Below are 44,215 nucleotides of genomic sequence, written 5' to 3'. Positions count from 1 at the left end.
CTCCCATCTGTTCACCGCCCAAAGCCACATCCCTCTTAGCGATCTCTCACCGCAGACTGATGCCAGGATAAGCAGTGATAATATCTTGTTAAGCGGTAGTCGGTTATTCTGGACAGCCTGGCGAATAAGCTGTTGGGATGGACATATCGGCCCGCCACGAGCATCTTTCTCACCTCCTTCCTGGTGGTCTTTGTGATAGTATACTAAATCATACAATCATTGAAAAGCCCTAGGGGATAAACCGGTATGCTACAATATACCCTAGGGGGGTAAAGCAGTAAGGAGGATGATTCTCATGGGAGATAAAAGAGTCACGCTTCCCATCGGAGGCATGACATGTGCCGCCTGTGCCAGAAAGGTCGAAAACGCCCTCAGAGGGGTGAAGGGAACGGGAGAGGTGAACGTCAATCTGACTTCTCGATAGGCTACCGTCGAGCTCGAGGCGATTCAGACCTTAAAGGGTGTGAGGCTCATCGTCTTCAATAAGACCGGCACCTTCACTAAAGGGAAGCCGAAAGTGACGGATGTGGTGGCAGCCAACGAGTTCAACGAGGAATCCCTGCTTTATCTGGACGGATCGGTCGAACGGGGAAGCGAGCATCCTTTGGGAAAGGCGATAGTCCAAAAGGCGGAGGAAAAAGGGATAAAGCTCGGTGAGGTCTCAGAATTTCACTCCGCTCGGAGGAAAGGTATAGCGGGAAAGGTGGAGGATAGGCGGGTGATGGTCGGCTCGAAGAGGCTGATGGCCGATCACGGACTGGACGTTCGACCCCTGAGCGAGGAGATAAAAAGGCTGGAGGGAGAAGCGATAATCGCCGTACCGCCGAATCGATAGCCGAAAAGGCCGGCGTCGATTACGTCCTAGCCGAGGTGCTGCCGGATGGGAAGGTGGAGGCGATCCGGAAACTACAGGGGGAATTCGAGCCGGTCGCCATGACGGAATAAACGATGCGCCGGCGCTGACACAGGCCAACGTGGGGATCACTATAGGCACCGGGACGGACATCGCCATAGAGGCTGCGGATGTGATTCTGGTTAGCGGCGACCTCTTTGAGGTCGTCAGAGCGATAAGGCTGAGCAGAGCTACATCCCGGAAGATCAAGCAGAACCTGTTCTGGGCTTTCTTCTACAACGTGATCATGATACCCACCGCCGTTATGGGATGGATGCACCCCGTCCTGGCCGAGATCGCCATGGCTACCAGCTCCGTAACGGTGGTGAGCAACGCTAATCTGCTGAGGAGGACGAAGATATGATAGACGAAAAAACCAAACTGGAGGCCTTGAGAAGGCTCAGGAGGATCGAGGGGCAGGTAAAGGGAATAGCGAAGATGGTGGAGGAGGAGCGGTACTGCGTCGATATACTCATCCAGATCTCCGCCGCAAGGGCCGCCCTTCAGAGCCTCGCCGCTGTGATCCTCAAACGACATATCGAAAGCTGTGTCGCCGAGGCGATGACCTCCGGATCTGAGAGGGAGAGATCGGAAAAGATAGACGAGCTGGTGGAGGTGTTCTCCAAGTTCAGCGGCATATAGCTCAACCCTTCACAATCCAGCGCTATTATCTCCTTGACTTGCGCCCGGAGGTATGATATTTTTGTAACCAAACATCGAGGTTTCAATCCCAGCTGGGGAGCTGAAGAAAATCAGCCTTGCCTGTGGATGTGAAGAACAAGTTGGCTACCTATTGGGTTACACTCAAGCTTAAACGCTTATATTATCGCTGAATATCAGGAGGAGAAAATGAAGTTGATGGGCGGTTATCTGGCTCTGATGGTGACGGCCGCTATGCCCGTCATAGGGCTCAACCTCTGCTGGGGACAGAGCCGGACGGAGGAAAGAGGGGTTACCATATACAAACCCGAGAAGGCTTTTAACGGATATACCCTGTTCTGCCATACCTATGAGGACCCGCGGGTGGGCCCCGGTGGAGTGGCTCATATGTATCTGATCGATATGAGAGGAAAGGTAGTCCATGAGTGGACGGCCAAGACGGCAGTCCAGCTCCTTGAGCTCCTGCCCAACGGAAATCTGCTCTACTCAACCCGCGACAGATCCGATATCTCGAAAGCAGGGCTGAGGGAGATCGATCCGGAGAGCAACGTGGTGTGGTACTACCACTGCCGCATAGATCACGATTTTAGAGTGTTGGATAACGGCAACATCCTGATCCATTGCATCATGGATAAGATGGTGCCGGAGCTGGGACCTGAGCTGAAGAGATGCCCTTACATGATAGAGATCACCCGTAGCAAGAATCTGGTGTGGGAGTGGCACGGAGAGGATCACATCGAGGAGCTTAAGGAGCTGTTGGGCGATAGATGGCCAAAGGTGGAGGAGAGGATCCGAAAGGATTTCACGTTCGACTGGGCACACAACAATACATGTGAATCGATCCCCGAAAATCCATCGGGCAGGAGAGACGGAAGATTCCGAAAGGGAAACATCCTGTTCAGCTATAGGAGCCTCGACATCATAGGCGTGATAGACAGGGATACGGGCCGGATCGTCTGGGCGTGGGGGACGGGCGAGCTGGATGGACAACATAAGCCGACGATGCTCCCCAACGGCCATATACTCATATTCGATAACGGCACCAGACGGGGATGGTCGAGGATCATCGAACTCGATCCTATCGAGGAGAGGATCGTGTGGCAGTATAAGGCGACGCCGCCTGAGAGCTTCTTCAGCGCCTATATCTCGGGCGCACAGTTGCTCCCAAACGGTAACATATTTATCTGTGAGGGGGGACGGGGAAGGCTCTTCGAGGTAACACGGGATGGGGAGACCGTTTGGGAGTATAAAAGCCCATTCAGGGTTAAAGGGACATATGGGATTTACAGGGCGACGCGTTACTCCCCCGAATACGTCAGACCTCTTCTCGAGGCCCGATCATCCTCAGAGTAGTTTGGAGGGGATAAACGCTCTGACTGATTATCTGCCCCCTGCGGTTTGGTCACTCGCTGTCATTGAAACGTCCGTAGTCGGCTGTCCGCCGATATTTTTACTGCAGACCGCGGACGATGGACGGTGGACGATTTACCTGAGGCGCATGATAGATCATCTGGCTTCGCTGTCATTTAAAATGGCTACAAACGACCATAAATGACCACAAGTGACTATAAATGACGCTTTTTCGAAGTGAATCGCTCATGAGGATCGTTGGCATCATAGGCACAGTTTTATGCGCGGCGATTTTCACCATCTCGATCTCATCCCCATCAGCCGGACGTGAGATCCTCGTGCCGGGCGATTTCCCCACTATCCGTGCCGCCGTCGAGGCCGCCGGGGACGGCGATTCGATCCTGGTATCCCCTGGAACCTATAGAGAGACCATCTTGATCCTCAAACCCAACGTGCAGCTACATCTGATCGGCAAGGGCAAACCGATATTGAAGGAGATGATCAAGATCGTGGACGCCAAGTGGGTTACCGTTGAGGGGTTTAAGATGATCGGAGGCACCGACGAGAGCCATGGCGGAGTCGTCTCTCAGAACTCCTCCCTCACCTTAAAGGATATGGAGATCAACGGCTTTCATCACGGCGTGATGATCTCAAACGGATCGGCCGAGATCTCCAACTGCCGTATAACCGATAGCTTTAACGTCTGCGTCCAGGTATCCTACGGCGATTTGCTTTTAACCGACTCGATCCTCGCCGACAGCGGGACGGGTCTCATACTTTCCGGTGGAGGGGTTATGCTCATCAAAGGCAATTCGTTCATCGGGAACGAGATAGGGGTTCAGTGTGTGGACTCCGCTCCCGTCCTGCGCCGTAATCTGATAAAGGGCAACGGATACGGTCTTATGAGCATAGACGCAAGACCAAATCTCGGCTCTGAGGATGATTTCGGCGAAAATTCCCTTATCGCTAACGAGGTTCACATCCATAACCAGGGTGCCAAGGCGATATCGGCGATCGGAAACTACTGGGGCGATCCGGGAGGCCCTTCCCCCAAATCGATAGAGGGGAAGGTGCTCTTCAAACCGTGGCTTACGAACGATCCGCTGGGTGATATGGGATTGAGAAAGGAGGATAAGATCACGCTCCTATGGGCTGAGGTGAAGATTAATTCTTCGCCGTAGGGGCACAAGCCTGTGCCCCTACAGGTGCTGCTGTTCTTTCCTATCATTCGGGGAGATTAGCTCTGGGGAAAGACTCGAAGGTTTGGTCTTTGCTCCGTCGTACAGGCAGACGCACCTATATGTCTTGAAACCGCCGCTCATGTTTTTGACGTCGAATCCACGCTGGCGAAGTATACGCGTCGCTATGTAGCTTCTCAGTCCGATGGCGCAGTAGGTATATATGGGCCTGTCCTTGGGCAGCTCATCAAGTCTATCCCGCAGATCGTGCAGATATATGTTTACGGAGCCCGGTACCGCTTCGGCAGCATATTCATCCTCACTCCTCACGTCCAGGAAGAGTCCTCCGCTGTTTTGCAGCTCGTCCAATTCCTCCCAATGGGCTACCGGCATATCGCCCTTGAGGATGTTGGAGGCGACGTATCCTGCGAGGTTAACAGGATCTTTGGCCGATCCGTATTGAGGCACATATCCCATCTCCAGATATGTCAGATCCTCCACGTTCATGCCGGCGATTATGGCCGTGGCCAGCACGTCGATCCGCTTGTCCACCCCCTCTCCCCCTACGATCTGTGCCCCAAGCACGCGTCCATCCTCCGGCGAGAAGAGAAGCTTCATCTCCATCCCCTCCGCCCCCGGATAGTAGCCGGCGTGTGAGGAGGGATGTATGTAGGATTTCTCATACGGTATGCCCAGCGATTTGAGCGTCTTCTCGTTAACTCCCGTGGCCCCTGCCGTCGTCTCGAAGACCTTCACCAGGCTCGTTCCCAATGTCCCCCTGTATTTGACGTTTCGGCCGAAGACGTTATCGGCGGCGATCCTCACCTGTCGATTGGCCGGACCGGCGAGCGGCATCAAAACCGGCTGACCCGTCACCACGTGTTTTGTCTCCACGGCATCTCCCACGGCGTAGATATCTGGGTTGGAGGTGCGGAGGTAATCGTCCACCTTGATCCCACCTCTCCCGCCCATCTCCAGCCCAGCGGATCTGGCGAGCTCAACGTTCGGCCTGACGCCGATGGAGAGCATCACCATATCACACGGTATCTCCCTACCGCTTTTCAACTTGACCAACACCTTTCCATTCCGGCCCTCAAAGGCCATCACGGGATCTGAAAGGGCAAGGTTGACCCCGTTTATCAGCAGCGTCCTATGCAGCGTATCCGCCATCTCCTTATCCAGAACCGGCATGACCTGATCCAGCATCTCGACCACGGTCACATCCAATCCCCGTCGTCTCAGATTTTCAGCCATCTCCAGCCCTATGAACCCTCCCCCGACGACGACAGCGCTTTGGGGTTTTCTCTCCTCGATAAACCGGACGATCCTATCAGCATCTGTGAGGTTTCGCAACGTGAAGATCTCGTCCATGTCGATCCCGGGCAGCGGCGGTTTGATCGGGCTGGCTCCGGTCGCGAGTATGAGCTTGTCGTAGCTTTCGCGGTATGTCCGTCCCGTGCTGAGGTCGAGAACCTCGACTTGTTTCTCATCGGTGATTATGGCCTTGACCTCGGATTTCACCCGTGCCTCCACCCGATATCTCTCCCTGAACCTCTCCGGGGTGGAGATCAGAAGGGCCTCTCTATTTTCTATCACACCCCCGATGTAGTAAGGAAGGCCACAGTGGCCGTATGAGACGTGCTCACCACGCTCAAACATCACTATCTCGGCGTTTTCGTCCAATCGCCTTGCGCGAGCAGCTGCCGTCGGGCCGCCAGCGCCACCGCCTACGATCACTAACTTCATCTACCAATCCTCCCGTTTTCATGTTCATCAGGGCGTTAAATCTCGGACGCCCCGAATAACATCCCCTCCATGAAATAAGTCTGGAATTCCGGATTGGTGGCCAGAGGTACATATCGGACCGATCTGGCGATCCTTCGAGCCTCCTCCCTCATATCGACCGAGATAAGGGCCATCTTGGCGCCCACCATGGCGGCGTTGCCGATAAAATGGATCTTATCCTCAGGTACCGGCGGGATGATCCCAATTCTGAGGGCGCTCTCCTTACGCAGGTAGCTCCCAAATGCCCCTGCCATCAGCACCTCGTCCAGATCCTCGGCCTTAACGCCCATCTCCTTCATTATCACCTCTATCCCCGCCCGTATGGCGCCTTTAGCTAGCTGCACCTGTCTGATATCTCCCTGTGTGATCAATATCTGATCCTCTTCGTTACGTGCGACCTTAAAGCTCAGCCCGTGCGTCTCATCCTCAACGATCCTCTCAATCAGAGCTTCGGGCAGTTTCCCCTCAAGCTCCTCGCGCTTTCTCATCCTGCCCGAGCTATCCACCACCCCGATTCTCAACAGTTCGGCGACTATATCGAATATTCCCGATCCACAGATGCCAACTGGCGTGTTGTTGCCGATGACCTTTATATCGATCTCACCGTTCTCCCTGATCCTGAACGATTCTATGGCGCCGGGGGCGGCCCGCATTCCGTGGGTGATGTTAGCGCCCTCGAAGGCGGGGCCAGCTGCGGTGGAACAGGCCATGACTCTTTCACCGTTGCTGAGGACCACCTCCCCGTTGGTGCCGATGTCTATCGCAAGGGTTAACCCCTTCCTCCTGCCCAAGCCGGTCGCCAGGATCACCCCCACAGCGTCCGCGCCGACGAACCCGGCCACGTTCGGTAGGTAATGCACATTGGCCATTTCATTGACTTTGATCCCCAGCTTCCAGGCGGGTGCATCGACCGGATCGCTCACAGCCGGCACATAGGGCAGAACGGCGAGATGATGTGGTGGGATCTTAAGGAAGAGGTGATGCATCGCTGAATTGCCCACCACCGTCACATCGTATATCGACTCTCGATCTACGCCTGAGAGGATTATAAGCTCGTCCACGATCTTGTTTATCACGCCCACAACCTTATCGTTCAGTGCGTCCAGCCCCTCCTCCCGTTCTATAGCGTAGGTCAGCCTGGAGACCACGTCCCCGCCGTAGACGGCCTGTGGATTCATCTCCGAGGAAACGGCGACCTCCCCTCCGGTGATCAAGTTGACGAGCGATCCGACCACGGTGGTGGTGCCTATGTCCAGGGCCAACCCGTAGAGCCTGTTCTCAGTATTTCCCACCTCAACCCCTATAAGCTCATCTCCCCTCATTACGGCTGTGACTTCGAAATCGGAATCCCGCAGAACGGCCGGCAACCTTCTCAGCACCTCCAGATCGGCTTTCAACCCCTCCATCCTCTCCCCCGATGCCTTCAGGGCGATCTTGAGGGAGGTCAGATCGGATGTTTGTGTCTGCAGGGTTTGTCTCTCGACCCTGACGAATCTCTTTCGGACAGCTGGGGAGAGTTTTATCTCACCTGCTCCCAGAGGTATAAGGCCGGAGGTGAGGATCTTGCCGGTTTCGAGCTGAGAGGCCGCCGGTACGAAAATCTCACAGTCGCCCACAACCCGCGCTAGACAGGAAAGCCTGAACCCCCTGGCTAACAGCTGTGGTGAGAGAAGTTTCTTCTCCTGATCCGTTATGGGACTGAGACCTTTCCCGGTCTGATCTATCACCCTGCATTTGCCGCATCTCCCACGGCCGGCGCAGGGGGAATCTATGATGACGCCGATGATTTTGGCCGCCTCGATAACCGTCGTTCCCTCCTCCACATCGACGGCCTTACCCATCGGCTGGAAGGTGACTTTATATCTCATCTCAACGCCTCATATCTGTTCGTCAAGCCATCTCTTGATCTCGCTCTTAGGCGCGGCGCCGACGAGCTGACTGACGGGTTTACCCCCCTTGAAGAGTATCAACGTGGGTATACCCCGTATCCCGTATCGAATAGCCAGAGGGCCGTCCTTGTCCACGTTCAACCTTCCCACCTTGAGTTTGCCCTCATACTCCTGGGCGATTTGCTCGATTATCGGGGCGATCATAAGGCACGGTCCACACCATTCCGCCCAAAAATCGATCAGAACGGGCAGATTCGACTGAATCACTTCCTGTTCGAAGTTATCGCTGGTTACATGTGTTATGTTGCCGAGCGCCATCTCACACCTCATTCAAAACGAGAAGTTGAAAACACGCCTAAGATTATAACATATAGGGGATACGGATTACAGAAATTTGCATCTTGAACCCTGAGCGCTTCCCCTCCTTTCCAGTTCCTCCTCTATCATCTCGATGGTTCTGCGCTTATCCAAAACCCAATCGGGGGCTAAGAGCCTGTCAGCAGAGGTCTCACCTGTGAGCCTCTGTATAACTGTATGTGGGGGAAGAAGTTCCAGGAAGTCACAGACTGACCTCACATACTCCTCTCTATCCATCAGTCTCACGTGTCCGGCCAGATAATCCCGCGCAAGGGCGCTATCTTTGGGTATGTAAAGCGAGTGAATTTTGACCCCCTCGATTTGTAACGCCGCCAGCAGATTGGCGGTCTCCTCGAAGTCCTCCGGTCCTTCCCTGGGCAGCCCGATGATCACGTGAGCGCATACGTTGATCCTATACCTCTTCGCCCTGAGAACGGCATCCACGAATTCGGCCACGCCATGACCTCTGTTTATCCGGCGCAAGGTCTCGACGTTCGCCGATTGCAGACCGAGCTCGAGCCATACCATCATCCTCTCGGCATAACTCCGGATCAGATCCAGAACCTGATCCGGCACGCAATCGGGACGTGTGCCTATGGATATACCGATGACATCGGGGTGATCGATCCCCTCGTCATAGATCTCCTTCAGCTTATCGATCGGGGCGTAGGTGTTGGTGAAGGCTTGAAAATAGACTATGAACTTCTTCGCCTTGTACCGTCGTCTCGCCCACTCGATTCCCGCTTTCACCTGCTCCGACACGCTTATACCTTTGGAATGAGCTCCTGATCCCGATCCGAAGCTATCGCAATAAACGCATCCGCCTCGGCCCAGCGTGCCGTCCCTGTTCGGACAGGTAAAGCCGGCATCCACGGTAACTTTATGAACCCTACATCCAAACTGTTCTTTGAGATACGCGCTGAACGATCGATATCTTCTCCCACGCATCCGGGATCACCCCATACGGGCTATCAGATCGGCGAGCACCGGCGTGAACAGATTCGCTATGGTCTCATGTCCCCTCCTATCCGGATGTATCCCATCGGGGAGGAACTCCTGTGTTTCGCGATGATCGCTGAAATATCGATGTGCGTCGATCAGGGGGAGATGCATCATCGAGGCAACCGATCGAACGATATCGGCATATCTATCCACAAGGTAGTTGAGCCCGTTTTCCAGGTAGGCCGGAAGGTCGGCCAACGGATAGCTAGGCGACATGGGAAGCGGAGTGACAAGCACGGGTATCGCTCCGCTTTCTCTTATCTTTTCGGCGATCTGAATCAGGTTTCCCGTGAAATCCTCCTCAGAGACCCTGGGTGTATCGGCAGGCGGGCCGTCAGGACGGAAGAATCCGGCGTCGTTAACGCCGAACATCACCGTGACGATATGCGGCCGATGGCTCAACACATCCCTCTCGATTCTCTGAAGCGCCAGCGTGGTTATATCGCTGTTAACTCCAGCGTTTATCACTCGAACATCCCTCCCCGTTTTCCTTCTCAGCTCATGCTCGACGAGTTTCCTATAAGAAAGCTCCTCCGGTAAATTCGAGGCGTTGGTGATGGAATCTCCGAATGCGACTATTCTGATCTCCTTCATGGTGTATCCTCCCGATCTTTCCTGCCGCGGTGGTGGCAGATGATTATATCCAGCCCCCGAGAAGGTGTCAAGCGGTTATGAGCCCTCCTCATCGGATAGGAAAAGAGGGGGCAAGATGATCATTCCCTCGCCGGCCTTCTTGATCCCTTCCAACAACAGCAGCTCGGCGTTGCGATTCGCCATGGGATGGACGAATCTGAGCCTTTTGGGGGCGATTTCCTCCCTTCGGAACAACTCAAGCAGATCCGGAAGTCGCTCAGGCCTATGGACGAAAACGGCCCGTCCCCGGTTCTTAAGCAGATATCCCGCGGCGGCGACGAAATCCTCCAGCCTTCCTAAGATCTCGTGTCTCGATATGGCTATAGCCGGATTCGGGCTTACTCTACCCGTTTCAGGGGATCTATGGGGCGGGTTACAGGTGACCACATCGAACCTGCCGGCGGGTAGGATATCGGCTATCCTCCTGATGTCCCCTTCGATTATCTCCACCCTCTTCTGTAACCCGTTTAGAAGAACGCTTCTCCCGGCCATATCCGCCAGCTCAGTCTGGATCTCCACCCCGATGATCTGACCGGCTTTAGTCGTATGGGCCAGTATGAGTGGTATCACTCCGGTTCCCGTTCCAAGGTCGACGACTCTATCCCCCGAGCTCACCTTTGTGAATTGTGCCAGCAGGACGGCGTCCACGGCGAATTTCGGCCCCTTACGTTTCTGAATAACCTTCAACCGGGGCGATATAATGGTGTCGATCACTTCATCTTCCTTTACCCTGACGCACATCCCTTTCCCACCTGCATCTTTCGGCCCAATCTTGGGCTCGATATCTTTCGGCCTGACATGTGGCGAAGATCTTCATCTTCTCGAAGGCTTTCATGGCCTTATCGATCCGCCCCATCCTGTAAAGCGATATTCCCTTCATCCTATATACCTCATACCTGAAGTTATCATCGGGCAGGCGCGATAGACATGCCGAGGTCGTCAGCGGGTCGAGATATCTGAGGGCGCGTTTGAACTCATTCGATATGAAAAGCCACCTGCCCGTAAGGTATAGGGCGATCTCCCTTAACCCCTCGAACTTCATCGCCTCCATCAGATCGCTCATTTTGGCGGACATCTCCGAGTCGGAGATCAGCGATTCCATGAGGAACCGCCCTCCCTCAGGTGATCTCAGAGCGGTCAGTTTCACCTTCAACTCCCGTCTTGTCGGTGGAGGTGGAAGGAGGTCAAGCGCCGATCCGTAAAGAGATATGGCTTCATCCCTTTTCCCCTCGATCCAGCGTATGTCCCCTATAAGCTCCCAGGCCGCGGCCTTCTGAGCGGGGGTGGCATTTGGATGATTCAAGAGCCTTCGGGCGACCTTTTCGGCCTCATTTCTCTCGCCCAACCTGAAGAGACTGAGAGCCAGGGGATAAAGCGGGGATGGATCGGATTCGTTGAGCTTCCACGCTCTTCGGAATCCCTCGGCTGAACCGGCATAATCCTTCTCCTTGAACCTCCCCCATGCCTCATCCATCACCTCGGCGAGCTCATGCGGACACCGTCTTCGGGTGATCGACGGCCTTAAAAGGGCATTCCTCGCATAGCTCAGATCATCCTCGGAGAGCTCCACCCCTTTCAGAAAACCCAGCCACTCCCTCACAAGCTTATCCATCTTCTTGCCATAGGCCTTTTTGAAGTTGCCCGTCGGGAAGGCGATCTTAAACCTATCTATGCCGTATCGATCGATCAGGAATCTCACGAACGATCCCGCCGCCATATAGGCCCGTGATGCGCTCTCCGTCCAGAACCCCACGGCTCCCATCAGCCGTTTCATAGGGGGAAGGACGCCGAGGGTCTCCATCGCCTTCGCCCATTGGTGTGGCGTTAACCGTTTCCCATCCCAGGCTGCAGCGACCGCTAGACCCTCATGCAGCCCTATCCTGATGCTCATCTTGAAGATAGGATGGAAATTTGCCGACAGAAGATGGGCCATCTCGTGTTTGAGAACGGGATGGGGGAAATCGGAGTAGTTCAGATGCATCTCATATCCGATCGGATCCTCGATCGAAGTATACCTTGCTCCCATCAGGCGTTTCTTGACATCGGGCGAGGGGTATATGTATGAGCCCATTTTCCGCCGCGATTTGACTTTCAGATAACGGGAAAGCTGGTAATACCTGAACTCGTGATCCCTTGCGATGAGCTCTATCTCCCGTTCTGCCTTTGTGCCCTTCGGATAGTATATCCTGAAATGCTCCGTCTCGTAAACCCCTCCCAGTTCCTTACGGATGAAGGAGCGTGAGGATCGAACGCCGAGCTGAGGTCCGAGGAAGAAGAGTATCAGATAGGCCAGGGTGAAGAACGCAAGCCAGATTCTATCTATCACCACCCGCAGATCGCTACTGCCGCCCAGCAGCTGACCGAAATCGAATCCCATGTTATCCGGATCAAGCAGATTGAGCGATAGGGTAAAAAACAGCCCTGAGATCACCAGCGCAATGATCCTTGCGACGATTAAAGTGCCGGTTATCGAGACCTTCTCGTCATAGATCGGGCCGGGGAAGAACCCGAAGGAGGAGCTATAGACGAAGGTTTGTGGCTGAAAGATCAACAGATACCCCGCCCAGATAAGCGTGAGGAGGATATATCCCAGGAACATCAGATATCCGCGCAGGGATGTGCTGACAAGCAGTCCGAAAAACGTCCCGACGCACACGCCGTATATCATGCTGACGCCCGGTATAAGGAGGTAAAAGGCGATCCCCTCTTTGAAATCACATATGCCGACGAAGATCGATCTGATCAGGGCTATTATCAACGGAAGGAAAAGAACGGGAAGGGAACGGAGGGCCGAACCCAATACGAGCGAGGCCAATTTCTCACCGGATGTCGAGGTGGAGAGGCTCAGGATGGCACATGCCGGTCGAACACGTACGACGGATACGAAACCCGATCCAAGGGTGACGATCAGCCCTGATACAGCCGAAAACTCAAAGCCGAGCCTTCCGAGAAGCGGCATAAACTGAAGGGCCGACGTCGCTATCGATATGGTCGCCAGGCAGATAAGGTATGAGCTCATACGACATCTATCGGCCAGAAGATGGGTTTTCTATCGGGTGAGGCGAGCTTGAATATCTCAAGAGCCCGCTGGGATATCTCTATCTGAGGCTCGAAATCACAGTTGGTAATGAGCTTCATGAACTCGGATTGGTTCGTCTGAATCAGCTCGCCATCTTCGGGCGGATGATCCAACGCCTTCACCCTGCATCCTTCCACGATCAGCCCGCCCTCATGTCCCCCGATCTGAAATCCGAGTTTCATCTTGCCCTCATATCCGCTCTCAGCGAGTTTCAGGCTCATATGCCGTGATAGCTTCTTCAGAAGTTGAGGGAGGTTTATCAACCTGACGAGCGTAGTCTCGTATATCTCCTCCTCGGTTTGAAACCTCTCTTTGATGATTTTGACCAGCGGATCGTCGGAGGGGATGGCAACGGTAATCTGTTCATGCCGTCTTTTGGCCATCAGCCGCATGGTCGCCTCGAAAAGCGCTACTGCCGCCCCTTCATGTTCAGGTAGGTATCCGATCTCAAGCGTGGCCGATGGGCCGTTTCGGATATATCCGACTATCCGATCGTTGTGCTCGGCGACATAAAAACCGTCCTCCGTCTCCCTCCTTATCCACCAGAAATGCCTCCTCCAATATTCATGTGATCTTACGCACGTGAGCGGTCTTGACGAGTTATAAACCTCGTAGATGTCGGCGACGGCGGCCAGGTCGTTATCCCGCTCGAACCGCCTGACGTGATACCCGTAAGGCCTGGTTAGGGCGGAATCGTCAACCCTCACCTTATATCTGATCAGCGGATATCTCTCGTAACCGCAATTGAGGTAGAAGTGGAACACGCCGGAGATGATTATACTGATATCATACCCTTCCCGCAGGAAGTAATGTGCCGCGTCCTCAAGCAGCCTTCTGCCATAACCTCTGCGCCGGTGTTCGGGCAAGGTACATACATCTGCCACCCCGCCCTGCCGAAGGGTTACCTCCCCGATCCTTATGGTTCTATCGTGGAGCCTGATATGAGCGACGTACTGGTCGTCGATGACAACCACCCTGGAGTGTTCAGGCTTGGAGCCGGGGGAGTTGCGCCAGACGCTCTCGAAGTATTCCTTCGGCGCCCCCATAACCCTGGGCACCATCTCCAGGACGTCCGGTATCTCGTCAGGCCTTATGCCCCGAACTTCAATCACGCTTTCCCCCCCGTCTGAGAATTGATCAGATGGCTGATAGCCTCATCCCAAAGAGAGAGTCTCCCATCCCTCAATATCGCTACTCCCTGTTCCCTTGCCTCAAGCTCCGCTTCCCCCGTCATATCTTCACCCGCGACCACGGGAACAGCGAAATACCCCGCTTTCCTTAATAACCCGGCCCTTCTTCTCGCTCTGGCGACATCCCCCTCATCCACGACGGAGGAAACCTCAATGGCGAGAAAAAGCCTCTCTTTATCTATTATCCCTCGAGGCCGACCGCTCACCACAAGATCGACAAGCAGCGCGTCCCCCAGTTCATCAAGAGGCAGTTTCTCCTCAAGCATATCGACCAAGCTGGCTCTATCTATCACTCTCGTTCTTCGCAGCACGCGGCTGAAATACGCGGGGGCTTTCTCCCGATACTCCAATTCCAAAGTTCGTCCCTCAACTCTGCCCAATCTATCCCACAGGCGTCGCTGTCCTTCGGCCAAGTCCCTGACTCCTATGGTTAACTCCCCGATCTGTTCCTCAGTTCTCCTTTGAGCTTCAGCCAATGCTGCTACAGTCTCCTCAGTCCTCCTCTGGGCTTCAACCAGCGCTGCTACAGTCTCCTCAAGCCTGCTTAACCTCTCCTCAGTTCTCCTCTGAGCTTCAGCCAGTGCCGTTACAGTCTCCTCAAGCCTGCCTAACCTCTCCTCGGTTCTCCTTTGAGCTTCAGCCAGCGCCGTTACAGTCTCCTCAAGCCTGGTCAGCCTTTCCTCGCCTCTTCTCTGGGCATCTACAAGCTGCCGGATTATCTCCGGCAGATTTAGCAACTCCTCAGATAGAACCAGGCTCCGAAGTTCTGATCTCCACTCCGGATGTTCAACTAAAAGTTTAACAAGATCCATGTAATCTTTTATTGTGAAGGCCATTTCCTATCCCCTCGCTCATCCCAACGGACGAGGATATTTTAGCAGAGGGGCAAGGGGAAGTCAAGAGAACTTGCGCCCTTCGATCGAGTGTGATAAAATTACCGTGTTGGTAAGGAAAACAATCCAGAAGGGGGAATGAGAGATGCCTGCACCGAACAGGATTTATTTCCCTCAGATAGCCGCCGGCGGCTGGAGAGATTGGGTCGAGGTGGTCAACGTCGGGCCTAAAGAGGCAAAGGTTACAGCTATAGCGCGTGATCAAAACGGCAAAGCCGTCTGGTCGGCTGAGAAGAGCCTTATACCCTTCCAGTGCTGGGTTGTCCCGGCCGAAGGGGTGGCCGATAGAAGAGGAGACGTCTCGCTTCAGGTCATGAGCGATCAGCCGATATTGGGTGAGAGACACTGTCACCTTGGTACCCAGGTCCTGGACTTTCCCGGCGCTGCTCCTGAGTTAGGCACAGCGGGCAAAAGGCTTTTCTTCGCGGAGGTCGCGTCTTACATAGGTGATTTCATCAGGTTTCTCAACCTCGGTGAGGCAGACGCTATAGTCAACGTCATAGCGCATGATCGAAACACGGGCAGAGTGGTGGGGCAGTTTTCGGGCAGGATCAGGCCAAGCGGGTTCTGGACGCTTTCCGATGCCCAGATCAGAAACGTCACGGGAACGCTCGAGGTGGTCAGCACACAGCCGATCGTGGGCGAAAGACACTCCCACTATCAAGGAGGTAAAAGCGCCGTCGGCCAATACGGACAGGTGATAGACGGCTCGTTGGGTGAGCCGAAAAGGATCTTCTTCGGCCAGATAGCTCCGGGACAGTGGTACGATTGGGTGATATTGACTAATGTCGGGCCGAAAGAGGCGAAGGTCACCGTTATCGCCAGAGATCAAAACGGCAAGACGGTGTGGTCTCAGGATAGAACCCTCAGGCCCTTCCAGTGTTGGGTACCACCCGTGGATCAGGCTGTCAAAAACATAGATGTCTCCCTGGAGGTCAGAAGCGACCAGTATATCGTCGGCGAGAGACATCAGCACGGCGGCACACAGGTGCTTTCCTTCCCAGGGGCCGCTTTGGAGCTGGGTTCCGTCGGCAAGAGGCTCTTCTTCCCCGAGGTCTACTCCGGCGCCTACGATTGGTTCAGGTTTCTCAACGTCGGCGAAGCTGACGCCATCATCACCTTCGTGGCCCGCGATAGAAACACCGCTCAGATAAGACATCAGTTCTCCGGCAGAGCCAGACCGATGGGGTTCTGGACGGTGCCCGACGATAGGCTCAAGGATGTGACCGGAACGGTCGAGGTGGTCAGCACACAGCCGATCGTGGGCGAAAGACACATGCATTATCAAGGATGGAAGACGGCGATAAGCCAATACGGACAGGTCATAGAGGTGTGAGGATGACTTCAAGGGAGAGGGTCCTCCTGGCCCTCAATCATAAAGAGCCGGATAGGGTTCCGATACACGATTCACCCTGGGGCACCACTGCAACCAGATGGCATAGGGAAGGGTTACCCCAGGGTGTCTCCCCACACCAGTACTTCGGATATGAATTCGTCGGCTTCGGCGCCGATATAACACTCCAGCTTCCAACCGAGGTGATAGAGGAGACGGAGGAATACAGGATCGTGCGCGACTCGGACGGAGCTGTGGTCAAAAACTGGAAACACCGTACCTCTACACCCGAAAAGAGGGATTTCCTCATCAGAGACCGCAGGACTTGGGAGGAGTACAGGGAACGGATGACCTATAACGACTCCAGGATAAATTGGAATGCCGTTGAATCGTGTAAAAAAGCGCGGGAACAGGGATATTTCGTAACCTTCAACGCGGCGGTGGGTTATGACAGGACCCAAGGCCTGGTCGGCTCCGTTAATCTGCTCATGGCGATGCTGGATGATCCGGAATGGGTGAAAGATATGTTTCGCGCCAATGCCGAGCTCGTGATCGCATGCGCCGAGGAGATGATGGCAAAAGGATTCGAGTTCGACGGCGCTTTCCTGTTCGACGATAACGGATATAGAAACGCCACCCTCTTCTCCCCGGCCGCATATAAAGAGCTGCTCTTCCCATATCACAAGATGCTTTGCGATTTCTTCAAGAGCAAAAACATGCCGATTATTCTTCATAGCTGCGGCTGCGTTAGGGCATTCGTGCCGTTTTATATCGAGGCGGGGTTCACATGTCTTCAACCGTTGGAGGTGAAAGCGGGGATGGACCTCATCGAGCTTAAAAAATCATATGGCGATACATTGGCTTTTATGGGCGGGATAGACGTGCGGAAAATGGCTGCTGAGGACCCGCGCGAGATCGAGGAGGAGATCAAAACCAAAATCACCTTCGCCAAAAAGGGAGGCGGCTATATCTACCATTCCGATCATTCCGTTCCCGATAACGTCAGCTTCGAGAGGTATAAATACGTGATCGAGCTCGTCCATGAATATGGGGCATATTGATGCCATCCTCAGTTTGAGAAATCGGCTTCGCCGTCATTCTAAATGACTATAGATGATAACGAATGACCGTTTCAGCATGGCGGGGAAAGGAGGGCATCCATGTTATGGGGGATGTTATCCTTTCTTCTCTTCATCCCCTCCATCTTTATCGACCTCCCCGATCTATGGGGGGTTCCGGGCGAGGATACAACCGCTGAGGTGAGGGTTGATCTCGGGGGCGCTATCGCCTGTCAGATGATTCTCTCCTTTGATCCAGACCTCGTATCATGCGATGGGGTTGAAGCTGGGAAGATGGTTCCCCAGGATGCCCTCCTCCTCAGCGCTTCCGGAACCAACGGAATCAGGGTGGCTCTCGCCTCTCCTGTGCCGATGGAAGAGGGTGAGCTGCTGAGACTTCATCTGATCCTATCCGGGGAAGCCGAGCCGGGGATGAGGGGCGAGATATCCGTCGAACGGCCCCTGTTCGATGAGACGATAACGCCGGAGATCGATTCGGGTTCGGTGACCTTCCTGCACACCATCTCGCTAAATCTGCGAGCCGGTCTAAACCTCATCTCAATCCCCCTTGATCCGCCCGATGGGATGAAGCTTGGAGATCTGGCCGATATGATAGGGGATGATCTGAACTGTATCATTCGCCTCGATCCATCCGATCGGAGATTTAAAATCTACAGGCCCGGGCAGGAGGATCAGATGGTGGATGGAAGCGAAGGATATCTGATCTCAGTGAAAAGAGCCAAACATATCGAGCTTCGCGGCATGCCTTGGAGGCGGAACGTTATCGAGCTCAGGAGGGGATTGAACCTGATCTCTGCCTATCCCGCCGCAAGGTTGGGATTGAGAATGGAGGAACTGTCAAGGATGTCAGGAGGCCAGATCTCCGCCATCATCTGGATCGATCCCGAAACGGGGAAATTCAGATCCTATATCCCATCCCCCGGCAATACCTTAGGTGAAACCCTCATCTCCCCCGGCCTGGGATATATCATCATCGCTCGCGGCGACGCAACTGTGAAGCTCGGCGAATCTGAAATGAAGGGGGCCGAACATCATATCCCGATCAGCAGCTATGGATCCCACGTGTTCCGGTCGCCTGGCGGAGCGCAATCCGAGACGGATCTGATCAAGATGGAGAACGCCGTTCAGATGGAAGGCGAGGTCAAAGCGGTCTATGATGGTGATACCATCTCGGTGCTCCTGGATGATGGGAGGAAAGAGGTTATACGCCTGGTTGGGATCAATGCTCCGGAGATAAACGGCCCCAACGAAAATCCCGAACCTTTTGCTCTGGAGGCGAAATCCCTATTGGATAAAACGTTGGACAAGCGCGTGATCCTCATGATGAGCTCCGATGAGAGGTTCCAGCGGGATAATTATAACAGGCTGTTATGTGTCGTGATATGGGAGGGCGAAAACCTGAATGCTACCCTGCTGAGCGAGGGACTCGCCTCCAGGATGTTCTTCAGAAACAGCATGCTGAACTTCTCCGCCTGGGAAGACCTGGAGGTGAAGGCGAGATCGGAGCGCAGAGGTATCTGGTCGAATCTTCTCTCGGAAGGGATCGTCCTAAATGAGATAAATCCCAACCCTGGATCGGTGAGGGACTCTCAGGGTGAATTCATCGAGCTTTATAATCTAAACGGGTATCCGGTGAACGTCGGCGGATGGAAGCTGATAACCACATCGAGGGAGATCGAGCTGCCGGAAGCGGTCATCCCAGGCCATGGATATCTGATCCTGGCGCGAACGGACGAGGCGACGTTTCGCTCGATATACCCCTCAGTGCCGCCGGACGTTACGATCCTTAAATTGAAGGGATTATCTCTGATCAACAGCTACAGCCCTGCCGAAGGGCTTGTGCTCTGGCTTAAGGACGATGTGGGTAGGGTTCAGGATGGGCTTATCTACAGGTTAAGTTGGGATAAAAAAGGTGCGGACGGCACCGATAGGACGCTTGAAAGAAGATGTTCCCAGGTGATCAACGTCGGCGATAGCTCCATCGGCGGAGGAGATGACGCCAATTGGGACCCGAGCTTGGAGCCGTTTGGAACCCCGGGCTTTCCGAACTCGATCGGACCGCCTGAGATGGGGGATGTCAGTCTCAACGGTGAAATCACCGCATACGACGCCTCTTTGGTGCTTAGATATATCCTCGGATACGAAAACCTTTACATGATACAGATCCGATCGGCCGATGTAGACGGTAACGGAAAGGTCGAGAGGGAGGATGCGGCGATCATATTGAGAAAGGTCGTCGGTCTGATCCGACCTTGAATTCGGAGGCTTGAAATTGTATATTGTGGAGACAGATTACTCGAGCCGGTGGGTGTGGGATGTATATAGCCAAGGTTATCGGTAAAGTCGTATCAGTTGCCAAACATAGCGCTTATGGGAGCCGCAAGCTGTTATTGGTTCAACCTGTGGACCCACATACGATGGAGCCCCATGGGAAGAGCACGATAGCCATCGATTATGTCGGGGCAGGTGAAGGGGATATAGTCATGGTAGGGGCAGGACCGGGCGTTGCGAGAGAGGTGTTCAAGCTGGACTGTGCGCCCATAAGAGAATTGGTCATAGGTATAATAGACAGGGTAGATCTGGCGGATGGGGCGGAGTGAGATCCGCCCCGTGATTATTCCTCCTCTTCCTCGGGCTTCTCCGTTATCACCGATTCGGTGGTGAGCAGCAAACCTGCTATGCTGGTGGCATTCTGCAAGGCGGTTCTGACGACTTTGGTCGGGTCGACGATGCCCGCCTGAATCAGATCCTCGAACTCGCCCTTTTCGGCGTTGAATCCGAATCCACCCTCGCCCTCTTTGACCTTTCCGACGACCAGAGATGCGTCGGCGCCGGCGTTCTCGGCTATCGTCCTGATCGGCTCTTCAACAGCCCTTTTAATGATCTCGACACCGATCTGTCGATCATCATCGAGTTTCAACTCATCCAGTGCCGGCGCTGCCCTGAGAAGGGCGACGCCTCCTCCTGGGACGATTCCCTCCTCTACGGCGGCCTTTGTGGCCGATACGGCGTCTTCCACACGTCCTTTCTTCTCCTTCATTTCGATCTCGGTCGCCGCCCCGACATTGATCACAGCCACACCGCTGACCAGCTTCGCCAGCCTCTCCTGAAGCTTCTCCCGATCGTAATCCGATGTGGTTTCCTCGATCTGCTTTCGGATCTGCTGTATCCGGAGTTCGATCTCCTTCTGGTCGCCTTTTCCTCCGACGATAGTGGTCGAATCCTTATCCACCACAACCCTATCGGCCCTGCCGAGCATTCCGATCACTACGTTTTCGAGCTTGATTCCCAGTTCCTCGGATATGACCTGACCGCCCGTCAGGGTGGCGATATCGCCGAGGATGGCCTTCCGTCTTTCACCGAAGCCCGGCGCTTTAACGGCGACGCAGTTGAGGATACCCCTTATCTTGTTGACGACAAGGGTAGCAAGCGCCTCTCCCTCGACATCCTCCGCGATTATCAAAAGGGGTTTGCCCTGGTGGACGACGCTCTCAAGCAGAGGGACGAGGTTCTCAGCCGAGCTGATCTTACCCTGATATATCAAAATCAAGGGATCTTCGAGGACAGCCTCCATTCTGTCGGGATCGGTGATGAAATAGGGGGAGAGGTAGCCTCTATCGAACTGCATCCCTTCGACGAACTCCAAGGTGGTCTCAAGCCCTTTGCCCTCCTCAACATTGATGACCCCTTCGCTTTTGACCTTCTCCATCGCCTCAGCGATGAGTTTACCGATATGCGGGTCGTTATTGGCCGAGATGGTAGCGACCCGCTCCACCTGTTCGTTGGTTTCAACCGGGTGGGACATCTCTTTGAGCTTCTTGACGATCGTTTCGGTAGCTATATCCATGCCCCTCTTGACCGTCATCGGATCCGCGCCGGAGGTAATCGCTTTGATCCCCTCATGGATCATCGCCTGGGCCAACACGGTGGCAGTTGTGGTTCCGTCGCCCGTGTCGTCGTTTGTCTTGGTCGCGGCCTCTTTGATCAATTGAGCGCCGACGTTCTGATATTTATCCTCAAGCTCTATTTCCTTAGCGATCGTAACGCCGTCATTCGTTATAACCGGGGGGCCGTACTTCTTCTCCAATATGACATATCTGCCTCTCGGCCCAAGTGTAACCTTTATGGTGTTGGCCATTATATCGACGCCGCTTCTCAGGGCGTTACGCGCCTCGGTGTCAAATATTAACTGCTTCGCTGCCATATCTGAATCCCTCCTCACTCGATTATCGCCAGAATATCGCTTTCACGCATGATAAGGAGCTCTTTCCCCTCGATTTTAACCTCCGTCCCGGCGAACTTGTTGTAGAGGACCCTGTCTCCGGGCTTAACGGCCATCTCAAGCCGTTTACCGCTTTCCAACGTCCTGCCGGGGCCGACCGCCACGACCTTCCCCTCGATCGGACTTTCTTTTGCGGTATCGGGGATGATAATAGAACCTATCTTCTCCTCCTCCTTTTCGACGGGCTCAACTACAACTCGATCGGCAAGCGGTTCTATCTTCATCGTTCTCCTCCTAATCCCATGGGTGTTATTAGCACTCATCTTAAGAGAGTGCTAACAGCGATAATTAATTATATCATTCGCCACCCGATCAGTCAACCAGGATGAGAAGCTGGCAGAATACTCCATTCTCCACGCTCCAATCTCCTCTTATCACTTCTGACATCCATCTCGCTTGCGTATGAGAAGACGTTTCAGCTTCCCGCCCTCATAGATGTAGGCTTTCCGACCTTTGAAATACCGCCTGTAGATCTCCCTCCAATCGCTGTTGGTCAACCTCCATACCTTGGATGGCCCCAGCTTAAAATAAACTATGTCAGCCTTTTGAAGTGTTTCGAACGGATAATCCCCCAAAGGAGCGCTCCTAGAGCGCGGAATGAAAATAACGGCGTTATGTATCTCTTTCCCCTTAACCAGTTTCGGAAGCTTCTGATAGACGTCGCTCCAATTTCTGAAAGGACGAGCGAAGAGGATATAAGAGTAGACCGTATTGGCAGTCAAAGCGCAGAGAAGAAAAAGGATCAACACCCCTCCGATCATCCTGACCGGCTTCGACGACCTGCTGCCGAGCGATCTCAGTCCTCTATATGTTATGATCATTCCCCTGGCGATGAGGGGGATTATCCCCAAGAGCGTACACTCGGCATAATACCTGGCATTGACCGGTGTGATCCCCCATGTCGATCCTTCAAAATAAAAGAAAGAGTAGATGAAAAGCGTCATCAGAAAAAGGGAGATGAAGAACAGATCATATCTATTCCGCGATCGATGGATGAACGGTAGCAGCATCAGGATAATCGGAAAAGCAAGCGGGATGACCCTCAAGACCAGAAGCCTTTCACCCCCCCTCCAAAACGAGCGAAACAGATCGGGACGGTAATATCCCCATCCCAGCGTGTTAAAACTCACACATGGTATCGTATGTCGCCAGATCCTCTCAAAGGCCCATTTGGGCGTGAAGATGAAAGCATGTTCCAGGTCGGGATCATACCCCTCGCTTCTTCTGCCGAATCCCATCCTATCATAAGGCTGAGCTGCGTTATGGGTGAATTTAAAGGGATTGCCGGTGAAATACAGGTTCCATGCCATCGTAAGCCCGATCATAAACGATAAGGGAATCAGGGAAAGAGCGATTAGCTTTATCAGCCACGCCCTCTTCGGCGATCGAATCAGATGGTAGATCAGAAATCCGGCTCCACAGAGCCCGAACGCCACCGCCGGAACGGGTCGGGTGTTAAAGGCATATCCGAGGCCGAAGCCCGAAAGAAAGGCATAGATCCACCTTCTACTCCTGACCATCCTGAAGAGGCCGAGCAGGAAAAGCGCAAGGTAGAACCTGCTTACGGGTTCACTGAACCAGGTCGCCCCCATGCCAAGCGTTGCGGGGGATATAAGTCCTAAAATGGATGCCAGCAGAGCCGTCCCTTCTCCATATGCCTCCCTGACTATCAGGTAAAGCAACCACAGCACAAAGCCGGTCATTATGGCGGGGATCAGCCAAGGGGCATTTATGAAAACCCCTGGGGTTAACATCAAGGCGTTTCCGAACGGATATTTCGAATACCACTTGCCGTTGAGGATGTTTATGTGGGGGGATGGCGAGAGACCATATTCGGGCGGGGCGGGCAGACAGAGTTTTCCCCTGGCGAAAAGCTTCGCCTGAAACAGATATGAGGCGGTATCAGGTTCGAAATAGGAGAGATCAAAGTAAAGCCAGCTTAAAAGCAGGGAAAGGATGAACCCTGAAAAACCGATGGCGATCACCCAGGTCGCTCGCATCTCTCACCTCTCTTGACTGTTTCCCCATCTTAGTGTATGCTAATCCTCAGGTAAGGTCAAGCCTGACGAATAGGGGTTTTCAATGATTTAAAACCGCCGAGACAGGGAGAACGGAGAGATTAACTTTTTGTGGCTATTTCAAAGCGTTGAAAAGCCCTTGAATTTGACTTCCCCCTAGAGGAAAGGTAAAATTTTAACGTGAAATCTCGGATAGGAGGTGTTTTAAGATGCGAAAGGATGTCTTTTTCCGTGTGATGCTTTTAGCTGGGATGCTGATCTTTACCCTGCCCTGTTGGTCCGACTTACAGAACGGACTGGTAGGATACTGGCCTATGGACGAAGGTAACGGCGACAAGGTTAAGGATGTCTCCGGTAACGGTCATGACGGAACGGCTAAAAACACCAAGTGGGTGGATGAGAAGTATGGCAAGGCGTTGGAATTCAACGGCGTCGATTCCATAGTTGATATCCCTTACTCCCAGGAGATGACGCCGAAGGAGGGGGCGACGATAGCTGCCTGGGTCTTCCCGACCGATATGACTAGAAGCTGTATATTCGGTCAATTCGAGGGATATGGCATGGCCCTCTTCACGGGTTTGAAACTCAAATCGGTCATATGGGGTGATGACTGGGTGAGCGATGTGACAATACCGGTCGAACAGTGGTCGCACGTGGCGATGACCTGGGATGTGAAAAGCGGTAATAGGCGGATGTTTCTCAACGGTAAGCTCGTGGATGAGAAGGGTGGAGCGAAGCCGATACCCAACGTTCAAAACCATTTCGGCATAGGTCTCTGGGTCGGCTGGCCTGCTGCTTGGGGCGACGATATGTTTAAGGGTATTATCGACGAGGTACGTTTCTGGAATAGGGTATTGAGCGAGGGCGAGATCGGTCAGGCAACTCAGCCCGCCGCCGTTGAGCCTTCCGGCAAGCTTCCACTGATATGGGGTAAGGTTAAGTCAAGGTGACCACAGAACAGGCGGCTCTCGGCGGAATTTGATCGCTGGATAGCTGAGCAAGGCGATCCCGGCGCGTCCGAGATCAGTAATCCCACGCCTCCCTTCTCAGCTCTCCGGAGCAGATCACCCTGGCATCCCCCTCCAGGTAGATATCCCTGGCGTTTTGACCTTCAATCTCGAAATACACCTTAAGGAGGAACCCGCCGCGGGTATGCATCTCCACCGGAGGTTTCACGTATCCCAGGAGAGCGCCGACGATAGCCGACGCGATCGATCCCGTGCCACATGCGAGCGTCTCATCCTCCACGCCTCTCTCATAGGTTCGGATCAGCATCCTGTGTTCATCGATGGGTTTAACGAAGTTGGCGTTGGTTCCGGCGGGCGCGAACTCCTCATGGTATCTCGTCTCCCTGCCGAGCTTTACCACATCAACCTCCTCGATGTCGTCGAGGAGGAAGACGACATGTGGGACGCCGGTATTGATGAAGCTGACGATATGTATCCCATCGGAGAGCTTTAACGGGAAGTTCAATCTCACCCCGCTCGGATCGCTCATCCTGACCTTAACCCTATCCCCTATGATCTCGGAGTCATATATGCCGGCCACGGTCTCGAATCGCATCTTCTCCGGAGCGATGCCGTTCAGGTATGCGAAACGCGAGATGCATCTCGCGCCGTTGCCACATGTTTCAGCTTCGCTCCCATCCGAGTTGAAGTAACGCATCCTGAAGTCGGCCACATCCGAATCCTCCACGACCAACAGCCCATCGGCGCCTAAGGAGACCCTTCTCCTGCAGACGTTGATGATGAACCTTCTCAGTTCCCCTTCGTCCTCGGGCAGCTTACGGCTTCGGTTATCTATTATGATGAAATCGTTCCCTGCGCCGCTCAGCTTCATGAACGGTATTCTATCCAAGGCACAACCCGCTTTCACCCGCACGGCGGGTGAGACCGGGTTTACCCGCCCCCGGTCAAGGCTGTGATTCGGTTATCACCTCTCCGCGGGCGTCCCGCGGATCGATCAAGATACATTTTCTCCCCTTAAAGCAGATCTTCAGATCAGGCAGGTCGAACCTCCTCAGTATCCCCCAGGCCATCACCTTGAGGTTATAGAGGTCCCGATTATAATCTTTAGTGTTGACCAGGTCACGATATGAGCGGAGCATGTTATGAAGCTCAGCACGGCATATACCATCCTCAAGCGCCGCGGCGTAATAGGCCCATACGGCGCCGGCGTCCACCCCGACGATCCCTATCTCCTCAACGTCGTCTCGGCCCGCAAGATAATCGTAGGCCCTCAGCACGTCGAAGACCCTCATTCCGAGGGTGGATCTCTTCAGCATCATGGCATCGCATCCGAGCTTATACTCGGTGGCGTGAGGTTTGCCGTCCCTGTTGACCGGCCTCACCTGCACCGCTCCCACGCCTCGGACGTCGAAGACGAAAAGCCTCCTGCCCTCCTGGAGCATATCCTCAAGCATCTCCTTCCTATGAGGTATCTCCAAGGTGCCGTTCTCGAAAACGACTATATCCGTGCGGACCGGATGGATGTTGGGATGGATCATGACGCCGGTCACGACGATATCGGGCTCGCTGAAGAAGAAGATCTTCTCCGCCTTGAACCCCTCCGTCTCACCGTCCCAGATGATCCTCGGATGGATCGGCTCGTTTCGCAGCGAGAGGTCTATCCCTAAAACCTCAACGACGGCATCTCTCAATTCGTCGACGTCGCGTATGGGCTGGGGCGGACAGTTCCGCTCAACCCACTCCCTGTTCAGATCGAAGACGGTCCTGGCGTTTGGGAACATGTCGAGCACGAAGCCTTTGGGCGTGCACCAAAGCTCTTCAGGCGGTAAAGTTTCCGGCTCACCCGTCTTGAAGTTCGGTTCCTCGCCCTTCAGGTGTTTTTTGAACCAATTGACGGCGGCCTGGCGCAGGTAGGGTGAGTATGCGTGTCTGGTGGGAGCTATGGCGATATCGACCTTGTCCTCGGCGCCGTAGAGCGCATAGATCCTTTTCGCCCGCCTGAGGGTTTCAAGGGTGCCCTCTATGGGGAAGTAATCGTAGGCCGCCGCGCCGATCAGAACGGGCTTGGGCGCCATGCCGGTGACATAATCGTCATGATCGGGGCCGTCCACGAAACATCCCCTGATTATCTGCTCGCTATCCTGCGACTGCCCCGTCTTCATGTACGATTCGAGGGTCATGATGAAGGTGCACGGCACGGCCGCTTTAAAGCGAGGCTCGATCAGCATCAGGTAGCTCGACTGCGTTCCGCCGCCGGAGTTACCCGTCAGGCCGATCCTGTTCAGGTCGACCTCCTCCCTCGTCTCCAGATAATCCACCCCCCTGATCACATCCCATATGAAGACCCTCGCCAGATTGGCCCCGCTCACGACATATTGTAGCCCGGCATATGTATGTTCATCCGTGCAGTGCTTGATCCTGACCTCCCCGGTCTGAGGATCGTAATACTGTTTCATCTCCCCCTGTCCGGGGGGATCGATAGCGAAGGCGACGAAACCGTTTTTCACCAGATCGACGCATACCGCTTGATAGACCGGATAGCCCTTGCCTAAGTCGCTGTGGCCGTGGACGAAGACCACGGCCGGAGCGGGGGATTTGAGTCCCTTAGGGATGTAGAGGGCGGAGGTGACATAGAAATTCGGGAAACTCTCGTAGATGATCTTCTCGATGACGAAATCCCCCCTGTCTATCGTTCCGGTGCATATGGGGTTGAGCGGCGTCTTTTCCTCCGGCAGCCCCCCTATCGCCTCTAGAAAGTTACGCCGCACGCGTTCACGTCTCCTCTCAAACTCCTCGACTGAGCTTATCCTCTCCTTCTCCTCAAGCTGAAGGGTAAAGGCCCTCTCAGCTTGAACCCTGAGATAATGCACCATCTGGTCGGCCACATCGTAGTAGCCGTCCACGTGGGATGAAAAGGTGATCATCTTCCACCTCCGGTTAACCTCGAAAGAATCTCTCCCGCCTTTATCCGGGCGGTCTGCACGGCGTCGGGATCGGGCATGAGATGGGTGGAGTAGCGCCCACCCCTGTTCGGGATTTGAACCAGGGACCGAATCCGATCCAGCGCCCTCCTCGCCTCCTCGTTGCCAGCCTCGGCGTAACGGCTCAGGGCGTTGAAGAGCTCATAGTCCTCCACACCGTCCCGAACGGCGAGGATGCGAATGCTAGGCACGGGCCCTTTCAGTCCCACCCTCCTCCCCGGATATGCCAGATACCCGTCGCCGTTGGGATACCTAACCCATCTCCACTTCTTCCCCTCAGCGCTTTGGCGGATATATCTGTGCCATCCCCTATCCCAGGGGTCATACGTCCACCATGAAACGCCCCAGAACTCATATCCTGAGACGTCGTACTTGAAACAGAGCCACGGCAGAAGCCTCTCTATGGCCAGATATGGGGTATCGATGCACATATGTCCGTCGGTGGTGAACCACATCTTGAAGCCTTTCTTCCTGAGATACCGCATCCGATCCACCGGACATGACCCGTGCGGGCCGATGCCCCATATGTCCAGATAACCCTCCCATTGGGGCACGAAGGCCCAGGTGCTCGAGTAGATGGGGAGATCCGGCTCGAATCTGTGTGCCATATCACAGAGCCTCTTCATCTGATCGATCACATAATCGTGTCTGTAGTGCGGCTCGTCGGAGATATAATAGATCGCCTTTGAAAACCACCCGTGATCCTTGAGGTGATCGGCGAATCCTTTGTAGGCTTCCCCGAAGGCTTTTTCATATCCATCGCTGAACGGCTCCAGGCCGAACAGAGGTTTAGGCTTATAGGCCCAGCCGAAGGCATAAAAGAAGGGCAGATAGAAGACGTTCATCTTGAGCTCATCGAGACAGAGACGAGCCATCTCGTCGAATCTCTCGGTCTCGATCAACACATGTCCTCCCTCATATCTGAAGACCGGTTCCGGTCTGATCCATCCGGGTGAGATGCGGTATTCGGCTAGGAAGCGATACCATCTCCTGAGCGATTCCGCATCCGGCATCACGTTCCATCCCGGCCCGTTCCTGAGGTCGAATATCACCTTCAGGCTGTTTTGGCAGGGCAGGGCGAAACGCCAGACATGCACGACGATGGGGATCTCGATCGGATCAACGGCTTTGGCCTCTATCCTCACCTTTCCCCTGTAATCGCCCGGTTTGGCCCCTTCCGGCACATGGATTACGATCACAACGGGCACGGTCCTATTCGGCGAAAGCCTAAAGGATTTCATCGGCATCAGGGGATCGGGCCATTCACCCGTCCAGCCGTCGCTTCCGCCCTCACCTTTGGGGATGAACCTGAACTGCGGGGGAAGATCGGTGGAGTAGTAGGCGCTCGGGCGATCCACCTTCACGTAACCCACGAGCCAAGGCTCTGGATCGGGAAGTTTACCTCCCTCTTTGTTTTTCACCTCGCTTACCTTAACCTCCACCCCATCAAGCGCTTTTTTCGATCTGAGGCCGATCTGGATCGTCTCGTACTCGTTCCTCGCGGCCCATACATCTATCCTCTCCGGAGCGGGCTCGGGCGGGGTATCGGGGAAGATCTTGATCAGAGGATTCACCGGCCATGCCATCAGATCCGAACCGACTTTCATCTCAGATCTCGACTCCAGATCGCCCGTGATCGCCCGTTTGATTTCGCCGAAGAAGATCCCGTCATGCAGTATCCTTCCCGGCGCGTTAGAGGTGAGATGTAGTTCGACAAAGGCCGTCTCAGGAGGACTGTGGATCAGGGCAGAGGTGAATCTCCATCCTTCGCCGGGGGATACCTGTGGATCGGTGCTGAAGGTGGGGGAATCCTTCGTCCATTTGTGATCCTTGTCGTGCCAGTGTCCGTGAAGCCGAACGGGCGAGGAACCCTCCTCGACCTTCACAAAACCGGCATAGAAATAAAGGGTGTTGGGTCTGGCCGGTATCTCCTGACGCCATCCGAGCCATCCGCCTTTAGCCCCTTCCGGTATTTCGATCATAGCGGCGTAATTCCCTATCCTGCCTCCTGAAACCCGCCTTCCGCCCGGATCACCCCTCCACATTTCGGGGAGCCCCTCGCCTTTCTCGAAGCTGGGGTTTCTCACCAGGTTGGCCGGGCTTGAGATCAGCTCCTTATAGCTCATCCTGCTGAAGCTCTCCTCCGACTCTGAAATGTAGAGATCGATCCGTTTCTCGCTTTTGGGCGCAAGGTTTGCCCTGAAGATCAGCATGTCCCCGAGCCTCATGTACGGACAGATCTCGTGATTTGCCGTGTCGATCAGGAACATGCCCAATTTGTCCTTGAGACGTGAAAAACGCCATATCACCTTGCGGAGATCAGCGACGAAGAGAGCGTTGCCGAGAGGTTTATCCTCGAAGTTGCGCACTATAATCGGGACGCGCCACCTCCACCTTCCTTGAGCCCATTTTCTCTCGCCTTTGATGGATCTCAGCTCGATAGATTTCTCCCCCACGAATCGGGCTTTCAACGGCGATCGATCCACCGGTTCGAGATCGGCATCGTCGAACCACGCTGCTCCCGTCCCATAGAGCACGGTTCCTACGTGGGCGATTCGAGCGCCTTCGGGCGCCGTGAACTGCCATTCTATCGGCCTCCACCCGTAGTTTCCCTCCCCGGCGCTGAAGACCCTGTTGATCAGCCATTCCCGATCGCCGAAGACATGTATGTACCATCCGGCCTTTCCTCTCACGTCCTTCGCCTTGACCCATCCTTTGAACCTGTATCTGGCTCCCGGCCGAAGGGGTATATCGCGTTGATAGAACTTCACCCAGGTCGGTTGGGCTCCGGGGTTGACGACGCACTTGACGCATCGTTTCCCGGAGTGAGCTGTCTCATCGGTCCAATAGAGGCGATGCGATTCATCCTCGCCGACCCTGATCCACTCGGATGGATCGTCACGGCCCACCTCAAAACCCCCGTTAATAAGCCCCGATTTGATGAAATCGGGCACAGGCCAGGCCCTCGGATTATGGGCATATATGAGATATCGAGCTTCACCGCCGGCCGGGACCCACACGGGGAAGATCAGCCTGTCGCCGTTTTGAAGCCTCCCCTTTCTCCTGGGCTCACCCTCGGCCGATCTGATATCGTAGAGAAGCTCCCTTCCATCCTCGTCGCAGATTCGGATCGCCTTGATCTCCTCGCCGGTTAAGGGGATATCGGTTCCGACGATCACCTCAGCGAATTCCCCCTCCAGGGGGTGATCGCTGGGATTTACCACCTCGACCGTCAGGCATCTATGCCAGTATCCCCCGCCGTCGTAGGAGAGCAAAGGGGTGCAGAACGCGATGATCATCCAGAGCAAGCGTATGGTTTCCATCATTCAACGCCTCCTAACAGCATCAAGCCTGGGAATTCTATCACCTTGATATGCTTATGTCAACGTCCTTTGAACCTCATCGAGGGTTGGAATGGAGGGTTGTGCGCCCATGCGCGTGACGGATATCGCCGCGGCTCCGCTAGCGAAGGCAACGGCATCGATCGGGGACATCCCCGAGGCGATGGCCCATGCGAAGGCGCCGTTGAAGACATCTCCGGCGGCGGTGGCATCCACGGCCTGAACCTTGGGTGCCCTGATGTGTAACGATCGCCCCTCCGACACGTAGAGCGCCCCCTCCTCGCCGAGGGTTACGATCACGTTTTTGGCCCCTCTTCTGATAAGCGCCTTAGCCGCCTCCTGAGCTGAATCCAGATCTCTGACCTCGATCCCTGAGATCGTCTCCGCCTCGGTCTCGTTCGGCGTGAGGAAATCCACCATCCTCAGCAGATCATCCTTCACTTCGGCGGCGGGAGCGGGGTTGAGGACAACCGGCACGCCGTTTGAGGCGGCGATCGAGACCGCCTCTTCAACGGCATCCATCGGCACCTCAAACTGGGTGAGTAGGACGTCGGCGGAGATAATGGCCGATTCAGCCGCTCGAACCTCCTGGGCTGAGAGCTTGAAGTTCGCCCCAGGGGCGGCGGCTATCATGTTCTGTCCGCCGGGGCCGACGAATATCAGGGCGACGCCGGAGGAAGAGGAGGGGTCACGGAGGATGTAATCCGTGATTATCCCCTCCCCCTTCAGGTTCTCCATCATCTGGTCGCCGAAAGAGTCCGCGCCCACTTTGGCGATGAAAGCGACCTTGCCGCCGAGCCTTGCAGCGGCGACGGCCTGATTCGCCCCTTTCCCGCCGGGCGCCGTCATGAACTCGCCGCCGAGGATGGTCTCTCCGGGCTTGGGCAGCCTCTCGACCTTAACGATCAGATCGGTGTTTGAACTCCCCACCACGGTAACCTTTGGTCTCATGAACCTCCTCCTCAGCGCAGGTCGAGGATGTCAAACGGCACGAAGCCGAGCTTGAAGGCCGGCGAATCGGGCCTGAGCCGGAAGTCATCCCTTTCAGGATCGACGAATCTCGGATCGGCCACGATGGAGTTGACGTCCATCCCCCTCTCCCGCCACTCATCCCAGCTCATGCTCCCGATTCGGATCTCACCGCCTTCCTCGCACCAGTACAGGTTTCGATCGAAGGTGAAATGGAGGTTGCTCAGGTTTCCAGCTATCAGGGCGCCCGATCTCCAGTAGACGATGTTCCGCTCGAAGGTAAAGCTCTGATGCTCCTCCGGACGGCTGCGCTGTATCTGATGATCCCTGGCGAGGGCGAAGATGTTGTTCCTCACGACGTTCTCCCTGCCGTAGTGCTGATGGAATCCCCCATGTGTCGTCCGATAGACAAGATTGTTTTCCGCCACGATATGCGTGCTGCCCTCGTCGAAGTATATGCCCCATCCGCCGTATCTCAGCCCAGCTATGTCGTGGAAGATGTTGTTCCTGATGATCGTCCCCTCCTGTATGCCCAGGGTGTAGATCCCCCCCATGTCGCTCAGGATGGGTCCGTCGCCGTTCGACCGGACACCGATGTGATGGACGTGGTTGTGCTCGATGATGTTTCCCCCGGCGAGCGAACGGCCATATCCCCATGTCCAGCCGACGGAGAATCCGCTGTAGTAGAAGTCATGGATGTGGTTGTGTGAGATCCTGTTGTTATAGCTCTGGCCTATCCAGATGCCGATGGCGCTGTGGAAGATCAGTCCTCCGTTGTAGATATGGCAGTTCGAAACCGTGTTGTCGTGGGTCTGCTCCAACTCGTCGTCCCGTATGACGGTCTCGCCGATCTTGATCCCCCCGGCACCGAGGTCGGAAACCGTACATCCCTCGATCCGATTGTATTTGCATCCCCTGGCGAGCTCTATCCCGTATGTGCCGAGGTGTTCCAGGGTGCATCTTTCGAAGGAGCAGTTTCGAACCCCATCACCCCAGATCGCTCCCGAGACGCCGACGGTCGCCTGGGAGAATCCGGAGCGATCGTCCGGAATGGGCCACTCGGTATGGGCGAAGACCAAATTCTTGAAGATCAGGTTCTCGACGAATCTCCCCTTCTCAGGTTCACCCTCCATCCTGATCAGTTGGGCCAAAACGGGCGCTATCACCTCAACCTCATCCATCCTCTCATCGGGAAGAGGCATGTAATAGAGCGCTCCATCTTTGGGATCGAGGTACCACTCCCCGGGCTCATCGAGCAGTTCAAGGGCGTTCTCGACGTAGTAGAGGTCGCCGGGATCGGGTCGGAAGACGGTCTTTTTGCCGAATGTCACGGTCTTCGCAGCCTCATCCACCTCAACTATAGGCAGGCGTGACTCCACCCAGCGGGTCATCAGCACGAGCTCAGCGTTGCCTATCGTCCTCCAAGCCCTGATGTCTCCCTCGTGAAATCTTATCCGCGTTTGCCCCTCATTCCATGGGGTTTGAGGTGAGACGCCGGGCACCTCGGCCACGGAGAGGTATCCTTTATTGGGGTGGCGTGCTCGCTTTCGCCTCTGACCGTTGACCCAGATCTGGCGGAAGAACCATTTCCCCTCCCGCACTTCGGGTATCTCAGCGGCCCACAGCCTTTTGCCGTTGACTGAGACCTCTTTCCATCCCTCGATCCTCCGTCCGCCGCTGATAATGGCCTCCTCGCCTGGATATGAGGAGTAGATGACGGGACATCCCTCATTCCCCGAATCCTCAGGCGTAAGCGCCAGGGGTTTTGTAAGGAAATGTATGCCGCCCCTCAGGTAGACGATGACGGGTTGTTTCAGCTTACCCTCCTGAGAGGTTTTCAGCTCACGGATGGCATCCCTCGTCCTCTCCAGGGAGGCGAAGGGGCCGTCCGTGCGATCTTCATCCGATACCGGCAATTTTCCGGACCAGGAGTCGTCCCCATCCGGAGAGACGTAAAAGGCTACCGAAGCCGACGCCGTAGCGATGTTCAGGCTTAGGATCAGATACAACATCCTGTCCCTCCTAAACGAACTGACATGTTTAGAATTATAACACACAAGGGGGAAAGGTGGGATAAAATTAAAGGCGGGCAACCAGCCGCGCAATTAACGATAGATCCCCCTGGTTTACGGTGAAGAAAAGCCGGACGATCTTCCTCGTCCGGCCTTGAATCCCTCTCAATCTACGAGCTCCAGGGAAGCCCTCTTGCCGATCTTAGCAGCGGCGCCGCTCAGGATCGTCCTTATCGAGTTTATCATTCGGCCGTTTTTCCCTATAACGTGGCCTATATCCTCGGGAGCGACCCTCAGTTCCAGCACCGTGCTTCTGGCGCTCTCAAGCTCGTTAATCTGGACCTGGTCTGGATAATCGACTATAGCCTTAACGATGTACTCTGCTAATTCCTTCAGCATAACCGACCCCTGTTCTTCGTGAGTTTTAATCTTCCATACATTATAATTATAATACGATTTGAACCTTTATTCAATCATTTTTTTCTCATCCTGTTCCTCATCCTCAGGCTGGATCTCCTCTTCCTCGCCATCCTCTTCCTCTAGAGGTTCGGAGGCTCTGAGGAATCTTACGATCAGATATCCTATGACCCCCAATCCGACCAACCCTATGAAGGTAAGGGCAAGGATACCCATCACCGCTCTCACGGCCTTTTCCACTTTCACGTGGGTCGGAACGTATTCCTTCTTCGTCACGACGATCCTGATCTCCATAGCCTCTGTCGTGCCGTCGGGTAGCTTCCTGAAGTATATAGGTGCGTAATACGTTCCCGGCTGTGCCTGAGCCTCCACCTTCACCTCGAGCCGAAAACTCACCTTAGTGACTTCCGCTCCCCCTTTGATCTTGGAGGTAACAAATACATTTATAGGTTTAACGATGATATGTTTCGATCGACAGATGGCCAAACCCTCAGGCGGTCCATATACATACATGCGTTTGTATACTCTGATGTGTCCTATGGGGATATATACATTGGCAGTGGGTCTGGGAAGGATAGGCGTTTTGGAAAGCTCTCTCTCCGCCGTGACCGTGTAAGGGGTGCTGAGGACAGCGAAGGAGGCCGGTGGGTTTAAAAAGAACAGAAAAATGAGGGTCAGATATAACCTCTCAGCCTTTCGACCTCCTAATCCCGTACTGCTTGATCTTTCTATGAAGATTTGTCCTCTCAATTCCCAGCTCCCTGGCCGTTTCGGTTACGTTCCAGTCATGTTCCTCCAATTTTCTCAGTATGAATTCCCTCTCGAAGGCTATTCTGGCCTCACGCAGGGTTTTACCCTCAAATGAGGGTTGGATTGAATCGGCCTCGAACAGTTCATCCGGCAGGTCGTCCACCCCGATGACCTGTGAGTCTGAGAGTATCACTAGTCTCTCGATCAGGTTTCTCAGTTCCCTCACATTTCCGGGCCATCTATACCTGGTGAACACCTCCATCGCCTCGTCCGACAGTTTCTTGATCGGTTTTTTGTTCTGTCGGCAGAAGATGGCGAGGAAGTGGTTAACTAGAGGAGGGATATCTTCGGGCCGGTCCCGAAGCGGTGGGATATATATCGGCACGACGTTCAGCCTATAGTAGAGGTCCTCGCGGAAATTTCCCTTCGCCATCTCCTCCTTGAGGTTTTTGTTTGTTGCGGCGATTATGCGGACGTCAACTTTGATCCACTTGGTTCCGCCCACCCTCTGGAACCTTTGGGTTTCTATCGCCCTGAGCACCTTAGCCTGAGTTTGAGGTGACATATCGCCGACCTCGTCCAGGAAGAGCGTCCCCTTATCGGCCAGTTCGAACTTCCCTTCCTTACGAGCGATCGCTCCGGTAAAGGCACCTTTCTCATGGCCGAACAACTCGGCTTCTATCAGATCCTTGGGTATGGCGGCGCAGTTGACCTCAACGAAGGGATATCCTTTCCGCGGGCTGAGGTTATGGATGGCCCTCGCTATCAATTCCTTGCCGGTTCCGCTTTCCCCTGTTATGAGGACATATGCGCTGGTAGGTGCGACTCTCTCGACGGTTTCGATCACTTTTCTCATCGGTCGACTGGCAGCGATGATCCTGTGCTGCTTCAATTCATCCATGATGATCCTATGCTGCATCTCCAGTTTGCGACGCTCTACGGTCTGACGGATTCTAGCGAGTAATCTTTCGAGATGAGGTGGTTTTTCGATGAAATCCACAGCCCCAAGCTCGATCGCCTTCAGGGCCATATCGATCGTGCCGTGGGCGGAGATCATCACCACGGCTATGGAGGGCCATTCATCTTTGATCCGTTTCAATGTCTCAATTCCGTCGATCCCAGCTGGCATAAGGACGTCCAGGAGGACGACATCGGGGTGGAACTCCGGTATTTTCTCCAGAGCCTCCTCGCCGCTGAACGCAATTTCCACCTGATACCCCTCGTCCTCCAGGACGTCCTTCAGGGATTGACATACGTTTTGCTCGTCATCGACTATTAAAACCTTATCACGCATCGTTACTCTTCTTCCCCTTCGATCTCCTCGATGGGGATGGGTACATCCTCGGTATCTATCTCAACGATGGGCACGGCCGATATGTTTAACACGTCCAGTTCCTCCTCTTCATCCTCCTCTTCTTCCAGCAGCAGTTCCTCCAGCTCCTCTTCCCCCGGGTAGGCGGGCTCGATCTCGGGTTTCCCCAGTTCAAAGATACGTATCAGGATCTTATCATCCTCTTCCTTGCCCGTCACAACGCACCTGAATTTGATCCCCTCTTTCATCTTCACCAATATCTCCTCGGCGATCGATGGATCGAGGTATCCTATAGGTTCGTCCTTCTGATTCAACACGGCTATAGCGTTGGGTTTGTACATATCCTCCAAACGTCTATACAGTTTCACCTCTTCGCCTGGAGAAGCGGTATGAGGGTAAAATTCCTCTGTACCGATCACCTCAGCTTCGATTGCGTCCTCTGGCATGCGGTAATTCCCTCCTCGGAGAGATTTGGCGGACGCTATTTTACATTATGTGCCCGGATTATTCAAGCATGGGCAGGATCAGGGGCTCGCGTTCCTCCTTGTATATGTTCCTCTCGCCTATCTTGAAGGTGACGGATTCGGTCGCCCATTGATTAACGGGGACGAGGTTGAGATCTTTGGTCGGCAGATCGACCAGCTGGAAGAGGTTATCCGAGGAGAAAAACTTGATCGGAGAGTTTGGATCATCCGGATTGAGCGAACTGAGATCCAACGGTTTCGTCGTAGCTATTACCTTCACCATCTCGATCCCCGGAGGGCCTCCCACCTCGATCTCGTAATCCCCTACCGATGGTATGGTAAATCGCTGGCCTGCCCTTACCAGGTTCTCCTTCTCATACTGATTCGGGAAAAGCACGTAGGCCTTTCCGCTGGTGGTTATGTCGAGGACGGTTATATAACAATCTCGCTCCGGTTGAACCGTGATTTTGACCGTATCGCCGATCTTATAGACCTCTTTATCCACTGAAAGATTGATCTTGAACGCTTGAGCGGGGTTTTTAATGGCGATGAGGTTTTTCAGGACGTATCCCATTTTCAGCTCGTCCTCGGTCGCCTTCTCGATCAGCTTCCTGCCTGCTTCAGCGAGCTTGCCAGGTGAGGATTTTATCTCGTAGGGTTGCCACGACTTGTTCAGGTTCACGTTTATGACCTTCATCCTTACCTTTAGCATCTTGCCGCCGTCGGTCTTGGAGATCCAGGTTTTGATGAACTTATCGGGCACGACGTTACGGTCAACCAGTTGAATGAACCTTTGTTTCTTAAGCGATGAGGTCATGGCAGATTTGAGCTGTCCCGCGAACCTCTTGAAAAGCGGTGAGTCCTCATCGGTTATCGGGTCTTCGAGGTAGATGAGGAGTTTAGAGGAGGTGATCGGTTTTGCGTACAAAACGGCTTTATCGCCCTGAGAGACGGCGCCGTCTATCAGCGTGGCGAGCGATTCGTTCTCGGAGAGGGAGACGATCTTCACCTTGCCCTTGCCCTGGCTTGTGAGCTGGGTGGCATCGGATGGGAAGATCGTGTAGATCGATCCCTCGACCATATCGTCCTTCTTCCCCAGGCTGAGCTTTACCGTTTTGCCGGATACGGACTTAACCAGGCCGTACGGTATGGTCGTCTCCACAGCTCCGACGAAGCTCTTCCCGACATAATCGCCCTCAAGCTGAGGGTCCTGCTCATATCCATCCGATTTGATGTGTTTTCTGGCGAAGGTAGCTGCCTCCTCCACCGTGATAACGCCGTCTTTGTTGAGATCCGCGGGCCCCGCCAATCCTTTCGTCAGATAATAGGTCAACAGGCCGTGTCCCACCTTCTGCGATTCGACGGCGACCTGATTCGCATCACAGGCCGAGACCAGAACCGTGTTCTCAAAGGTTTCCCTGAATCCGGTTAGACCCTTAGCCGACGCGAGGTAATCCTCATCGATGTAATCCTTGAATTTCTCCAGCTCCTTCCCCGTGACGTGTTTGATCGGGTTTTTCGGGTCCGGGTAATACTCCTTGACCGTGTTCCATATGGAGGCGTCCTTGGTGGCTGTGCCGGAGTGGCAACAATCCAGAACGACGATTTTATCGGTGGTGTTTATCTTATGGAACCATCTATCCAGCTCATCATCCCTTATGAAGGTTATATCGTACAATGCTGAATCATAGGCACACAGCACTTCATCCTTCCCATCCGCCTCATCGCCGTTATCGTCCGAAAGTTGTACGCCATGTCCACTGAAGTAGAAGATGGTCTTATCTCCAGGTTTCACCCTGTCGGCGAGCCACTGAGTTATGGCTTTCATTATATTCACCTTGGTGGCATCTTTGCTCAGCAGCACCTTTATGTTCTGCGGCTTAAACCCCGCCTTCTCGATCAGGATTTGCTTGAACGCCTTCACATCGTTCTCGCAGAAATTCAGTTTGGGTGTTATATACATGTAGTCGTTTATCCCGACCAAGACGGCATATCCCTCCGCCGAGGCATGGTGAAAACCGGAGGAGAGAAAAACCGTCAGCATGATCATAACCAAAAGACATACGCGTTTCATCACCGGATCAACCTCCTAAATTTTTATTCTCGTTCTTATTTCCCTTGAGTAGGGGCGAAAGATTTTTCGCCCGTACTATCTATGGCTAATTGTCCGCCGTCCATAGATCAGCTGTCATTTGTAGTCATTAAGTCATTTGGCTTCGCCGTCATTAATGACTACAAATGACGATAAAATGACCTATAAGCAGCGGACGGTAGCTTTAAAAATCTCTGCTACACTCAGCGATAATATGAGCGTTTATCTTTCATAAAGCAATCAATGTGCCAAGCTTAAGGTGGATAAATCCGGCACGGATCACATACGGTGTAGATTTTTCTGCACAGACCCCGTTCACTTAATCTGTCACCTTCACCTGTTATATTACATCGGCATTAGTGGGATGTCAAATTACCTCGACGTTCACTCGACCACCCGGCGAGGGCTTTTCAATGATTGTATGATTTAGTAACCAATGGTGCTAGTTATAGGCAGGAACGGGCGATAGAGAGATGAACGAATCCATTCTCATCAGCTTCCAACCCATTCCACAGAGCCAAGATGTTGAAAGCAGCCATTATGTAAGCCAAGTGAGCTTTGAAATACAGCCACACCCTGTGAGGGAGTTCCTTTATGTGACACACTTGGCTCAGCATGGAAAGGACAATCCCAATCAACATCCTCACGTTCCACTGACCTCCCTTGCAAACTTTCATATTTGGAGGGTCACCATCGCGGGAGTGGAAGCTTGTATCAACCAGAATTATCATTCTTCCATCGAATTTCTGGATAAGAGGGATAAATCTGTCTTTTGCTTCTTCCTTCCCTTATGGGATGGATGAACTCTATGCCGTAGCTATCAGCTACTCCCATGATGGTGGGGTCTGCCATGAACCGTTCTGTCCAATTGAAATGTGTCTTGAACAACCTGAAAAGTCTTGTCCTTTCAGGAAGATGAGGGAAGAGATGAAGATAATCCCTCTTGAACCATCTGTAGAATGCTTTTTGGCCTGCTCCTTTTATCGCGTAAAGGAGTCCTATTGTGCTGAGGTCACTGCGATCCACGAGTTTAAACTTCAAGACGTTTCTCCCGCTGTATATCCAATACGCCCTCCATCCCGACTATCCGCTGCACCATTCCTACCGCTATCTACAGGCCGAGAAAGTAGGCAGCGATGATCTCGTGGCCATGGACGCCTGGAACAGTCGACAGATCGACAAGTATCTCAATAACATCCGCGCCATGGAAAGGCTGGCGAGGATCCAGGACAAAATCGCCACGCTGGAGAAACATCAGGCGATCAACGAGGAATCGGGTTCGCCGACCATATCGGCGGAAGTGCAGGGCATCAGGATCGGCGACTGTGTGTTGATCACATCCCCGGCGGAGCTGCTCATCGAAATCGGCTTGAATATCAAAAAGGCCTCGCCTTACAAGTACACCTTCATCGTGCCTTTCTCCAACGGCTACATACACTATGGTCCACCAGCCGATGCTTATGACAGGGGCGGTTATGAAGTGACGGAATGCCTGCTGGCCCCGGAATGGCAGAAGATTTATGAACGGAAGGCCCTCGAGATCATCCATCGGCTGTGACTGATCGCCGCTCATAGCGTCCGATCATTGAACCAGAGACGCTATCGCCTCCTTCAGTATCCCCTCCGCTTCGGGTGACACGAAGGCGTCCGTCGGCTCGTAACCGCCCTCGGCGAACGATTTCGCCAGCGGTATATAGCCCGTGCCGCAGTCGCCGTAGCTCGCGACGGCCACGAAGAGATCGGGACGTTGCTCTTGGGCGAAGAGCTGATATTCCACGAACGCCTCGCCGGGCAGATGTAACAGGCAGACGCGACCGCCGATGTGAAGACATGTCAGGGAGATGGGGATCGATGACCGCCGCAGGTATGCCATCTGTAATGCGGCGCGAATGCGCTCCTTGACCGATTGAGCGGGATCAGTGATCTTCGCCAGCAGCGTAGGCTCATTCAGATCCTCGCGCGGCGGCAGCACAACGCCCTTCACACGCCATTCCAACTCATCCGCGGGTACCCGCTCGGCCTTTTCCTCAGAGGCCACCATCGCCCTGTAAATCCGATCGGTCAGGACGGGACGATTTTCGGGCGAGCCGTCGTTATACTTGCCCGGTGTGACGTTCCCCGCGCAGCCCGTGAAGTAGATATGTGGCACGTCCTCCTCCCGTGTGCGTCGTTCGCGCGCTAAGCCGACGAAATCGCTCGTCACCCATCCATCGCCGTAGTAACTACACGGGTGTACGGCGTAGTAATGCAGCGCCGCCAGCTTCTGTTCGCCGTTCCAGAACCTCACCGTCTTGAGATACGGATCGATCAATCCCTCCGGCTCGGCGCGCACAGCGGGATCCTTACACGCCGTCCAGCGGACGGCCTTCACCCTGCTGTCGGCTCCGAGGACGCGCCGATTGGAGGCGACCTTCTCCACCTTCGCCTGCCCGATGTCGATATGTGTGACGGGCTGAGTTGTGTGCAACGTTCCGCGTACCGCATCCGCAACCCGCTCAAGCGCTCTTTCGCACCACGCGATATCCATCACGTGCATCGGCACATCGTAATGGATGACAAGCTCCTCAGCCATATGATCGGGCCACGGCGCGTTATGTTGATGGATACACTGTACAGCCACCCTATCGGGGATAGTATCAGCGGCTTTTGCAAGCGCCTCGCGCCATTGGATATGGTCGCCGTTGCTGATCTCACACCAGTCCACGGCGCAAAGCACGATGGGATCGTCATCGCCGACCAATACCACGCCTAAGGCGTACAGCGGGTCGGAAACACCCACGACGGGATTCGTCCATCCCGCGCATAGCGGATGCCCCACCGGCGGCGTGACGTCCACGCGGAAAACCCCTAAGCTGAGCTTCCCCATGATCTACACCTCACCTTAGGTCATCATCTCCTCCGAATGATCGCCGCGCTCCACCCCTCCGGAAGACGCAGTTCGGTGAAGGTTTTTCCGTCACGCTCGATGAGCTTCGCGTAGCGCGACGCTAACTTTCGCTCCACCTCTCGTCCCTCGTCGTCGAACACGTGAACCTCACGTTCTGAGGCATCGTTCCACCCGAACAGACCGCTGCGGTTGGTGACGATGCGCTCCTCGCCGATGATGAAGCCCTCGTGTAATTCGATCGGGGCGATCGGGAACATATATCGGGTCAGGTGATAATGAGCCGGGATACCGACCTGCAGGTCATGATACCAGTAGTAGACGCAGCCGTAATCGAGCGCCCGGAGCATCGTCCGGTATGCGTCGGTCTCGTTTCGCTCCGTCAGATGATCGCCGAGAACGATGGGCGTGAAGAGGTGCGAGCGGACACAGTTGCTGATGGAGCCGGTCTCCACGAAGCGGGGGAAATGCAACCTTCGTCTCCGGTTTCGGCTTGACGGGAGCCCGATATTCGATCCGACCGTCCGCTATGACAAGCACATGTTTGATGCCGCCGCGTCCGGCGTTCTGAATAACCAGCTCGTTCTCCCCTTCCCTCAGCAGGTCGGTGACGCGCAGCGTAAATTGACATGCTTTGACGCCACGCAGCGCATAGCTCGGATCTCTATCCGTCGCCTCAAAATCGGGCGCGTAGGGAACATAAAGGTTGTCGATCTGAGCTGCGGACAACGCTCTCCCGTCCGCTATCGTCATGATCTGAGGTCGATCTAACAATCGCTTGCCGCCGATCGGTCTGCCGTTGAGCCACAGACGCGATGCCGCGTTGTAACCCGCCACTTTAGGATTATCAAGCCGTGCCTTGAGCATGAGAACCACCTCCAGTCCGGTGGGCGTGCGCGGCGCATCGAAACGGATCACATGCCTTTCGCCGGGCCTCAAACGGGCGGAGGAGAGGATATCGAAACCCCACCCGGTTTTCGATATGCCGATCAGCAATACGGCGATAACGACAGCCTTGACATATGACGCCGGAATCACGATCTCATCCTCTTTCCTTATTTCATCGATGAATTAAGCCCAACCTGAAGATCGGCATCGCCTCGGTTTTCGATCCTGGGCTCTCCCCTGAAGAGGTTGCCGTTTACGATCGCCGACTTCAGATCGCCGGAAAGCAGGAGATGGGCTTTATCGAGCCAGAAGGTCGAACCCTGGACGATGAGGGAGCCGCCCACGGCCTCTATGGCCGGATATCCACGTTTGCTGTGGTCCCATTGGCAGAAGTTGCATTGGGAGAAGGTCACCACGCCCCTTCCGGCTATCAACGCTATACGTTCGGCCGGGCCCCAGAAGCTGCAGTTGGAAAGCTGAATGACCCCTTCGTTCCCCTCCGCGACCTCAATCATCGCATCTGAACCCTCTCCTCCAACCCATTCGCCGTTGGTTATGAGCAGGCCGGGTCTCTGAGTCTGTTCCACCAAAAGCGCCCGCCAAGCCCAATCGGCGGCTATCCCCAGGAAGTTGCCGTTGCATGCGCCGTGCTCACTCTTAACGAAGTGATAGCCGATATGGCAGCCATAGCTGAAGGTGTTCAGATGATACTCCCAGTCGGATCGTCCTATCACGAACGCCTCGCAGTTTTCCCAGATATATCTCAAGAGCGCCTTCCAATCGGGGACGTTCTGAGCACCGGATCTGGCCCAGTAATGGGGGTTGAAATGGACGTTTTCAACCCTTCCTATATCGGTGCATCCATCTATGATGACGCCGATTCTCAGGGGACAGCCGAAGACGTTTCGGATGTAGTGTAGCTCGTGAGGACGGTTGAAATCGATTCCGATGTAAGAGTTGACGAGGGTGACGTCCATAACGGACGAGTGCATTCCACTGCCCCGAATCGCCGGTGGATACGGGATGACCTCCGGAACGGTCTGCTCCGGATAGAGGATCGTCAGTCCCCTGACGGCAGATGACGGGCTGAGCTCTATGAGGGCGGGACCACTCTGATCGCCCCGACCTCCATATGCGAGCAGAACCGTTCCCCGTAATCCTTCAGAATGATGGGGTGACCGCCACGTGCCGGTCAGCGTCACACCCGGAGGAACCCGCAAGCTCCCCTCAATTCTATATCTCCCGGCGGGCAAAAAGACCTCCCCGCCGCCCTTCTCGCCTGCCTTATCGAGCATCCCCTGAATCGCCTCAGTGGCATCCTTCGCTCCACCCTCGTAGGATGAGAGATCGAATCCGCCGAAGGTTAACATGCCCGTGAACAAGATATGCGCTATCATGGTTTTACCTCTCTTCCTCTTAAATGGTATTGTCAAACACAAAAGGCTGAAAGTATTATAATACCTGAAGGGGCAGGGGGAAATATTCCCCCCTCCACTTTCCTAACTCCAAACGAAAGG

At 54.5% G+C, this 44,215-nt stretch carries 37 protein-coding genes and 1 pseudogene; 11 read left to right on the top strand and 27 right to left on the bottom strand.

Annotation, left to right across the window (positions count from 1 at the left end; genetic code table 11):
- The first annotated feature begins 295 nt into the window (after window positions 1–295).
- The 5 genes and pseudogenes from J7M22_11385 to J7M22_11365 all read left to right on the top strand — a co-directional run bounded on the left by J7M22_11385 (window position 296) and on the right by J7M22_11365 (window position 4,083).
- Window positions 296–424 carry a heavy-metal-associated domain-containing protein gene (locus J7M22_11385; GenBank protein MCD6507206.1) on the top strand — a complete coding sequence of 43 codons (129 nt, stop codon included), beginning with the start codon at window positions 296–298 and terminating at the stop codon, window positions 422–424.
- A 21-nt stretch (window positions 425–445) separates the two neighbouring features.
- Window positions 446–1,256: pseudogene (locus J7M22_11380) on the top strand (HAD-IC family P-type ATPase).
- Entirely contained in the window at window positions 1,253–1,534 is a 282-nt protein-coding gene (locus tag J7M22_11375) for a metal-sensitive transcriptional regulator (protein MCD6507205.1), read from the top strand. Before J7M22_11380 ends, J7M22_11375 begins: the two are co-directional and overlap by 4 nt.
- Before the next feature lie 207 nt (window positions 1,535–1,741).
- Entirely contained in the window at window positions 1,742–2,905 is a 1,164-nt protein-coding gene (locus J7M22_11370) for an aryl-sulfate sulfotransferase (GenBank protein ID MCD6507204.1), read from the top strand.
- A 245-nt stretch (window positions 2,906–3,150) separates the two neighbouring features.
- Window positions 3,151–4,083: a DUF1565 domain-containing protein gene (locus J7M22_11365; protein MCD6507203.1), complete on the top strand. Its 933-nt coding sequence runs from the start codon at window positions 3,151–3,153 to the stop codon at window positions 4,081–4,083.
- 18 nt (window positions 4,084–4,101) lie between these two features.
- Here J7M22_11365 and J7M22_11360 read toward each other — a convergent pair whose 3' ends face one another.
- From J7M22_11360 to J7M22_11320, 9 genes are all read right to left on the bottom strand, one after another.
- Window positions 4,102–5,826 carry an FAD-dependent oxidoreductase gene (locus J7M22_11360; protein ID MCD6507202.1) on the bottom strand — a complete coding sequence of 575 codons (1,725 nt, stop codon included), beginning with the start codon at window positions 5,824–5,826 and terminating at the stop codon, window positions 4,102–4,104.
- A 35-nt stretch (window positions 5,827–5,861) separates the two neighbouring features.
- Entirely contained in the window at window positions 5,862–7,733 is a 1,872-nt protein-coding gene (locus tag J7M22_11355; GenBank protein MCD6507201.1) for a DUF4445 domain-containing protein, read from the bottom strand.
- A gap of 9 nt (window positions 7,734–7,742) precedes the next feature.
- Window positions 7,743–8,072: a thioredoxin gene (gene trxA, locus J7M22_11350; GenBank protein ID MCD6507200.1), complete on the bottom strand. Its 330-nt coding sequence runs from the start codon at window positions 8,070–8,072 to the stop codon at window positions 7,743–7,745.
- Between the two features lie 66 nt (window positions 8,073–8,138).
- Complete coding sequence (locus tag J7M22_11345; protein ID MCD6507199.1) at window positions 8,139–9,059, bottom strand: TIGR01212 family radical SAM protein; 921 nt, start codon at window positions 9,057–9,059, stop codon at window positions 8,139–8,141.
- A 6-nt stretch (window positions 9,060–9,065) separates the two neighbouring features.
- On the bottom strand, window positions 9,066–9,707 hold the full coding sequence (locus J7M22_11340; protein MCD6507198.1) for a hypothetical protein: 642 nt from the start codon (window positions 9,705–9,707) through the stop codon (window positions 9,066–9,068).
- A 75-nt stretch (window positions 9,708–9,782) separates the two neighbouring features.
- Window positions 9,783–10,487, bottom strand: coding sequence for a tRNA1(Val) (adenine(37)-N6)-methyltransferase (locus J7M22_11335; GenBank protein MCD6507197.1), 705 nt, complete (start codon window positions 10,485–10,487; stop codon window positions 9,783–9,785).
- Window positions 10,462–12,765 carry a hypothetical protein gene (locus tag J7M22_11330; GenBank protein MCD6507196.1) on the bottom strand — a complete coding sequence of 768 codons (2,304 nt, stop codon included), beginning with the start codon at window positions 12,763–12,765 and terminating at the stop codon, window positions 10,462–10,464. Before J7M22_11330 ends, J7M22_11335 begins: the two co-directional genes overlap by 26 nt.
- A complete protein-coding gene (locus J7M22_11325) occupies window positions 12,762–13,937 on the bottom strand; it encodes a GNAT family N-acetyltransferase (protein MCD6507195.1) in 1,176 nt (391 codons plus the stop codon). Before J7M22_11325 ends, J7M22_11330 begins: the two co-directional genes overlap by 4 nt.
- On the bottom strand, window positions 13,934–14,851 hold the full coding sequence (locus tag J7M22_11320) for a hypothetical protein (protein ID MCD6507194.1): 918 nt from the start codon (window positions 14,849–14,851) through the stop codon (window positions 13,934–13,936). The genes J7M22_11325 and J7M22_11320 overlap by 4 nt, the downstream gene beginning before the upstream one ends.
- A 142-nt stretch (window positions 14,852–14,993) precedes the next feature.
- On the opposite strand from J7M22_11320, the gene J7M22_11315 reads away from it, so the two are divergent.
- The 4 genes from J7M22_11315 (at window position 14,994) to J7M22_11300 (ending at window position 19,920) form a co-directional block, all read left to right on the top strand.
- Window positions 14,994–16,244, top strand: coding sequence for a hypothetical protein (locus J7M22_11315; GenBank protein ID MCD6507193.1), 1,251 nt, complete (start codon window positions 14,994–14,996; stop codon window positions 16,242–16,244).
- Window positions 16,245–16,246: 2 nt separating this feature from the next.
- Window positions 16,247–17,302 (top strand): hypothetical protein, encoded by a 1,056-nt coding sequence (locus tag J7M22_11310; GenBank protein MCD6507192.1) that lies wholly within the window; start codon window positions 16,247–16,249, stop codon window positions 17,300–17,302.
- Window positions 17,303–17,401: 99 nt separating this feature from the next.
- A complete protein-coding gene (locus J7M22_11305) occupies window positions 17,402–19,576 on the top strand; it encodes a thermonuclease family protein (GenBank protein ID MCD6507191.1) in 2,175 nt (724 codons plus the stop codon).
- Between the two features lie 59 nt (window positions 19,577–19,635).
- Window positions 19,636–19,920, top strand: coding sequence for a EutN/CcmL family microcompartment protein (locus tag J7M22_11300; GenBank protein ID MCD6507190.1), 285 nt, complete (start codon window positions 19,636–19,638; stop codon window positions 19,918–19,920).
- A 14-nt stretch (window positions 19,921–19,934) separates the two neighbouring features.
- Here J7M22_11300 and groL read toward each other — a convergent pair whose 3' ends face one another.
- The 3 genes from groL to J7M22_11285 all read right to left on the bottom strand — a co-directional run bounded on the left by groL (window position 19,935) and on the right by J7M22_11285 (window position 23,602).
- On the bottom strand, window positions 19,935–21,524 hold the full coding sequence (gene groL / locus J7M22_11295; GenBank protein MCD6507189.1) for a chaperonin GroEL: 1,590 nt from the start codon (window positions 21,522–21,524) through the stop codon (window positions 19,935–19,937).
- Window positions 21,525–21,538: 14 nt separating this feature from the next.
- Window positions 21,539–21,826 (bottom strand): co-chaperone GroES, encoded by a 288-nt coding sequence (gene groES, locus J7M22_11290; GenBank protein ID MCD6507188.1) that lies wholly within the window; start codon window positions 21,824–21,826, stop codon window positions 21,539–21,541.
- A 150-nt stretch (window positions 21,827–21,976) separates the two neighbouring features.
- On the bottom strand, window positions 21,977–23,602 hold the full coding sequence (locus tag J7M22_11285) for a glycosyltransferase family 39 protein (GenBank protein ID MCD6507187.1): 1,626 nt from the start codon (window positions 23,600–23,602) through the stop codon (window positions 21,977–21,979).
- Window positions 23,603–23,829: 227 nt separating this feature from the next.
- On the opposite strand from J7M22_11285, the gene J7M22_11280 reads away from it, so the two are divergent.
- On the top strand, window positions 23,830–24,570 hold the full coding sequence (locus tag J7M22_11280) for a LamG domain-containing protein (GenBank protein MCD6507186.1): 741 nt from the start codon (window positions 23,830–23,832) through the stop codon (window positions 24,568–24,570).
- Window positions 24,571–24,643: 73 nt separating this feature from the next.
- On the opposite strand, the gene J7M22_11275 is transcribed toward J7M22_11280, so the two are convergent.
- The 11 genes from J7M22_11275 to J7M22_11225 form a co-directional block, all read right to left on the bottom strand.
- A complete protein-coding gene (locus J7M22_11275; protein ID MCD6507185.1) occupies window positions 24,644–25,459 on the bottom strand; it encodes a diaminopimelate epimerase in 816 nt (271 codons plus the stop codon).
- Between the two features lie 73 nt (window positions 25,460–25,532).
- On the bottom strand, window positions 25,533–27,512 hold the full coding sequence (locus J7M22_11270) for an acetylxylan esterase (GenBank protein MCD6507184.1): 1,980 nt from the start codon (window positions 27,510–27,512) through the stop codon (window positions 25,533–25,535).
- Window positions 27,509–30,895 carry a DUF4091 domain-containing protein gene (locus J7M22_11265; GenBank protein MCD6507183.1) on the bottom strand — a complete coding sequence of 1,129 codons (3,387 nt, stop codon included), beginning with the start codon at window positions 30,893–30,895 and terminating at the stop codon, window positions 27,509–27,511. Before J7M22_11265 ends, J7M22_11270 begins: the two co-directional genes overlap by 4 nt.
- 51 nt (window positions 30,896–30,946) lie before the next feature.
- Entirely contained in the window at window positions 30,947–31,861 is a 915-nt protein-coding gene (gene rbsK, locus J7M22_11260; GenBank protein ID MCD6507182.1) for a ribokinase, read from the bottom strand.
- An 11-nt stretch (window positions 31,862–31,872) separates the two neighbouring features.
- Window positions 31,873–33,891 (bottom strand): right-handed parallel beta-helix repeat-containing protein, encoded by a 2,019-nt coding sequence (locus tag J7M22_11255; protein MCD6507181.1) that lies wholly within the window; start codon window positions 33,889–33,891, stop codon window positions 31,873–31,875.
- A 165-nt stretch (window positions 33,892–34,056) separates the two neighbouring features.
- Window positions 34,057–34,290: a KH domain-containing protein gene (locus J7M22_11250; protein ID MCD6507180.1), complete on the bottom strand. Its 234-nt coding sequence runs from the start codon at window positions 34,288–34,290 to the stop codon at window positions 34,057–34,059.
- Between the two features lie 66 nt (window positions 34,291–34,356).
- Window positions 34,357–35,058 carry a hypothetical protein gene (locus J7M22_11245; protein ID MCD6507179.1) on the bottom strand — a complete coding sequence of 234 codons (702 nt, stop codon included), beginning with the start codon at window positions 35,056–35,058 and terminating at the stop codon, window positions 34,357–34,359.
- A complete protein-coding gene (locus J7M22_11240) occupies window positions 34,997–36,352 on the bottom strand; it encodes a sigma-54-dependent Fis family transcriptional regulator (protein MCD6507178.1) in 1,356 nt (451 codons plus the stop codon). The genes J7M22_11245 and J7M22_11240 overlap by 62 nt, the downstream gene beginning before the upstream one ends.
- 2 nt (window positions 36,353–36,354) lie before the next feature.
- Complete coding sequence (locus J7M22_11235) at window positions 36,355–36,816, bottom strand: hypothetical protein (GenBank protein ID MCD6507177.1); 462 nt, start codon at window positions 36,814–36,816, stop codon at window positions 36,355–36,357.
- Window positions 36,817–36,874: 58 nt separating this feature from the next.
- On the bottom strand, window positions 36,875–38,908 hold the full coding sequence (locus J7M22_11230) for a caspase family protein (GenBank protein MCD6507176.1): 2,034 nt from the start codon (window positions 38,906–38,908) through the stop codon (window positions 36,875–36,877).
- 732 nt (window positions 38,909–39,640) lie between these two features.
- Window positions 39,641–39,967: a hypothetical protein gene (locus J7M22_11225; protein ID MCD6507175.1), complete on the bottom strand. Its 327-nt coding sequence runs from the start codon at window positions 39,965–39,967 to the stop codon at window positions 39,641–39,643.
- Here J7M22_11225 and J7M22_11220 point away from each other — a divergent pair.
- Window positions 39,930–40,484, top strand: a complete 555-nt coding sequence (locus J7M22_11220) for a hypothetical protein (protein MCD6507174.1) — start codon at window positions 39,930–39,932, stop codon at window positions 40,482–40,484. The two genes, J7M22_11225 and J7M22_11220, sit on opposite strands and share 38 nt — an antisense overlap.
- 24 nt (window positions 40,485–40,508) lie before the next feature.
- Here J7M22_11220 and J7M22_11215 read toward each other — a convergent pair whose 3' ends face one another.
- From J7M22_11215 to J7M22_11200, 4 genes are read right to left on the bottom strand one after another with little or no spacing between them, the layout of a single operon-like run.
- Window positions 40,509–41,792: a hypothetical protein gene (locus J7M22_11215; protein ID MCD6507173.1), complete on the bottom strand. Its 1,284-nt coding sequence runs from the start codon at window positions 41,790–41,792 to the stop codon at window positions 40,509–40,511.
- A 23-nt stretch (window positions 41,793–41,815) separates the two neighbouring features.
- Entirely contained in the window at window positions 41,816–42,160 is a 345-nt protein-coding gene (locus tag J7M22_11210; GenBank protein ID MCD6507172.1) for a hypothetical protein, read from the bottom strand.
- Complete coding sequence (locus tag J7M22_11205; GenBank protein MCD6507171.1) at window positions 42,114–42,848, bottom strand: hypothetical protein; 735 nt, start codon at window positions 42,846–42,848, stop codon at window positions 42,114–42,116. Before J7M22_11205 ends, J7M22_11210 begins: the two co-directional genes overlap by 47 nt.
- A 17-nt stretch (window positions 42,849–42,865) precedes the next feature.
- On the bottom strand, window positions 42,866–44,095 hold the full coding sequence (locus tag J7M22_11200; GenBank protein MCD6507170.1) for a hypothetical protein: 1,230 nt from the start codon (window positions 44,093–44,095) through the stop codon (window positions 42,866–42,868).
- Window positions 44,096–44,215 lie beyond the last annotated feature (120 nt).

This window comes from Candidatus Poribacteria bacterium (assembly GCA_021162805.1).
Taxonomy (GTDB): domain Bacteria; phylum Poribacteria; class WGA-4E; order B28-G17; family B28-G17; genus JAGGXZ01.
Note: the sequence above shows the minus strand (reverse complement) of the source record. Positions and strands in the feature narration are given on the sequence as shown.

Coding starts and splice junctions, on each gene's coding strand:
- J7M22_11310 (MCD6507192.1), top strand. CDS start 16,247: ATGACTTCAAGGGAGAGGGTCCTCCTGGCCCTCAATCATAAAGAGCCG.
- J7M22_11200 (MCD6507170.1), bottom strand. CDS start 44,095: ATGATAGCGCATATCTTGTTCACGGGCATGTTAACCTTCGGCGGATTC.
- J7M22_11360 (MCD6507202.1), bottom strand. CDS start 5,826: ATGAAGTTAGTGATCGTAGGCGGTGGCGCTGGCGGCCCGACGGCAGCT.
- groES (MCD6507188.1), bottom strand. CDS start 21,826: ATGAAGATAGAACCGCTTGCCGATCGAGTTGTAGTTGAGCCCGTCGAA.
- J7M22_11335 (MCD6507197.1), bottom strand. CDS start 10,487: ATGTGCGTCAGGGTAAAGGAAGATGAAGTGATCGACACCATTATATCG.
- J7M22_11215 (MCD6507173.1), bottom strand. CDS start 41,792: ATGGGGAAGCTCAGCTTAGGGGTTTTCCGCGTGGACGTCACGCCGCCG.
- J7M22_11330 (MCD6507196.1), bottom strand. CDS start 12,765: ATGAGCTCATACCTTATCTGCCTGGCGACCATATCGATAGCGACGTCG.
- J7M22_11235 (MCD6507177.1), bottom strand. CDS start 36,816: ATGCCAGAGGACGCAATCGAAGCTGAGGTGATCGGTACAGAGGAATTT.
- J7M22_11270 (MCD6507184.1), bottom strand. CDS start 27,512: ATGATCACCTTTTCATCCCACGTGGACGGCTACTACGATGTGGCCGAC.
- J7M22_11370 (MCD6507204.1), top strand. CDS start 1,742: ATGAAGTTGATGGGCGGTTATCTGGCTCTGATGGTGACGGCCGCTATG.
- J7M22_11210 (MCD6507172.1), bottom strand. CDS start 42,160: ATGCTCCGGGCGCTCGATTACGGCTGCGTCTACTACTGGTATCATGAC.
- J7M22_11275 (MCD6507185.1), bottom strand. CDS start 25,459: ATGAAGCTGAGCGGCGCAGGGAACGATTTCATCATAATAGATAACCGA.
- J7M22_11300 (MCD6507190.1), top strand. CDS start 19,636: ATGTATATAGCCAAGGTTATCGGTAAAGTCGTATCAGTTGCCAAACAT.
- J7M22_11250 (MCD6507180.1), bottom strand. CDS start 34,290: ATGCTGAAGGAATTAGCAGAGTACATCGTTAAGGCTATAGTCGATTAT.
- J7M22_11230 (MCD6507176.1), bottom strand. CDS start 38,908: ATGAAACGCGTATGTCTTTTGGTTATGATCATGCTGACGGTTTTTCTC.
- J7M22_11385 (MCD6507206.1), top strand. CDS start 296: ATGGGAGATAAAAGAGTCACGCTTCCCATCGGAGGCATGACATGTGCC.
- J7M22_11240 (MCD6507178.1), bottom strand. CDS start 36,352: ATGCGTGATAAGGTTTTAATAGTCGATGACGAGCAAAACGTATGTCAA.
- J7M22_11365 (MCD6507203.1), top strand. CDS start 3,151: ATGAGGATCGTTGGCATCATAGGCACAGTTTTATGCGCGGCGATTTTC.
- J7M22_11340 (MCD6507198.1), bottom strand. CDS start 9,707: ATGAAGGAGATCAGAATAGTCGCATTCGGAGATTCCATCACCAACGCC.
- J7M22_11315 (MCD6507193.1), top strand. CDS start 14,994: ATGCCTGCACCGAACAGGATTTATTTCCCTCAGATAGCCGCCGGCGGC.
- J7M22_11320 (MCD6507194.1), bottom strand. CDS start 14,851: ATGGCCTTCACAATAAAAGATTACATGGATCTTGTTAAACTTTTAGTT.
- J7M22_11265 (MCD6507183.1), bottom strand. CDS start 30,895: ATGATGGAAACCATACGCTTGCTCTGGATGATCATCGCGTTCTGCACC.
- J7M22_11375 (MCD6507205.1), top strand. CDS start 1,253: ATGATAGACGAAAAAACCAAACTGGAGGCCTTGAGAAGGCTCAGGAGG.
- J7M22_11280 (MCD6507186.1), top strand. CDS start 23,830: ATGCGAAAGGATGTCTTTTTCCGTGTGATGCTTTTAGCTGGGATGCTG.
- rbsK (MCD6507182.1), bottom strand. CDS start 31,861: ATGAGACCAAAGGTTACCGTGGTGGGGAGTTCAAACACCGATCTGATC.
- trxA (MCD6507200.1), bottom strand. CDS start 8,072: ATGGCGCTCGGCAACATAACACATGTAACCAGCGATAACTTCGAACAG.
- J7M22_11305 (MCD6507191.1), top strand. CDS start 17,402: ATGTTATGGGGGATGTTATCCTTTCTTCTCTTCATCCCCTCCATCTTT.
- J7M22_11285 (MCD6507187.1), bottom strand. CDS start 23,602: ATGCGAGCGACCTGGGTGATCGCCATCGGTTTTTCAGGGTTCATCCTT.
- J7M22_11345 (MCD6507199.1), bottom strand. CDS start 9,059: ATGCGTGGGAGAAGATATCGATCGTTCAGCGCGTATCTCAAAGAACAG.
- J7M22_11255 (MCD6507181.1), bottom strand. CDS start 33,891: ATGTTGTATCTGATCCTAAGCCTGAACATCGCTACGGCGTCGGCTTCG.
- J7M22_11355 (MCD6507201.1), bottom strand. CDS start 7,733: ATGAGATATAAAGTCACCTTCCAGCCGATGGGTAAGGCCGTCGATGTG.
- groL (MCD6507189.1), bottom strand. CDS start 21,524: ATGGCAGCGAAGCAGTTAATATTTGACACCGAGGCGCGTAACGCCCTG.